The sequence below is a fragment of the Enterobacter sp. BNK-13 genome, assembly GCF_048685015.1.
GTDB classification, from domain to species: Bacteria; Pseudomonadota; Gammaproteobacteria; order Enterobacterales; family Enterobacteriaceae; genus Enterobacter; species Enterobacter quasiroggenkampii.
This window is the reverse complement of record NZ_JBLQTP010000001.1, coordinates 3,582,607-3,639,484: the sequence shown is the minus strand read 5'-3', so window position 1 is coordinate 3,639,484 and position 56,878 is coordinate 3,582,607. Positions and strand designations below refer to the sequence as shown.

Annotated in this window: 52 protein-coding genes and 1 tRNA gene (2 of these 53 running past the window's edge); 28 read left to right on the top strand and 25 right to left on the bottom strand. The window is 56.9% G+C overall.

The window, feature by feature from the left end; genetic code table 11:
* Positions 1-1,522, bottom strand: the 5' portion of a protein-coding gene (locus ACMGGQ_RS17470) for a TonB-dependent siderophore receptor (protein ID WP_420290339.1). It extends 620 nt beyond the left edge of the window; only the first 1,522 of its 2,142 coding nucleotides appear in the window; the start codon lies at positions 1,520-1,522; its stop codon lies beyond the left edge, outside the window.
* Positions 1,523-1,904: 382 nt separating this feature from the next.
* Between ACMGGQ_RS17470 and ACMGGQ_RS17465 the strand changes: the two genes are divergently transcribed.
* Genes ACMGGQ_RS17465 through ACMGGQ_RS17445 form a run of 5 tightly spaced genes read left to right on the top strand, consistent with a single transcriptional unit; the run spans position 1,905 to position 6,578 of the window.
* The gene (locus tag ACMGGQ_RS17465) at positions 1,905-2,717 is read left to right on the top strand and encodes an ATP-binding cassette domain-containing protein (protein WP_063622597.1); all 813 of its coding nucleotides are present in this window, start codon (positions 1,905-1,907) and stop codon (positions 2,715-2,717) included.
* Positions 2,714-3,697, top strand: a complete 984-nt coding sequence (locus tag ACMGGQ_RS17460; RefSeq protein ID WP_420290338.1) for a FecCD family ABC transporter permease — start codon at positions 2,714-2,716, stop codon at positions 3,695-3,697. The genes ACMGGQ_RS17465 and ACMGGQ_RS17460 overlap by 4 nt, the downstream gene beginning before the upstream one ends.
* Complete coding sequence (locus ACMGGQ_RS17455) at positions 3,694-4,734, top strand: FecCD family ABC transporter permease (protein ID WP_420290337.1); 1,041 nt, start codon at positions 3,694-3,696, stop codon at positions 4,732-4,734. The genes ACMGGQ_RS17460 and ACMGGQ_RS17455 overlap by 4 nt, the downstream gene beginning before the upstream one ends.
* A 9-nt stretch (positions 4,735-4,743) precedes the next feature.
* Complete coding sequence (locus ACMGGQ_RS17450) at positions 4,744-5,694, top strand: iron-siderophore ABC transporter substrate-binding protein (RefSeq protein WP_420290336.1); 951 nt, start codon at positions 4,744-4,746, stop codon at positions 5,692-5,694.
* Positions 5,691-6,578: a MurR/RpiR family transcriptional regulator gene (locus tag ACMGGQ_RS17445; RefSeq protein ID WP_032664435.1), complete on the top strand. Its 888-nt coding sequence runs from the start codon at positions 5,691-5,693 to the stop codon at positions 6,576-6,578. The genes ACMGGQ_RS17450 and ACMGGQ_RS17445 overlap by 4 nt, the downstream gene beginning before the upstream one ends.
* A gap of 96 nt (positions 6,579-6,674) precedes the next feature.
* On the opposite strand, the gene ACMGGQ_RS17440 is transcribed toward ACMGGQ_RS17445, so the two are convergent.
* The 4 genes from ACMGGQ_RS17440 to qseB all read right to left on the bottom strand — a co-directional run bounded on the left by ACMGGQ_RS17440 (position 6,675) and on the right by qseB (position 9,713).
* Positions 6,675-6,989 carry a putative quinol monooxygenase gene (locus ACMGGQ_RS17440; RefSeq protein ID WP_008502984.1) on the bottom strand — a complete coding sequence of 105 codons (315 nt, stop codon included), beginning with the start codon at positions 6,987-6,989 and terminating at the stop codon, positions 6,675-6,677.
* Positions 6,990-7,020: 31 nt separating this feature from the next.
* A complete protein-coding gene (locus ACMGGQ_RS17435) occupies positions 7,021-7,602 on the bottom strand; it encodes an NAD(P)H-dependent oxidoreductase (protein ID WP_024906501.1) in 582 nt (193 codons plus the stop codon).
* A 105-nt stretch (positions 7,603-7,707) separates the two neighbouring features.
* A complete protein-coding gene (qseC, locus tag ACMGGQ_RS17430) occupies positions 7,708-9,057 on the bottom strand; it encodes a quorum sensing histidine kinase QseC (RefSeq protein WP_420290335.1) in 1,350 nt (449 codons plus the stop codon).
* The gene (qseB, locus tag ACMGGQ_RS17425; RefSeq protein ID WP_023326078.1) at positions 9,054-9,713 is read right to left on the bottom strand and encodes a quorum sensing response regulator transcription factor QseB; all 660 of its coding nucleotides are present in this window, start codon (positions 9,711-9,713) and stop codon (positions 9,054-9,056) included. The genes qseC and qseB overlap by 4 nt, the downstream gene beginning before the upstream one ends.
* 138 nt (positions 9,714-9,851) lie before the next feature.
* On the opposite strand from qseB, the gene ACMGGQ_RS17420 reads away from it, so the two are divergent.
* The 5 genes from ACMGGQ_RS17420 to ACMGGQ_RS17400 all read left to right on the top strand — a co-directional run bounded on the left by ACMGGQ_RS17420 (position 9,852) and on the right by ACMGGQ_RS17400 (position 17,319).
* A complete protein-coding gene (locus ACMGGQ_RS17420) occupies positions 9,852-10,247 on the top strand; it encodes a YgiW/YdeI family stress tolerance OB fold protein (RefSeq protein ID WP_420290334.1) in 396 nt (131 codons plus the stop codon).
* Between the two features lie 118 nt (positions 10,248-10,365).
* Entirely contained in the window at positions 10,366-12,624 is a 2,259-nt protein-coding gene (gene parC / locus ACMGGQ_RS17415) for a DNA topoisomerase IV subunit A (protein ID WP_045909972.1), read from the top strand.
* A 163-nt stretch (positions 12,625-12,787) separates the two neighbouring features.
* A complete protein-coding gene (gene plsC / locus ACMGGQ_RS17410; protein ID WP_024906505.1) occupies positions 12,788-13,525 on the top strand; it encodes a 1-acylglycerol-3-phosphate O-acyltransferase in 738 nt (245 codons plus the stop codon).
* A 58-nt stretch (positions 13,526-13,583) separates the two neighbouring features.
* On the top strand, positions 13,584-14,996 hold the full coding sequence (gene ftsP, locus ACMGGQ_RS17405; RefSeq protein WP_045909971.1) for a cell division protein FtsP: 1,413 nt from the start codon (positions 13,584-13,586) through the stop codon (positions 14,994-14,996).
* Between the two features lie 151 nt (positions 14,997-15,147).
* A complete protein-coding gene (locus ACMGGQ_RS17400; RefSeq protein ID WP_262789982.1) occupies positions 15,148-17,319 on the top strand; it encodes a YgiQ family radical SAM protein in 2,172 nt (723 codons plus the stop codon).
* 84 nt (positions 17,320-17,403) lie between these two features.
* Here ACMGGQ_RS17400 and dkgA read toward each other — a convergent pair whose 3' ends face one another.
* Both dkgA and yqhD read right to left on the bottom strand, forming a co-directional pair.
* Positions 17,404-18,231 carry a 2,5-didehydrogluconate reductase DkgA gene (gene dkgA, locus ACMGGQ_RS17395; protein ID WP_045909968.1) on the bottom strand — a complete coding sequence of 276 codons (828 nt, stop codon included), beginning with the start codon at positions 18,229-18,231 and terminating at the stop codon, positions 17,404-17,406.
* Between the two features lie 105 nt (positions 18,232-18,336).
* On the bottom strand, positions 18,337-19,500 hold the full coding sequence (gene yqhD / locus ACMGGQ_RS17390) for an alcohol dehydrogenase (RefSeq protein ID WP_024906510.1): 1,164 nt from the start codon (positions 19,498-19,500) through the stop codon (positions 18,337-18,339).
* Positions 19,501-19,694: 194 nt separating this feature from the next.
* Between yqhD and ACMGGQ_RS17385 the strand changes: the two genes are divergently transcribed.
* Complete coding sequence (locus ACMGGQ_RS17385; RefSeq protein WP_045909966.1) at positions 19,695-20,594, top strand: AraC family transcriptional regulator; 900 nt, start codon at positions 19,695-19,697, stop codon at positions 20,592-20,594.
* A 48-nt stretch (positions 20,595-20,642) separates the two neighbouring features.
* On the opposite strand, the gene yghB is transcribed toward ACMGGQ_RS17385, so the two are convergent.
* A complete protein-coding gene (gene yghB / locus ACMGGQ_RS17380) occupies positions 20,643-21,302 on the bottom strand; it encodes a DedA family general envelope maintenance protein YghB (protein ID WP_024906512.1) in 660 nt (219 codons plus the stop codon).
* A gap of 143 nt (positions 21,303-21,445) precedes the next feature.
* Complete coding sequence (gene metC, locus ACMGGQ_RS17375) at positions 21,446-22,633, bottom strand: cystathionine beta-lyase (protein WP_045909965.1); 1,188 nt, start codon at positions 22,631-22,633, stop codon at positions 21,446-21,448.
* Between the two features lie 251 nt (positions 22,634-22,884).
* Between metC and exbB the strand changes: the two genes are divergently transcribed.
* From exbB to ACMGGQ_RS17360, 3 genes are all read left to right on the top strand, one after another.
* Positions 22,885-23,616, top strand: a complete 732-nt coding sequence (gene exbB / locus ACMGGQ_RS17370; protein WP_021242115.1) for a tol-pal system-associated acyl-CoA thioesterase — start codon at positions 22,885-22,887, stop codon at positions 23,614-23,616.
* A gap of 4 nt (positions 23,617-23,620) precedes the next feature.
* Positions 23,621-24,046, top strand: a complete 426-nt coding sequence (gene exbD, locus ACMGGQ_RS17365; RefSeq protein WP_045909964.1) for a TonB system transport protein ExbD — start codon at positions 23,621-23,623, stop codon at positions 24,044-24,046.
* Positions 24,047-24,319: 273 nt separating this feature from the next.
* Positions 24,320-25,771 (top strand): methyl-accepting chemotaxis protein, encoded by a 1,452-nt coding sequence (locus ACMGGQ_RS17360; protein ID WP_420290333.1) that lies wholly within the window; start codon positions 24,320-24,322, stop codon positions 25,769-25,771.
* On the opposite strand, the gene ACMGGQ_RS17355 is transcribed toward ACMGGQ_RS17360, so the two are convergent.
* Both ACMGGQ_RS17355 and ACMGGQ_RS17350 read right to left on the bottom strand, forming a co-directional pair.
* On the bottom strand, positions 25,768-26,214 hold the full coding sequence (locus ACMGGQ_RS17355) for a cytoplasmic protein (protein WP_111967471.1): 447 nt from the start codon (positions 26,212-26,214) through the stop codon (positions 25,768-25,770). The genes ACMGGQ_RS17360 and ACMGGQ_RS17355 overlap by 4 nt on opposite strands.
* A 1-nt stretch (position 26,215) precedes the next feature.
* A complete protein-coding gene (locus tag ACMGGQ_RS17350) occupies positions 26,216-26,620 on the bottom strand; it encodes a hypothetical protein (RefSeq protein ID WP_008499807.1) in 405 nt (134 codons plus the stop codon).
* A gap of 103 nt (positions 26,621-26,723) precedes the next feature.
* Between ACMGGQ_RS17350 and ACMGGQ_RS17345 the strand changes: the two genes are divergently transcribed.
* Together ACMGGQ_RS17345 and ACMGGQ_RS17340 are read left to right on the top strand one after the other, a co-directional pair.
* Positions 26,724-27,227, top strand: coding sequence for an ESA_00282 family adhesion-associated protein (locus ACMGGQ_RS17345; RefSeq protein WP_045909961.1), 504 nt, complete (start codon positions 26,724-26,726; stop codon positions 27,225-27,227).
* 82 nt (positions 27,228-27,309) lie between these two features.
* On the top strand, positions 27,310-27,798 hold the full coding sequence (locus ACMGGQ_RS17340) for a TIGR00645 family protein (protein WP_008499805.1): 489 nt from the start codon (positions 27,310-27,312) through the stop codon (positions 27,796-27,798).
* A 64-nt stretch (positions 27,799-27,862) separates the two neighbouring features.
* Here ACMGGQ_RS17340 and ACMGGQ_RS17335 read toward each other — a convergent pair whose 3' ends face one another.
* Both ACMGGQ_RS17335 and ACMGGQ_RS17330 read right to left on the bottom strand, forming a co-directional pair.
* Positions 27,863-28,903 (bottom strand): aldo/keto reductase, encoded by a 1,041-nt coding sequence (locus tag ACMGGQ_RS17335; RefSeq protein WP_045909960.1) that lies wholly within the window; start codon positions 28,901-28,903, stop codon positions 27,863-27,865.
* Between the two features lie 181 nt (positions 28,904-29,084).
* On the bottom strand, positions 29,085-31,631 hold the full coding sequence (locus ACMGGQ_RS17330; RefSeq protein ID WP_420290332.1) for an autotransporter domain-containing protein: 2,547 nt from the start codon (positions 31,629-31,631) through the stop codon (positions 29,085-29,087).
* Between the two features lie 550 nt (positions 31,632-32,181).
* On the opposite strand from ACMGGQ_RS17330, the gene ACMGGQ_RS17325 reads away from it, so the two are divergent.
* The 3 genes from ACMGGQ_RS17325 to ACMGGQ_RS17315 all read left to right on the top strand — a co-directional run bounded on the left by ACMGGQ_RS17325 (position 32,182) and on the right by ACMGGQ_RS17315 (position 34,584).
* Positions 32,182-33,729, top strand: coding sequence for a methyl-accepting chemotaxis protein (locus tag ACMGGQ_RS17325; protein WP_069719969.1), 1,548 nt, complete (start codon positions 32,182-32,184; stop codon positions 33,727-33,729).
* A gap of 125 nt (positions 33,730-33,854) precedes the next feature.
* Entirely contained in the window at positions 33,855-34,109 is a 255-nt protein-coding gene (locus ACMGGQ_RS17320; protein ID WP_262802579.1) for a hypothetical protein, read from the top strand.
* A gap of 202 nt (positions 34,110-34,311) precedes the next feature.
* Positions 34,312-34,584 carry a hypothetical protein gene (locus tag ACMGGQ_RS17315; RefSeq protein WP_420290331.1) on the top strand — a complete coding sequence of 91 codons (273 nt, stop codon included), beginning with the start codon at positions 34,312-34,314 and terminating at the stop codon, positions 34,582-34,584.
* Positions 34,585-34,627: 43 nt separating this feature from the next.
* Here ACMGGQ_RS17315 and ACMGGQ_RS17310 read toward each other — a convergent pair whose 3' ends face one another.
* The 4 genes from ACMGGQ_RS17310 to yghU form a co-directional block, all read right to left on the bottom strand.
* Positions 34,628-34,954 carry a DNA-binding protein gene (locus ACMGGQ_RS17310; protein ID WP_420290330.1) on the bottom strand — a complete coding sequence of 109 codons (327 nt, stop codon included), beginning with the start codon at positions 34,952-34,954 and terminating at the stop codon, positions 34,628-34,630.
* 12 nt (positions 34,955-34,966) lie between these two features.
* Entirely contained in the window at positions 34,967-35,299 is a 333-nt protein-coding gene (locus tag ACMGGQ_RS17305) for a type II toxin-antitoxin system RelE/ParE family toxin (RefSeq protein WP_008499798.1), read from the bottom strand.
* 192 nt (positions 35,300-35,491) lie between these two features.
* Positions 35,492-35,824, bottom strand: coding sequence for a glycine zipper domain-containing protein (locus ACMGGQ_RS17300; RefSeq protein WP_045909953.1), 333 nt, complete (start codon positions 35,822-35,824; stop codon positions 35,492-35,494).
* Positions 35,825-35,982: 158 nt separating this feature from the next.
* Complete coding sequence (gene yghU, locus ACMGGQ_RS17295; RefSeq protein WP_008499796.1) at positions 35,983-36,849, bottom strand: glutathione-dependent disulfide-bond oxidoreductase; 867 nt, start codon at positions 36,847-36,849, stop codon at positions 35,983-35,985.
* Positions 36,850-37,094: 245 nt separating this feature from the next.
* Between yghU and ACMGGQ_RS17290 the strand changes: the two genes are divergently transcribed.
* The 6 genes from ACMGGQ_RS17290 (at position 37,095) to gss (ending at position 44,523) form a co-directional block, all read left to right on the top strand.
* The gene (locus ACMGGQ_RS17290; RefSeq protein ID WP_420290329.1) at positions 37,095-38,684 is read left to right on the top strand and encodes an ABC transporter substrate-binding protein; all 1,590 of its coding nucleotides are present in this window, start codon (positions 37,095-37,097) and stop codon (positions 38,682-38,684) included.
* Positions 38,685-38,729: 45 nt separating this feature from the next.
* The gene (locus tag ACMGGQ_RS17285) at positions 38,730-39,683 is read left to right on the top strand and encodes an ABC transporter permease (protein WP_420290328.1); all 954 of its coding nucleotides are present in this window, start codon (positions 38,730-38,732) and stop codon (positions 39,681-39,683) included.
* A 5-nt stretch (positions 39,684-39,688) separates the two neighbouring features.
* Positions 39,689-40,534, top strand: coding sequence for an ABC transporter permease (locus ACMGGQ_RS17280; RefSeq protein WP_021242100.1), 846 nt, complete (start codon positions 39,689-39,691; stop codon positions 40,532-40,534).
* Entirely contained in the window at positions 40,527-41,504 is a 978-nt protein-coding gene (locus tag ACMGGQ_RS17275) for an ABC transporter ATP-binding protein (RefSeq protein ID WP_420290327.1), read from the top strand. Before ACMGGQ_RS17280 ends, ACMGGQ_RS17275 begins: the two co-directional genes overlap by 8 nt.
* Positions 41,501-42,478 carry an ABC transporter ATP-binding protein gene (locus ACMGGQ_RS17270; protein ID WP_111967475.1) on the top strand — a complete coding sequence of 326 codons (978 nt, stop codon included), beginning with the start codon at positions 41,501-41,503 and terminating at the stop codon, positions 42,476-42,478. Before ACMGGQ_RS17275 ends, ACMGGQ_RS17270 begins: the two co-directional genes overlap by 4 nt.
* Positions 42,479-42,660: 182 nt before the next feature.
* Positions 42,661-44,523 (top strand): bifunctional glutathionylspermidine amidase/synthase, encoded by a 1,863-nt coding sequence (gene gss / locus ACMGGQ_RS17265; RefSeq protein WP_223539560.1) that lies wholly within the window; start codon positions 42,661-42,663, stop codon positions 44,521-44,523.
* Positions 44,524-44,575: 52 nt separating this feature from the next.
* Here the strand turns inward: gss and pgaD are convergent, their stop codons facing one another.
* Genes pgaD through pgaA form a run of 4 tightly spaced genes read right to left on the bottom strand, consistent with a single transcriptional unit; the run spans position 44,576 to position 50,724 of the window.
* Positions 44,576-45,007, bottom strand: coding sequence for a poly-beta-1,6-N-acetyl-D-glucosamine biosynthesis protein PgaD (gene pgaD / locus ACMGGQ_RS17260; protein WP_420290326.1), 432 nt, complete (start codon positions 45,005-45,007; stop codon positions 44,576-44,578).
* The gene (gene pgaC / locus ACMGGQ_RS17255) at positions 45,007-46,335 is read right to left on the bottom strand and encodes a poly-beta-1,6-N-acetyl-D-glucosamine synthase (protein ID WP_420290325.1); all 1,329 of its coding nucleotides are present in this window, start codon (positions 46,333-46,335) and stop codon (positions 45,007-45,009) included. The genes pgaD and pgaC overlap by 1 nt, the downstream gene beginning before the upstream one ends.
* Positions 46,328-48,277, bottom strand: a complete 1,950-nt coding sequence (pgaB, locus tag ACMGGQ_RS17250; RefSeq protein ID WP_420290324.1) for a poly-beta-1,6-N-acetyl-D-glucosamine N-deacetylase PgaB — start codon at positions 48,275-48,277, stop codon at positions 46,328-46,330. Before pgaB ends, pgaC begins: the two co-directional genes overlap by 8 nt.
* Before the next feature lie 8 nt (positions 48,278-48,285).
* Complete coding sequence (gene pgaA / locus ACMGGQ_RS17245; protein ID WP_420290323.1) at positions 48,286-50,724, bottom strand: poly-beta-1,6 N-acetyl-D-glucosamine export porin PgaA; 2,439 nt, start codon at positions 50,722-50,724, stop codon at positions 48,286-48,288.
* Between the two features lie 672 nt (positions 50,725-51,396).
* Between pgaA and ACMGGQ_RS17240 the strand changes: the two genes are divergently transcribed.
* Complete coding sequence (locus ACMGGQ_RS17240) at positions 51,397-51,924, top strand: LuxR C-terminal-related transcriptional regulator (protein WP_045909946.1); 528 nt, start codon at positions 51,397-51,399, stop codon at positions 51,922-51,924.
* Positions 51,925-52,185: 261 nt separating this feature from the next.
* Entirely contained in the window at positions 52,186-52,608 is a 423-nt protein-coding gene (locus tag ACMGGQ_RS17235; protein WP_235830444.1) for a hypothetical protein, read from the top strand.
* Between the two features lie 140 nt (positions 52,609-52,748).
* Here ACMGGQ_RS17235 and ACMGGQ_RS17230 read toward each other — a convergent pair.
* Together ACMGGQ_RS17230 and ACMGGQ_RS17225 are read right to left on the bottom strand one after the other, a co-directional pair.
* A tRNA-Phe gene (locus tag ACMGGQ_RS17230) sits at positions 52,749-52,824 on the bottom strand.
* A 95-nt stretch (positions 52,825-52,919) separates the two neighbouring features.
* Positions 52,920-53,633: a DUF554 domain-containing protein gene (locus ACMGGQ_RS17225; protein ID WP_048224854.1), complete on the bottom strand. Its 714-nt coding sequence runs from the start codon at positions 53,631-53,633 to the stop codon at positions 52,920-52,922.
* Between the two features lie 181 nt (positions 53,634-53,814).
* On the opposite strand from ACMGGQ_RS17225, the gene ACMGGQ_RS17220 reads away from it, so the two are divergent.
* Positions 53,815-55,950 carry an ornithine decarboxylase gene (locus ACMGGQ_RS17220; RefSeq protein ID WP_234084506.1) on the top strand — a complete coding sequence of 712 codons (2,136 nt, stop codon included), beginning with the start codon at positions 53,815-53,817 and terminating at the stop codon, positions 55,948-55,950.
* Between the two features lie 88 nt (positions 55,951-56,038).
* Here the strand turns inward: ACMGGQ_RS17220 and ACMGGQ_RS17215 are convergent, their stop codons facing one another.
* Positions 56,039-56,731, bottom strand: a complete 693-nt coding sequence (locus ACMGGQ_RS17215) for a response regulator (protein ID WP_045909944.1) — start codon at positions 56,729-56,731, stop codon at positions 56,039-56,041.
* Positions 56,721-56,878 carry the 3' end of an ATP-binding protein gene (locus ACMGGQ_RS17210; protein WP_420290322.1) on the bottom strand. It continues 1,468 nt past the right edge of the window, so only the last 158 of its 1,626 coding nucleotides appear in the window; its start codon lies off the right edge, out of view; its stop codon occupies positions 56,721-56,723. The genes ACMGGQ_RS17215 and ACMGGQ_RS17210 overlap by 11 nt, the downstream gene beginning before the upstream one ends.

Here is a 56,878-nt window from a genome sequence, read left to right as displayed (position 1 = left end):
TGTAGCTCGCAATGGACGACTGCGGCATAAACGTCTGCGAGTAGTTGGCAAACAGTGAGACGGATGGCGTGAGCTTATAGACCAGCCCCAGCTTTGGCGTCCACTGTTCGTCGCGGCTGTCGGTGTTGACGTTGAACGGACGGCCTTTGCCCGCGTACTGGGTGTAATACTGATAGCGCATCCCGGCGACGGCGATCCACTTATCGGTCAGGTACAGGGCATCCTGCGCGTACGCAGAGTAGCTTTCCTGCTTGAGCGTCTGGTCGCTGTCGGACGCCGACACGGTGGTGCATTTGCCGAGATGGCCATACGTCGGGTGATAGATATTGAAATCCTTGACGTTTTTACAGCGCATCATGTCCGTGCGCAACAGATCGTAATTCTCATACGACACGCCGGTCAGGATCTCATTGTAAAAGCCCGCAATATCCACATTCCCCTGCAGATCCGCGCGGGTGCTGTGCATGCGCTGGGTCGAGCCCTGAGTCGCATCCACGCGGCGGGTCAGGTTGCCGGTTTTTGCATCGTAGGCCATCACGCGGGCCTGGTTATCGCTGTATTTGTCCTGGCTGTAGCTGTAGTCGAACTTCGCGGTCCACTGGCTGTTAAGACGGTATTCCGCGTTGAGCTGAGCGAGGTCGGACTGCCCGTCGGTGATGTTAAACGGTTCGTCAAAGCGGGTTTTGCGATCGACATCAACGGCCTTTTTGGTGTTGAGATCGAAGATCGTACCGCGATCGAACGGCGTCTTATAATCGCGATGTGAATAGAGCACGGTCACGGTGGCATCGTCGCCGAACCAGGTGAGCGACGGGGCGATAAAGGTGCTGCGTTCGTTGCCAAAATTACGCCAGTAATCTTCGTCCTGATACTCACCCGTGAGGCGATACGCCAGGCGCGTGCCGTCGATCGGGCCGGTCACATCGACCTGTCCGGTGCCGCCGCCAAAGCTGGAAGAGGTGGCGGAAAGGGAACCGCCGAAGGTCTTCTCCGGGCGTTTGGTGACGACGTTAATCAGGCCGCCCGGATCGAGAATGCCGTAAAGCGTGGAGGCCGGGCCTTTCAGCACCTCCACGCGCTCGGTGGCGGCGTTAAAGCTGCGCGGCAGGACGGTGCGCAGGCCGTTGGTCATGATTGACCCGTCGCGGTTCGCGCCAAACCCGCGGCGCACAAAGGCATCCTGCGTACCGCCCAGGGTATTGGTCTGCACTACGTTGCTGACGTTATAGAGCGCCTCATCCAGCGTGGTGGCGTGCTGATCCTGCAGCACGTTATCGCTGACGGTATTGACCACCTGCGGGATATCCAGCATCGGCATGTTGGTCAGCGTTGCGGTAGAGGTGTTCAGCGGCTGGTAGCCGTTGGTGGCTTCCGCCGGAGTATTTGGAGCGGCGGTGACGGTAAGCGTTTCGCCGTCTTTAGCCGCGGTGGTGTCTGCTGCCTGCGCCAGCGGCGCCATAAACAGCAGTGAAAAGAGCGCGCGCCCTTTTATCCCTGAGAGTGAAGGTGTGAACGTAGCCATTACATCTGTTATCCCGAAATATCCCGCGAATGCGTTCGCGGCAAACTGTGTGAGTCATTGCCCTTTACGGTCTGCCCGTTAGCCGGAAGTGGCATCGGACATGTAATTGAGAATCATTCAATCATGCGGGAATGTAGTAGTAAATGGAAAAAAGAAAAAATCGACTACAGCAGTTAACCGCGTACGTAAGCGCAGCGGGTTGATGTTTAACTCATTGAAATAAATGTTTTTAAAAGCCTTGATGGACTCATTTTTTCTCTGGTTTACCCCTGGTTTTTTCAGGGTGTTTCTTCGCTTGACTACTACATGGCGCGGCGTCAAACTCTCAAAAGAGAATGAGTTTTATTTTTATTTGTTGGTTTTTCATTACGTTGGCGTTCACGTGGCTCACAACACACACAAACCGGGTCTGGTTCTGGAGAACCTCTCTGCGGGCTATCAGAAAAAAATCATCGTTGATGATATCTCCCTTGCGATCCCTCAGCAGAAAATGACGGTGCTGGTCGGGGCGAACGGCTGTGGAAAATCCACGCTGTTGAGCACTATCGCGCGGCTGCTGCAGCCGCTTGGGGGAACCGCGCTGCTGGACGGTAAAGCCATTCATGAGCAGCCTACCAAAGCGGTCGCCCGTCAGCTTGGCATTCTCCCGCAGTCGCCGCTGCTGCCGGAAGGGTTAACCGTTTTTGAACTGGTCTCGCGCGGGCGTTTTCCCTGGCAAAACGTTATGCGTCAGTGGAGCGACGAGGACGAGCGGGCGGTGGAAGAGGCCCTGCGGCTGACCGGCACGGCAGAGTTTGCCCATATGCCGGTGGAAAGCTTATCCGGCGGCCAGCGTCAGCGCTGCTGGATCGCCATGGCGCTGGCGCAGCAAACGCCGTATATCCTGCTTGACGAGCCGACGACGTACCTCGATCTTCGCTATCAGGTGGAGATCCTCGAGCTTCTGCATACGCTGACGCGTGAGCACGGGCGTACCGTCGTGGTGGTGCTGCACGATCTCAACTTTGCCGTGAACTACGGTGATTCACTGGTCTTTTTACGCCAGGGGAAAGTCGAGGGGGTGTTACATGAAGGCGACGCCTGCACGCCGGAGCTGATCAAAGCGGTGTTTGATGTGGACGTGCATATGTCCATCAACCCCTTGACCGGCAAACCGTTCTTTATGCCGTTTCGCCAGAGCCTTGAACACCCATGATGCGCGCTTCTCTCGCCTTCCTGATTTTTACATTGCTGCTGGCGCTGGGCGCGATTGTGCATCTCGGTATCGGGGCGCGGTTTATCCCTCCTCGGACGGTAGTCGAGGCATTCTTTCACTTCGATCCGCGCAATTTCGACCATAACATCATCATCAGACTACGACTGCTGCGCCTCTGCACCGCAATGGTGACAGGCGCCGCGCTCGGCGTGGCGGGCGTGCTGCTGCAGTCCGTGATCCGCAACCCGCTCGGCGAGCCGCATATTCTGGGGCTCAACGCCGGGGCAGCGCTGGCGGTGGTGATCGCCAGCGCGTTTGGGCTTTCGCTGCCGTTTGGTCGCCCGCTGATTGCCGCCGTCGGTGCCGCCGCGCTGTTTCTGCTGGTGCTGATGTTCTCCTCGACCGGTCGTACCGGGCTCACGCCGATGAAGGTCACCCTGTGCGGCGTGGCGATGTCGGCGTTTGCCTCGTCGATTACCGCCGCGGTGTTAATCCTGGATGAACAGACGCTGCTCTCTCTGCGCACCTGGCTGGCAGGTGATATCGCCGGAGTCAACGCGCAGATGCTCCAGAGTGCCCTGTGGGCTGCAGCAGCCGGTTTTATTCTTGCTATCGGGCTGTCGCCCTCGCTCAACATGCTGGCGCTGGGCGACAGAATGGCGCAGGGGCTTGGCGTGTCGCTGCTGAAAACCCGCCTCCTTGCCCTGCTGGCCATCGCGCTGCTCTGCGGCGCGGCCGTCTCCCTCGCCGGACCGATTGGCTTTATCGGCCTTGTGGTGCCGCAGCTCATCCGCCGTCTGGTGTCGGTCGATTTGCGCGTGATGGTGCCGCTGTCGGCCCTGTGCGGCGCGCTGGTGTTGCTGCTGGCGGATATCGCTGCCCGCACGCTGCTTACCCCCTGGGAGCTGGCAACCGGCATCATGACGGCCCTGGTCGGCGCGCCCGTGTTCATCTTTATGGCGTCGAGGATGTTCAAATGAACCGGGCCGGACTCCGCGCGATCCGCGTTGGCCACCTGTCGGCGCTGATTCGCCCGAAAGCGCTGGCGTACCTGTCGCTTTTCGTGCTGGCGGCGCTAAGCCTGCTGGGCTTTGGCCTGACGCACGGTTCTCTGCCCATTCCAACCTCCGCCATCGGGCGCGCGCTGTTTTCGCCTGAAAGTCTGACGAAGGAGACGCGCTACGTCGTGATGGATATCCGCCTGCCGCGCCTGCTGATGGCGGTGCTGTGCGGCGCGATGCTCGGCATGGCGGGGGCGGCGATGCAGTCCATCACCCGCAACGGTCTGGCTGACCCGGGGCTTATCGGCGTGAAGGAGGGCTGTAGCGCGGCGGTACTGCTGCTGATTTTTCAGTTCCCGGCGCTGAGCCTGGCCTGGCGTCCGCTGGTCGGCATGGCCGGTGGGCTGCTCACCGCGCTGCTGGTGATCGTCCTGGCGCGCGATATCTCGCGCCCGCGGTTCATCCTGATCGGCATCGGCGTGTCGTGGGCGTTTGCCGCAGCGATGGGCGTCTTTATGACCACCGCTGACGTGCGTGACGTGCAGACGGCGATGCTGTGGCTGGCGGGAAGCCTGCATGCGGCAAACTGGACGCTGGTGGGCCTGGCCGCACTCTGGGCCGCCCCCGCGTTTGCGCTGCTGCTGTTTACCGCCCGGGCCGCGGACGTGGCGTTGCTCGGCAATCAGGCCGCTACGGGCCTTGGCGTGCGCACAACCCGGCTGGCGCTGCTGCGGGTTCTCGCTCCGGTGGTGCTGACGGCGGCCTGCGTCTCCTGCGTGGGCAGCATTGGCTTCGTGGGGCTGATTGCCCCGCACATGGCGCGCCTGCTGCTGCGCGGTGGGCAAACCGCGCTCCTGACGGGAAGCGCCGTGCTGGGGGCGCTGCTGGTGCTGCTGGCGGATAACGTCGGACGTCTGGCATTCCTCCCGCTGCAGCTGCCGGCGGGAATTGTGATTTCATTGATTGGCGGACCGTTTTTCCTGCTGCTGCTCTGGCAGCGTCGGGACAGATTTTAGGGGACTATGATGCGCGTACTGTTTTCGATGCTGTTGCTGGTGGGGTTCGCGGTGAGCGCGGCGGAGCCGACGCAGGTATTTACCGACGATTTGGGACGCAAGGTGGTTGTGCCGGTTCATCCGAAGCGGATTGTTTCCTTACACGACCTGGATATCACCATTCCGCTGATTGAGCTTGGCGTGCCGCCGGTGGCGAGCCATGGCCGCACGCGGCCGGACGGCAGCCACTTTCTGCGCTCCAGCGGCATGTTAACCGGCGTCGACTTCGATAATTCCGATATCAAATTTATCGGCACGGCCGATATCGACATCGAAGCCATCGCCGCCGCAAAACCTGACCTGATCGTTACCGAGCCGACCCGCAACACCCCGGTGGAACAGCTGGCGAAAATTGCCCCGACGGTGAGCATCGATCATCTCGACGGCGGCGCGCCGGAAATCTACCGCAAGCTGGCGCAGCTCACGGGCACGCAGGCAAGGCTAAACATTCTGGAACGCCGCTATCAGGAACAAATCAAGGCGCTGAAGGCGACCATCGACACGCGCAAAATCACCGTGTCGGTGATTCAGGCTAATCAGGGGAAAATCAACGCTATGCACAGTTACCACTCGCTGGGCCGCGTGCTGCGTGACGCCGGTTTCACCTTCCCGCCACTGATTGAGGCCATCCCGGAAGGGGGGCGGAGCGACGTCAGCGCCGAGCGCCTGCCGGAGCTGGATGCCGATTTCGTCTTCGCGACCTGGCGCGGGGATACGGGCGGTAAACCGCAGGACGAGCTGGCGGCAATGGAGGCGGTCATGCCGGGCTGGTGTCAGTTCCTGACTGCCTGCCGAACCGGGCGCTACGTGCTGATCTCGCGTGAAGAGGCGATCTCGAATTCGTTCGCGTCATTAGGGCTGATGGCCGCGCAGGTGCAGTCGCAGATTGCCGGGCGTCCGCTGCCGGAGGCGTCACGGTGATCCGCAAAGAGAAAGGGCGCGTGGATGTCTATGGCGACCGCTTTCGCGCGCGGGCGCATCAACTGACGCCGCGTCTGCTGCAGGTCGCACGCTATATCCATGACAACCGCGAGGCGGTGATGGAGCAGACCGCCATGGAGATTGCTGCCGTATTGAAAACCTCGGATGCCACGGTGGTCCGCGCCATACAGGCGCTGGGTTTCGCCGGGCTGCGCGATCTCAAGCAGACGCTGGAGCAGTGGTTTGGACCGGTGGTCACCTCCAGCGAAAAGATGTCCACCACGGTGAACACGCTCGCCAGCGACGTCAACGCGAGCATTGATTTCGTGCTGGAGGGACATCAGCACACCTGCGAGGTGTTATCCGAGCCCCACAACCGCTACGCGATGGCGCAGGCGGTCTCACTGCTGGCACAGGCAAGGCAGGTCGCCATATTTGGCATTGGCGCCTCCGGCATTCTGGCGGAGTACACCGCCAGGCTGTTCAGCCGTATGGGGTTACCCGCTACGCCGCTCAACCGTACCGGGATCGGGCTTGCCGAACAGCTGATTGCGCTTCAGCGCGGCGACGTGCTGGTGATGATGGCGCAGAAATCCGCGCACCGGGAGGGGCAAACCACCCTGCGTGAAGCAAAACGTCTGGGCATTCCCACCATCCTGCTGACCAACGCCCTTGATTCGCGTTTCAGTAAGGAGGCCAGCGTGGTGATCCACGTTCCGCGCGGCGGCGAAAAGGGTAAAATCCCGCTCCACGGCACGGTGCTGCTCTGTCTGGAGATGATCATTTTGTCCGTCGCCTCCACCGAGCCGCAGCGCACCATCAAGTCAATGAAGCGCATCAATGAGCTCCATCGCGGGTTAAAACCGGGGAAGAAAAGCAGCTAAAAACAACAAAGCCCGGTGGCGCTAGCGCTTACCGGGCCTACGGTTCAGGTTTTGTAGGCCGGGTAAACGCAGTGCCACCCGGCAAATTCCACGAACTTAAACCCCTTGCTCCAGGATGCGGATGTGGGTTTCCAGCACGTCACCCTTCACCGCGTCGCTCCACGCTTTCATGTGCGCGGTCTGCAGATGCGCTTCAAGATGCGCGACGGTTTCCCACTGCTCAACCATGATGATTGAGTCTGGCGCGGTTGCCTGGAAGCTGGCGTCAGTGGCGGCATCCACCATCGGCGCGTAGCCGTGGCAGCCTTCTTCTTTCAGTACGGTCGGGATAATTTTCGCGAACTGATCCAGCACCGCCTGGCGGTGATGTTGACCTGGACGAGTACGGATTTCTGCGATAACGGTAAGCATGTTTACTACTCCTTTAATTCCAGGCTACCAGTTAAGCAAAAATTTTCGCGAGATGCTTGCGATATTCTGCGATATAGCTCGGGACATCAGGCATTTTAATCACGTCGTTGACGATAAAGGTCGGCAGCGGATCCATGCCCAGGAACTGATTCGCCTTGTGGAACGGCAGGTACGCGCCGTCCACGCCCACGCCTTCGAAGAACTGATCTTTCTCGGTGAAGGCTTCCAGCGGGGCGTTCCAGGTCAGTGACAGCATATATTTTTTGCCCTGAATCAGGCCGCCTGAACCGTATTTTTTGGACGCGTCAGAGCGGGTGCGGCCATCGCTGGCATACAGAGAGCCATGACCTTCGGTGAACACGTCGTCCATGTATTTTTTCACGGTCCACGGCGCGCCCATCCACCAGCCTGGCATCTGCCAGATCACCACGTCAGCCCACAGGAAGTTCTGCACTTCGGCCTTCACGTCGTAGTTACTGTCTGCACGCACGACCTTAACATCATGCCCGGCGTCGCGCAGGAAACCATCCGCGACCTCGGTCAGGGTGTCATTCAGCTGGCCTTTAGAGTGCGCAAATTCTTTTGCACCGTTAATAATCAGAATGTTGCTCATTTTTTGTCCTCGACGATGAGAGTATGCCGGGTATTCTACGCGCGAGGACGGAGCGGAAAAATGAGCAAAATGTGCAAAGTCTTTTGCTGGAGATGCAATAATCCGTTACCAGCTGACCTTCACCTCAAAGCCGCCTTCCGCCGCATTGCTCAGCGAGACGCGCATTCCGTGCAGCGCGGCAATGCGCCTGACGATAGAGAGTCCCAGCCCGCTGCCCGTGGCGTTCTGGCCCGGTGGACGATAAAAACGCTCGCCGATGCGCGCCAGCACCTCGGGGTCAACGCCGGGACCGTTGTCGCGCACGCTAAAGCTACTCGCGTCCAGCGTAACGTCCACCACGCTGCCGCGCGGACTGTAGCGGATGGCATTGTCCAGCAGGTTGCGCACCAGCAGGCTGAGCAGCAGGGGCTGTCCCTGACGCTTGACCTGCGGGGCATGGTTGTTGAGGCGAATATCAATCCCTGCCTGCTGCGCCGGATGCCAGATATCCAGCACCGCCGACTGCAGTAAATCGGCAAGCGTTATCGATTCGACATCGTCCAGGTTGTCCAGCGAGTCCAGACGCGACAGCGTGAGGAGTTGGTCCACCAGCCGGGAAGCGCGGTCGATTCCCGCATGCAGCTGCGCCAGCGCTCTTTCCCGCGCCTGTGGATCGTCCTGCGAGAGCTGCGCCACGTCAGTTTGCACCTTCAGGGCCGCCAGCGGGCTGCGCAGCTCGTGGGCCGCGTCGGACGTAAAGCGGCGCTCGCGCGTCATCATCTCCTGGGTACGCGCGAAGAGGTGATTCAGCGAGTCGAGCAGGGGGCGCACTTCCGTGGGGACGCCCTGAAGCACAAGCGCCTCGGTCGCATCCGGCGAGCGGGAGCGCAGGGTCTGCGCCAGCTTTTTCAGCGGCCTCAGCTCCCGGCTCAGGAGGAGAATTAGCAAGAGCAGCATCACGGGCAGCGCCACCAGCCAGGGCGTGAGCTGCGAGCTGACCACGTCCAGCGCCATATCCTGGCGGTACTCCCACTCCTGACCGACCACCACGCGGTACTTCCCGTCGGGTGAGGTCAGCCACAGGAAACGCCATTCGTCGTTGTCGTCCTGGAGCTGCCCGTTAGCAAACCCGTCGCGGCGATAGTGATACGGAATATCGCGCCCGTTCTCGCCGTCGTTCAGCAGCATTTTGCCGTCGACGGCGTAAATGGCGAAAGCCAGCGCGTCGTCATCGAGACGACCATGCTTCACTTTCTTTGGGATCTCGCGCATCCGTTCGGGGGCGCGGATCTCGTCAAGATCCATCGTCAGCAGCCGTTTGGCAAACAGCATCTGCTGCGTGTCGAAGAGCTTATCCAGCTTGTGGGTGGTCTGCTGCCAGGCCACCAGGCTGGCGGCAAACCATGCCGTCAGGGAGAGCGCTAAAAAGAGGAGCGTCAGGCGCAGCTTCAGGCTCAGGCGTTGCGTCAGCTTCATGCGTCACCCAGGGTATAGCCGATGCCGTGCACGGTGCGGATAAATTCGCTGCCAAGCTTGCGGCGCAGGTGATGAACGTGGACTTCTACCGCGTTGCTGGAGACGTCGTCATCCCAGGTATACAGTTTTTCCTCAATCGTCTTGCGAGGGAGCACGCGGCCTGCATTGCGCATCAGCAGTTCCAGCAGGGCGAACTCTTTCGGCTTCAGCGTCAGCGGTTCACCGTCCAGCGTGGCGACGAGTCGGGTCGGATCGAGCGTAACCTTGCCGTGGCGTAGTTCGCTATGCGTCTGGCCGTGGCTGCGGCGGACCAGCGCCTCAAGGCGGGCACCCACTTCAATCAGCGCGAACGGCTTGCAGAGATAATCATCCGCGCCAAGACGCAGTCCTTCCACGCGCTGGTTAAGTGCATCCCGCGCGGTCAGGATCAATACCGGCTCGCTGCGCCCGCTTTCGCGCCACGCGCGCAGGATGTCCAGACCGTCGATTTCCGGCAGCGTCAGATCCAGCACCACGGCATCGTAGGGCGCAGACGCGAGCGCGGCCTGACCGGTTTTACCGTCGGTAAACCAGTCCACGCTAAAGCCCATTTTGCTTAAACCTGCCCTGATACCGTCGCCGATTAACGTGTCGTCTTCTACCAGTAAAATGCGCATATTCCCTCCTTGATGCCGTCAGTAAACCCTCTGTAAGCGCCTGCTGTACAGCAATAATAAATAAATTTTTCCCTTAAGAAGTTGTTAAGGATTACCCTGTTTAATGGACTGCGAAACCAGATTAAAGGGAGAGTTAATATGAAAAAATTCGCTGCTATTGCCGCCATCATGATGATGACCACTGCCCCCGTTTTTGCCGCGCAGGGCGGATTTAACGGCCCGTCTGCCGCACAGACCCAAACGCAGGCAGGCGGTTTTGTCGATAACGACGCCAACCTCACCACCGCGGTGAAGGTCAAAGAGATGAAGGACGACAGCTGGGTGAAGCTGCGCGGGAACATCACCCAGCGCCTGTCCGATGACCGCTACACCTTCCGTGATGAGACCGGCACGGTGAACGTGGAAATTGACCACAAGCGCTGGAACGGCGTGACCGTCAGCCCTCAGGATAAAGTGGAAATCCAGGGCAAGGTCGATAAAGAGTGGAACGATTTTGAAATCGACGTGAAGCAGGTCATTAAGCTGAACAAATAACCCGGAAAGGGCCGCATAAGCGGCCCTTTTTCTTTGTGACTCAACTCGTCAGATAGGGTAGTATCTGCGGCAATATTGCCTGAAACCCTTCGGTTTCTGAGTTGAGGAATCACACGTAATGAGCGATATGGCAGAGCGCCTCGCGCTACATGAATTCACGGAAAACGCCTACCTGAACTACTCCATGTACGTCATCATGGACAGGGCGTTGCCGTTTATCGGGGATGGCCTGAAGCCCGTTCAGCGCCGCATCGTGTATGCGATGTCCGAGCTGGGGCTCAACGCCACCGCCAAGTTCAAGAAATCCGCCCGTACCGTCGGTGACGTACTGGGTAAATACCATCCGCACGGCGACAGCGCCTGTTATGAAGCGATGGTGCTGATGGCCCAGCCGTTCTCTTACCGCTACCCGCTGGTGGATGGTCAGGGGAACTGGGGTGCGCCGGACGATCCGAAATCCTTCGCGGCGATGCGTTATACCGAATCCCGCCTCTCTAAATATGCCGAAGTGCTGCTGGGCGAGCTGGGGCAGGGGACCGTTGACTGGGTACCGAACTTCGACGGTACGCTGCAGGAGCCGAAGATGCTGCCTGCGCGTCTGCCGAACATCCTGCTGAATGGCACCACCGGGATTGCGGTCGGTATGGCGACGGACATTCCGCCGCACAACCTGCGTGAAGTGGCGAAAGCCGCCATCACCCTGATTGAGCAGCCGAAAGCCTCGCTCGACGATCTGCTGGATATCGTGCAGGGTCCGGATTTCCCGACCGAAGCCGAAATCATCACCTCGCGCGCGGAAATCCGCAAAATCTACCAGAACGGTCGCGGCTCCGTACGCATGCGTGCGGTGTGGAATAAAGAAGACGGCGCCGTAGTCATCACCGCGCTGCCGCATCAGGTTTCCGGTGCCAAAGTGCTGGAGCAGATCGCCTCCCAGATGCGCAATAAAAAGCTGCCGATGGTCGACGACCTGCGCGACGAATCGGACCACGAGAACCCGACCCGTCTGGTGATCGTGCCGCGCTCCAACCGCGTGGACATGGAGCAGGTGATGAACCACCTGTTTGCCACCACCGATCTGGAAAAAAGCTACCGCATCAACCTGAACATGATCGGCCTCGACGGACGCCCGGCGGTGAAAAACCTGCTGGAGATCCTCACCGAATGGCTGACGTTCCGCCGCGATACGGTACGCCGTCGTCTGAACCATCGTCTGGAGAAAGTGCTTAAGCGCCTGCATATCCTTGAAGGTTTGCTGGTGGCGTTCCTCAATATCGACGAGGTGATTGAGATCATCCGTACCGAGGACGAGCCGAAGCCCGCCCTGATGTCGCGCTTTGGCATCAGCGAAACCCAGGCCGAAGCGATCCTTGAACTGAAGCTGCGCCATCTCGCCAAACTGGAAGAGATGAAGATCCGCGGCGAGCAGAACGAACTGGAAAAAGAGCGCGATCAGCTGCAGGCGATCCTCGCGTCCGAACGCAAGATGAATACCCTGCTGAAGAAAGAGCTGCAGGCCGATGCCGACGCGTTTGGCGACGACCGTCGTTCTCCGCTGCACGAGCGCGAAGAAGCGAAGGCGATGAACGAGCACGACATGCAGCCGTCCGAGCCGGTGACCATTGTCCTGTCGCAGAGCGGCTGGGTGCGCAGCGCCAAAGGCCACGATATCGACGCGCCGGGGCTCAGCTACAAAGCGGGCGACAGCTTCAAAGCGGCGGTGAAAGGCAAGAGCAACCAGCCGGTAGCGTTTATCGACTCCACCGGGCGCAGCTACGCGATTGACCCGATCACGCTGCCTTCCGCGCGTGGGCAGGGCGAGCCGCTCACAGGTAAGCTGACGCTGCCGCCGGGCGCGACGGTTGACCATATGCTGATGGAAGCTGATGACCAGAAGCTGCTGCTGGCGTCTGATGCGGGCTACGGCTTTATCTGTACCTTCAACGATCTGGTTTCCCGCAACCGTGCCGGTAAGGCGCTGATTAGCCTGCCGGACAACGCTCACGTGATGGCACCGCTGGTGATCGAGAACGAAAGCGACATGCTGCTGGCTATCACCACCGCCGGACGTATGCTGATGTTCCCGGTCAGCGATCTGCCTGAGCTGTCAAAAGGCAAGGGCAACAAGATCATCAACATCCCGTCGGCGGAGGCCGCGAAAGGCGAAGATGGCCTGGCGCACCTCTTCCTGCTGCCGCCGCAGAGCACGCTGACCATTCACGTCGGCAAGCGCAAAATCAAGCTTCGTCCGGAAGAGCTGCAGAAGGTGGTGGGTGAGCGCGGTCGCCGCGGCTCGCTGATGCGCGGTCTGCAGCGTATCGATCGCGTGGAGATTGACTCTCCTGCACGCAGCGCTGCAGGTGACAGCGAAGAGTAATGTCGTGATATCCCCCTCTGTCCGGAGGGGGAATTTCAATAAAATTTCCCGTAAAATCGTTGTTAATTCGTGCGTTGCGATTAACAATACGCGCTCGTAATAAAGTCCTTACCTGGCCACAGGTGAAGTATAATTGTCAGCTGTTGGGGCTTCAGAGGTCGCTATGCTATATATTGTTCGTCTTATTCTTACCGTTATCTACTGCATTCTGGTCTGTATTTTCGGCTCTATTTATTGCCTGTTCAGCCCGCGTAATCCGAAGCATGTCGCCACCTTTGGCCATATGTTCGGGCGTCTTGCGCCGCTGTTTGGTCTGAAAGTTGAAAAACGTCTGCCGGAAGGGGCGGAGAATTTCGGTAACGCCATCTATATCGCCAACCATCAGAACAACTACGATATGGTGACGGCCTCTAATATCGTGCTTCCACCGACCGTGACGGTGGGCAAAAAAAGCCTGCTGTGGATCCCGTTTTTTGGTCAGCTGTACTGGCTTACCGGTAACCTGCTGATCGACCGTAATAACCGTGCAAAAGCGCACAGCACCATTGCGGAAGTGGTGAATCATTTTAAAAAGCGCAAAATTTCAATCTGGATGTTCCCGGAAGGGACGCGTAGCCGCGGCCGCGGCCTGCTGCCGTTTAAAACCGGTGCGTTTCATGCCGCAATTGCGGCAGGTGTTCCAATTATTCCTGTGTGCGTTTCCAATACTTCGAATAAGATTAATCTTAACCGCCTGAATAACGGGCTGGTGATTGTCGAAATGCTGCCACCCGTCGATACCAGCAAATACGGTAAAGATCAGGTGCGCGAGCTGGCCGCGCACTGCCGTGATCTGATGGCTGAGCATATTGCGCTGCTCGACAAAGAAGTCGCAGAGAGAGAAGCCGCCGGTAAGATTTAATCCGGCGTTGAAGGGAAAACGAATTCCCGCGTTGTTAGTCGTTTCAGATGGAGCTTATATGTCACTCAGTCGGCGTCAGTTTATTCAGGCTTCGGGGATCGCCCTTTGTGCGGGTGCGATGCCGCTGACAGCCAGCGCCGCCGGGCAGCAACAGCCGCTGCCTATTCCGCCACTCATTGAATCCCGTCGCGGTCAGCCGCTTTTCCTGACGCTGCAGCGCAGCCACTGGTCCTTTACCCAGGGGACGCGTGCGCCGGTCTGGGGCATTAACGGACGTTATCTTGGGCCGACCATACGCGTGTGGAATGGCGATGACGTTAAGCTCATCTACAGTAACCGTACCCCTGAAAATGTCGCCATGACCATCAGCGGCCTGCAGGTGCCTGGCCCGCTGATTGGCGGCGCGGCGCGCATGATGTCACCCAGTGCCGACTGGGCGCCCGTTCTGCCGATTCGCCAGAGTGCGGCAACCCTGTGGTATCACGCCAACACGCCTAACCGCACGGCGCAGCAGGTCTATAACGGCCTGGCCGGCATGTGGCTGGTGGAAGATGAAGTCAGCAAATCCCTGCCGATCCCGAACCACTACGGCGTGGATGACTTCCCGATTATCATCCAGGACAAACGTCTGGATAATTTCGGCACGCCGGAATACAGCGAGCCGGGCAGCGGTGGCTTCGTCGGCGATACGCTGCTGGTTAACGGCGCGCAGAGCCCGTATGTCGAAGTGTCCCGTGGCTGGGTGCGCCTGCGCCTGCTCAACGCGTCTAACTCGCGCCGCTATCAGCTGCAGATGAGCGATGGCCGTCCGCTGCACGTGATCTCCGGCGATCAGGGCTTTTTACCGGCGCCGGTGTCCGTCAAACAGTTGGCGCTCGCGCCGGGTGAGCGTCGCGAAATTCTCATTGATATGACCAACGGGGATGAAGTGTCTGTCACCTGCGGTGAAGCGGCCAGCATTGTCGACCGTATTCGCGGGTTCTTTGAACCGTCGAGCATTCTGGTCTCGACCCTGGTGCTGACCCTGCGCCCAACCGGCCTGCTGCCGCTGGTGACCGATAGCCTGCCCATGCGTCTGCTGCCGCAGGAGATCATGAGCGGCTCGCCGGTGCGCAGCCGCGATATCAGCCTGGGCGACGACCCGGGCATCAACGGCGCGCTGTGGGACGTCAACCGCATTGACATCACCGCGCAGCAGGGCACCTGGGAGCGCTGGACGGTGCGTTCAGATATGCCGCAGTCGTTCCATATTGAAGGAGTGTCGTTCCTGATCCGCAACGTCAACGGCGCGATGCCGTTCCCGGAAGATCGAGGCTGGAAAGATACCGTCTGGGTGGACGGCCAGGTGGAACTGTTGGTCTATTACGGCCAGCCTTCGTGGCCGCACTTCCCGTTCCTGTTCCACAGCCAGACGCTGGAGATGATGGACAGGGGTTCGGTGGGACAAATGCTGGTCAACCCGGCGCCGTAAAACGAGTCGGGTGGCGGCTTCGCCTTACCCGACCTACAGCCCCTCAGGCCCGGTAAGCGTAGCGCCACCGGGCAATAAATACCCCTTCATTTCCCACAATGATCCAGCGTATAATCCCCGCCCTTTTGTCTATTTTTTCTTCGGAAGCATTATGAGCGCAATTTCCCTGATCCAGCCGGATCGTGACCTCTTCTCCTGGCCCCAGTACTGGGCGGCCTGCTTTGGACCGGCGCCGTTCCTGCCGATGTCCCGGGAAGAGATGGACCAACTGGGCTGGGACAGCTGCGACATCATTCTGGTCACGGGCGATGCCTATGTTGACCACCCGAGCTTCGGCATGGCCATCTGTGGCCGTATGCTTGAAGCGCAGGGCTTCCGCGTGGGGATCATCTCCCAGCCTGACTGGAACAGCAAAGACGACTTTATGCGTCTGGGTAAACCCAACCTGTTCTTCGGCGTGACCGCAGGTAACATGGACTCGATGATCAACCGCTATACCGCCGACCGTAAGCTGCGCCATGACGACGCCTACACGCCGGATAACGTGGCGGGCAAACGTCCGGATCGCGCGACCCTGGTCTATACCCAGCGCTGCAAAGAAGCCTGGAAAGACGTCCCGGTGATCCTGGGCGGCATCGAAGCGAGCCTGCGTCGTACCGCGCACTACGATTACTGGTCTGATACCGTGCGCCGCTCGGTGCTGGTAGATTCCAAAGCCGACATGCTGATTTACGGAAACGGCGAGCGTCCTCTGGTGGAAGTGGCGCACCGTCTGTCGCAGGGCGAGCCGGTGAGCAGCATCCGCGACGTGCGCAATACCGCGATCATGGTAAAAGAGGCGCTGCCGGGCTGGCGCGGCGTGGATTCCCGCATCATCGATATGCCGGGCAAAATAGACCCGATCCCACATCCGTATGGCGACGATCTGCCGTGTGCGGATAACAAACCGGTAGAACCAAAGAAAGCGGAAGCGAAGGCTATCGTCGTGCAGCCGCCGCGCCCGAAGCCGTGGGAAAAGACCTACGTGCTGCTGCCGTCCTATGAGAAGGTGAAAGCCGACAAGGTGCTCTACGCCCATGCGTCCCGTATTCTGCACCATGAAACCAACCCGGGCTGCGCCCGCGCGCTGATGCAGAAGCACGGCGAGCGCTTTATCTGGATCAACCCGCCGGCCATCCCGCTCTCCACCGAAGAGATGGACAGCGTCTTTGCGCTGCCGTACAAGCGCGTGCCGCACCCGGCGTACGGCAACGCCCGTATCCCGGCGTATGAGATGATCCGCTTCTCGATCAACATCATGCGCGGCTGCTTCGGCGGGTGCTCCTTCTGCTCCATTACCGAGCACGAGGGGCGTATCATTCAGAGCCGTTCGGAAGAGTCGATCATCAACGAGATCGAAGCCATTCGCGACACCGTACCGGGCTTTACCGGCGTGATTTCCGATCTTGGCGGTCCAACCGCGAACATGTATATGCTGCGCTGCAAGTCGCCGCGCGCGGAGCAAACCTGCCGCCGTCTCTCCTGCGTCTATCCGAGCATTTGCGAGCACATGGATACCAACCACGAGCCAACGATTAACCTCTACCGACGCGCGCGCGATCTGAAGGGCATCAAGAAGATCCTCATCGCGTCCGGGGTACGTTATGACATTGCCGTGGAAGATCCGCGCTACATCAAAGAGCTGGCGACGCACCACGTCGGCGGCTATCTGAAGATTGCGCCGGAGCATACCGAAGAAGGCCCGCTGTCGAAGATGATGAAGCCGGGCATGGGCAGCTACGACCGCTTTAAAGAGCTGTTCGACACCTACTCGAAGCAGGCAGGCAAAGAGCAGTATCTGATCCCGTACTTCATCTCCGCGCACCCGGGCACGCGTGATGAGGACATGGTTAACCTGGCGCTGTGGCTGAAGCAGCGCCGCTTCCGCCTGGATCAGGTGCAGAACTTCTATCCGTCACCGCTCGCTAACTCGACGACCATGTATTACACCGGCAAGAACCCGCTGAGTAAGATTGGCTACAAAAGTGAAGAGGTGGTGGTGCCGAAAGGGGATAAACAGCGTCGTCTGCACAAGGCGCTGCTGCGTTACCACGATCCGAAAAACTGGCCGCTGATCCGCCAGGCGCTGGAAGAGATGGGTAAAAAACACCTGATCGGCTCGCGCCGCGACTGTCTGGTACCGGCCCCGACGCTGGAGGAGATGCGCGAAGCGCGTCGCCAGAACCGCAATACGCGCCCGGCGCTGACCAAGCACACGCCGATTGTGCATCAGCGTTCGAACGGTAATTCGAGTGTGAAGAAGCCTGTGAAGCGCAAAGCGTAAATAAAAAACCCCGGCAAGCCGGGGTTTTTTATGTCGACACGTAGGCCGGGTAAGGCGAGGCCGCCACCCGGCTTTTTTACGCGATTACCCGCCAAACTGATCCGGGTCCGGTCCTAAACGCTTGCCCTTATCCAGCTTCGCAATCTCGCCCAGCTCATCTTTGTCCAGCCGGAAATCCCAGACGTCGAAGTTCTCGGCGATGCGCGATGGCGTGACCGATTTCGGGATCACCACCAGGCCGTTGTCCAGATGCCAGCGAATGACGATTTGCGCCGGGCTTTTGCCGTATTTATCCGCCAGTTCGCGGATAATTTTTTGATCGAACACGCCCTGGCCACCCTGCGCCAGCGGACTCCAGGACTCGGTCTGGATTTTATGCGTGGCGTTCCAGGCATGAAGCTGCCGCTGCTGCAGCAGCGGGTGCAGCTCGATCTGGTTAATGACGGGCGCGACGCCCGTCTCGTCAATCAGCCGCTGCAGGTGATGAACCTGGAAGTTACAGACGCCGATACTTTTCACCAGCCCCTCTTTCTGCAGTTCAATCATCCCTTTCCAGGCATCAACGTAATGGTCGATGGCCGGAACCGGCCAGTGCATCAGATACAGGTCGACGAAATCGAGCTGGAGTTTCTCCAGGCTCTCCTGCAGGGCTTCGCGGGGACGCTTTTGATCGTCATTCCACAGTTTCGTGGTGATGAACAACTCATCGCGAGGGACACCGGCGCTGGCCAGTGCGGTACCTACGCCGTCCTCGTTTTTGTACGCGGCGGCGGTGTCAATCGACCGGTAGCCGACCTCCAGGGCTTTATGAATGGCGGAGACGACCTCGTCGTTACCGGCTTTCCATACACCTAGCCCCAACTGGGGCATCACGTTGCCGTCCTGCAGCTTGATTACGGTTTGGTTTGCCATTTTTCCTCCTTCAGGTGCGCATCGCCGGAGGGAGACTCCGGCGATGGGGTGTGCATTAAGTCTGGACGAAATGTCAAAAAACGAAAGTCGGGGGGACAAAAACGCTTAGCGTGCCGCCTCGTAAATACGACGGCTGACGTCCAGCGTGATGTCGCCGTGCTCGCCCAGATGGGTCATGCCGTGCTCTTCAAGTTTCGCCAGCAGGGCAGGGATGGAGCTGCCGTCCAGGCCGTAGCCAGACAGACGCGTTGGCACGCCCAGACCTTCAAAGAAGCTGCGGGTTGCTTCGATGGCAGCATCAATGCGCGCGTCGTCAGAACCCTCGGTAATGTTCCACACGCGCTCGGCGTACTGCAGCAGCTTGGCGCGTTTGGTGTCGCGTTTTTCGTTCCACAGTGCAGGCAGCACAACGGCCAGCGTTTGCGCATGATCCAGACCGTGCATCGCCGTCAGCTCGTGGCCCAGCATGTGGGTCGCCCAGTCCTGCGGCACGCCAGCGCCGATCAGGCCATTCAGCGCCTGTGTAGCCGCCCACATCACGTTGGCGCGAACGTCGTAGTTTTCCGGCTCTTTCAGCGCTTTCGGACCCTCTTCGACGAGCGTCAGCAGAATGCCTTCCGCGAAGCGATCCTGAATTTTGGCATTCACCGGATACGTGACGTACTGCTCAACGGTATGTACAAAGGCATCGACCACGCCGTTCGCCACCTGACGCGCTGGCAGGGTGTAGGTGTAAACCGGATCCAGAATGGCGAACACTGGCTGAACGTGTTCGTTCATGAAGGCCTGCTTGTCACCGGTGGTTTTACGGGAGATCACCGCGCCCTTATTGGATTCAGAACCCGTCGCTGGCAGGGTCAGCACGGATCCCATCGGGATGGCGCTTTTGATGTCGCTGCCGCGGGTTTCCAGGATGTGCCACGGATCGATGCCGTCAGCGTAGTGAGCCGCAGCGGCGATGAATTTGGTACCGTCCAGCACGGAGCCGCCGCCGACTGCCAGCAGGAAGGTGATGTTTTCTTCACGGGCGATTTTTACCGCATTCATCAGCGTTTCGTAGGACGGGTTTGGCTCAATGCCGCCGAACTCACGCACGTCCAGACCGTCCAGCGCGCTGTAAACCTGATCCAGCACGCCGGTTTTTTTCACGCTGCCGCCACCGTAGGTGATCAGCACGCGGGCGTCAGCAGGGATCTGTGCGCGCAGGTCAGCGATAGCGTCTTTACCAAACAGAATGCGGGTTGGGGTGTGGAGATTAAAGTTGTTCATTGCTCGTTCCCTTTAGTGGGTGAAAAACCGTGGTGCGCAGAGGGCGACCTGATGCTGCTCATTGTGGCGATCCGGGGCTACGCCCTCAATGCACATTCCTGCCGATGTCTTGCCCATTTCTACAGAGCGCTGGAGAAAGCGCGGAAAACAACGCACACTGTCAACGTCGAAAACCGCACCCGGAGTAACGCAAGATGAACCGTGAGGCTATCTGCCAGCAGCTCACTGTGCAGATTAAGAGATTGATAGATAATGAAAATCGTGCCAGCGAGCTGCTGCCGGACATTCGCCTGCTCTATGGCACGCAGCCGGGGACGCGCACGCCGGTCATGTACCAGCCGGGCATCGTTTTTCTCTTCTCAGGCCATAAAATTGGCTATATCAACGAGCGCGTGTTCCGCTACGACACCAATGAATATCTGCTTCTGACGGTACCTTTACCCTTTGAATGTGAAACCTTCGCGACAGAGGCGGTTCCGCTGGCGGGTATTCGTGTCAATGTCGACATCCTTCAACTGCAGGAGCTGCTGATGGAGATTGGCGAAGATGAACTCTTCCAGCCTTCGATGGCCTCAAGCGGGATTAACTCGGCGACGCTGTCGGAAGAGATCCTCTGCGCCATTGAGCGTCTGCTGGATGTGATGGAGAGGCCGCTGGACGCGCGCATTCTGGGCAAGCAGATCGTCCGCGAGATTCTCTACCACGTGCTGCTGGGCCCGGGCGGTGGCGCGTTACTCGCCCTGGTGAGCCGACAGACCCACTTCAGCCTGATAAGCCGCGTGCTCAAGCGTATCGAAAGCCAGTACACTGAGAACCTCAGCGTCGACCAGCTGGCGGCGGAAGCGAACATGAGCGTCTCGGCGTTTCACCATAACTTTAAATCGGTAACCAGCACCTCGCCGCTGCAGTACCTCAAAACCTACCGGCTGCATAAGGCGCGGATGCTGATGATCCACGACGGCATGAAGGCCAGCGCGGCGGCGATGCGGGTGGGCTATGAAAGTGCCTCGCAGTTCAGTCGGGAGTTTAAGCGCTATTTCGGCGTCACGCCGGGAGAGGATGCGTCACGTATAAGAACGATGCAGGGAGTCTGACGAAAAACGTAGGCCGGGTAAGCGATAGCGCCACCCGGCTTTATTGAATTATGCGCTGCAGTACTTCTTCTTAATCACCACCGCGATGGTTCCCACCAGACCCGCCACCAGCAGGAACATCGGCAGCACCATCAGGAAGGTCATTACCTGATCTTCGTGGTGTTTCACGAAGGGGATCATATTCAGCGCGTAGCCGAGCGTTGTGACCACGCCAACCCACAGCAGGGCGCTCAGCCAGTTGAAGAACTGGAAGCGGCGGTTCGACAGACCGGAAATGCCCGCCATCGTCGGCAGAAGGGTGCGAACGAACGCGAGGAAACGTCCGGCCAGCAGCGCCAGCAGGCCGTGCCGGTCAAACATGCAGGTCGCGCGCTGATGATATTTATGCGGCAGCTGCGCCAGCCAGCTTTTGACGACGCGCGTGTTCCCCAGCCAGCGGCCCTGCAGATAGCTCAGCCAGCAGCCCAGGCTGGCAGCGGAGGTCAGGATAACCATCGTTGGTGTGAAGTCCATGACGCCTTTACCGATTAACGCCCCGGCAAGTAAAAGCAGGCTGTCACCGGGTAAAAACGAGGCTGGCAGTAATCCATTTTCCAGAAACAGAGTTGCGAACATCACGAAATAGACGATACCGACGACGTGAGGATCCGCCAGCGCGGCAAAATCGTGGTGCCAGAGCGCCGCGATAATATCTTGAATAACAGCCATGGACTTTCCTGTGGAACAGCAGATATAGCGCTATTGTACTCCCTTATTCGCCCGTCGGGTTTGATCCCGGGCGCAACTCATGCAGACTTTTCCGCTTGCGGTGTCCACAAAAGCGTCCAGGGAGTACATTTTCAGCCAGCACTCTACACGATACGCTCGAACCCTGCTGCTAAATCCGCAATCAGATCGTCAACATTTTCTAAACCGATATGCAGTCGAATCAGGGTACCGCTGAAGTCCACGTCGCCACCGGGGCGCAGGGCCGCAATCTGTTCCGGCTGGTTAGCCAGGATCAGGGATTCAAAACCGCCCCACGAGTAGGCCATGCTGAAGAGGGTAAAATTATCCAGATAGCTTGCCAGCTCGTCATTATTCAGCCGTTTTTTCAGCACGAACGAGAACAACCCGCTGCTGCCTGTAAAGTCACGCTGCCAGAATTCATGGCCTTTACTGCCGGGTAGCGCGGGATGATTCACGCGCTCAACCTGCGGATGCTGCGCCAGCCATTCGGCCACCGTCAGGCTGCTTTCATGGTGCTGACGCAGGCGAACGCCCAGCGTGCGAAGTCCGCGGCTGGTCATGTAGGCCGTGTCGGCATCCACCATCTGGCCCATCAGGTAGGCATTTTCACGCAGCTGATCCCAGCAGCGCGCGTTGGAGACCGCCGTGCCAATCATCCCGTCAGAGTGGCCAATCAGGTACTTCGTCGCCGCCTGAATCGAAATATCAATATCGAAGTCCAGCGCTTTGAACAGCACGCCTGCCGCCCAGGTGTTGTCGATCATAACGATCGCCTCTGGCGCTTTACTGCGCACGGCCTTCACGATAGCCGGCACGTCGTGGACTTCCATGGTAAGTGACCCCGGCGATTCTAGGAACACAATGCGCGTGTTTGGCTGAATAAGTTCGGCAATACCTTCACCAATCAGCGGGTCGAACCAGCCGGTCGTCACGCCGAGCTTGCTGAGGATTTTGGTACAGAAGTCCTGGCTGGGTTCATAGGCGGTGTTGGTCATCAGGATATGATCGCCCTGTTCTACAAACGCCAGAATGGTATTGGCGACCGCCGCCGCCCCGCACGGGAACAGCGCGCAGCCTGCGCCGCCTTCCAGCTCGCACATCGCTTCCTGCAGAGAAAAATGGGTTAGCGTGCCGCGACGGCCATAAAACAGCCCGCCTTTTGCGCGGTTGCGCGTGGCGATTTTTTTCTCCTCAACGGTGTCAAATACCAGCGAGGAGGCGCGTTGAATCACGCTGTTAACCGATCCCTGGGTATATTTTTTGCTGCGTCCTGCCTGTACCAGCGTGGTATCAAGATGCTTCGTTGTCATATTCGCTAACCCTGTTTTTATACGTCTGGACGTCCAGACTACCACGATTGGAAAAAACTGCACCCGCAGGCTTATCGAATAAGCAGAAAATATTAGCAAAAAACCGCATAAGAAATTTTTACTGCGTAAGCGCAAGGAAAGTGAACGAAAATTGCGGCACTATGCAAATACTAATGAGAACTACTATCAATTCGACGACGTTTTGATATTATTACGTTCAGATTTTGTGATTTGCGTCCTGGAGATACAGAGTGGGTAATAATTTGATGCAGGCGGATCTCTCCGTTTGGGGCATGTATCAGCATGCTGACATCGTGGTTAAGATTGTGATGATCGGCCTGATTCTGGCGTCCGTTGTCACCTGGGCTATCTTCTTCAGCAAGAGCGCCGAGTTGCTTTCGCAGAAGCGTCGCCTCAAGCGGGAACAGCAACAGCTGGCAGAAGCCCGCTCTCTGGATCAGGCTTCAGATATGACCTCATCCTTCCACGCGAAAAGCCTGACTACCCTGCTGGTGAATGAAGCACAGAACGAGCTGGAACTCTCCGCGGGCAGTGAAGATAACGAAGGCATCAAAGAACGTACCGGTTTCCGTCTGGAGCGTCGCGTGGCGGCCGTTGGCCGACACATGGGGCGCGGCAATGGTTATCTGGCGACGATCGGCGCGATCTCACCGTTTATCGGTCTGTTCGGTACGGTCTGGGGCATCATGAACAGCTTTATCGGTATCGCGCAGACTCAAACCACCAACCTGGCGGTTGTGGCCCCGGGTATCGCAGAAGCGCTGCTGGCGACGGCGATTGGTCTGGTCGCGGCGATTCCGGCGGTGGTTATCTATAACATCTTCGCGCGTATGATTGGCAGCTACAAAGCGACGCTCGGTGACGTTGCCGCGCAGGTACTGCTGCTGCAGAGTCGCGATCTCGACCTGAATGCCAGCGCCGTTAAGCCGGTGCACGCGGCGTCCAAACTGCGCGTGGGTTGATATTATGGCGATGCGTCTAAACGAAAATCTGGACGATAACGGCGAAATGCATGAGATCAACGTGACGCCGTTTATCGACGTCATGCTGGTTCTGCTGATTATCTTCATGGTGGCCGCGCCGCTGGCCACGGTCGACGTGAAGGTGAATCTGCCGGCCTCGTCGAGCCAGCCGCAGCCGCGTCCGGAAAAGCCTGTCTATCTGTCCGTGAAGGCCGATAAATCCATGTTCCTTGGCAATGACCCGGTAACGGCCGACTCTGTCATCCCGGCGCTGGATCAGCTTACCGGCGGTAAGAAAGACACTACGGTCTTCTTCCGTGCGGATAAAACCGTAGATTATGAAACCATGATGAAGGTAATGGACACGCTGCATCAGGCGGGTTACCTGAAGATTGGGCTGGTCGGCGAAGAGAAAGCGGCCAAAAAATAGAACGAAAGCTGGCGAAAGCCAGCTTTTTTGTTTTCTGCCACGCAACATCGTTATTATTTTCTGCTGTATATCCCCATTCTTCATATTTCTTTATCAATAAAGCCAACGTTAATAATGTATTGATAGTTAAGTAAATATCAGTATTCGGCTGCGCCATTAAAATATATCTTTTGCTGAAATGGCGTCGTGGAATATCCCCACTACGCTTAAAAAAGATAATAAAAACAGTCCTTCTTCGAAGGATCTTTTCACCTGCACAGCAAGAGACTCCCTATGGCTACGATGACATGGCTGTATCCGCACGCGCCTCAAAACGATCTGTTTTCGCTTTCTGCCATTCGACGACGCGCCGACAGGCTAATACTGGTGCTCATCTGGTCGCTGTGGGCCATCTCGCTGGGCGTGGGCTATATCAACGAAAACATCATGCAGGGGGCGATTGTCGGCACTTCACTGGCCTGTTTATCGACGCTGCTGACGATGGTGTTCCCCGGCGCGCTGTTACTCCGCCTGAGCTCTGCGTTTGTGCTAATGGCATTTTCCGCGCTGCTGATTCATCTGGGCGAAGGTGAAACCGAATACCATTTCTCGGTTTTCGTCCTGCTTTCCGCGCTCCTTGCCTGGCGAGACTGGCGCCCGCTGGTGATGGGGGCGGCGGTCATCGCATTACATCACCTGGTGTTCAACTATCTGCAGGAAAACGACCTGTACGGCGTCGTGGTGTTCATGCACACCGGCTTTCATATGGTGGTTTTCCACGGGCTGTTTGTGGTGGTCCAGACCGCGATCCTGGTTCTGTTGGCGATTCGTATGGAGCAGGACGCCCGCTCGGCGAGCGAGGTGGCAAGGCTGGCGGGGGTGATCAACCGCGAACCGGGGTACCTCACGCTGGCCGTCGATGCGTCACCCGCAGAGTCTCCCTTTGCCCGCACGTTCAGCCTGACGCTGGGCACCATGCGCGCCACGCTTGAGCAGGTCAGCGCCAATATTGGGCAACTGCTGGAGGCATCCCGCGCGTTAGGACAACGCAACAGCGCGCTGTCGGAACGTACCGATCACCAGGCAAGTTCGCTGGCGACGGCAGCCAGTGCGATGGAACAACTGAGGGCTGTCGCCACCCTGACCAGTGAAAAAGCCCGCCAGGTTCGGGAGGTGGCATTCAGTACCAGTAACGTGGCGGAGCAGGGAGGCCATAACGTACGGCAGGCGATTGCGGCGATGGAGCACATTCGCGAGGAGTCGCAGCGCATTTACGCCATTCTGGAGCTGATCGACGGGATTGCGTTCCAGACCAATATCCTGTCGCTCAACGCCTCGGTCGAGGCTGCCAGAGCGGGGGAACATGGCAAAGGCTTCGCGGTAGTTGCCTCGGAAGTGCGCGTGCTGGCCCAGCGCAGCGAGGGGGCTGCAAAAGACATTCGCCAGCTGCTGACCGCATCGCAGGCAACCACGCTACAGGGCGTCGAGCAGGTTGAGCAGGCCGGTATGACAATGAAGTCGATCATTGAGAGCATTGAAGGGCTCCGCTCGCTTCTGGAGGAGCTGTCGCAGATGAGCGAGCAGCAGCGGGCGAGCATTGCGCAGATGAACGACAGTATTGCCAGCATCGATGCCAGCGTGCAGGAGAACGTGCGTCACGTAGCGCAAACGCTGCAGGTGGCTGAAGCGCAGCGGCAGCAGACGGGGCAGTTAAAAGAGGCGATTGCCGTATTCAGATTTAATTAGCGTTGCGGTTCGGAAGGGGCGCTGGCGCCAGACGCCAGCGCGTCCTCATCAAGCGCAACGCAGGTGACGTTTGAGGTACGGTACTCACCGTCTGACAGTTTGCGCGTCAGGCGCAGAGTGGCGATTTCTCTGGCAAGCAGATACTGGTAATTGGCCTCGAGGCGACCCAGAAGCTTCTCTTTCAGCTCTGGCCGCTGTTGCATGATGGCGTTCATCACGGCACCGTAAATTTCTTCTTTGACCTGTAGCGGATAAATTTCACGGCGATTCTGCCATTTCAGCCGCACCAGCGTTGCCGGGATCGATACCAGGTCCTGGGTAATACGCGTCATCTCGTCATTTTTTGTGTTTCGCAGCGCATCGAGATTTTGCTTTAAGATAAATTCATCACTTTTCTTATCATCTAAAGTCAAATAAACGTCGTTGTTTTTAACTTCCTTCACGTTAATCCTCCCCCAGGCTATAAAAAATTGGGTTGTTTTTTTCGCGCGTAATTAAGTTAAGCCAAATTTCATTGCCCGCTTCGTTAATTTCTTTGGTTTTTTCGGCCAATATTTGACTTAGTTTCTGGGCATCTATTTCTCCTTCGGCCTGCAGATCGTTCAGCAGGTGGACGAAGGCTTCAATTTTTATGGCGCGAAATAAGCGGTCTTTAATATGGCGATCGTGCTCTTCCAGCAACATATTACGGGATTTGCCGGTGCGGGAAACACCAATTAATATATCAGGCTCGAAATCAGAGAGCTTTCTTTTCCCCTGAGTGAAACTGACCTCTTTTTCTGCTTCCGTCGGTTGCTGTTCCACAGGCGTAATGTGGTACTTAGCCGGGACGAGATAGTCGGGCAGCATTTTTAATTTCCTTTAATTTCAACAGGGTGGGGTTGGTAAAGGCGTGAGATTCGTTGACAATATCATGAGGCAAATTTAAAATCAAAAAAAATGGAGCCTACCCATGAACAGCATCTTTTTTACGGTCATCACATTACTATTACTGACCGCTGGTGTGCTTTTATTGATGCAGGAGTTCAATAAAACGAAAGTGTCGAAAGACGCCAGTGAACCGCCGCAACCGGAACTCATGACAAAAGAGGAAGGAGAAGACCATTTCTCTGTATTGATGAACTCCGTTACGCCTGTCTGGTACTGGCGGGTGAACCATGAATATATCGACTTTTTACACGCGACAATTAAACGCATGAAAATGTCGGAAATTAATGACACGCCAGGACTTTTTGAGGCACAGCGTCGCTGCAGCGACCTGAATTCAGCCGTGTATAAATATTATGACAATATCAAAAAACGCTGCCTTAACGGCGAGAAGGTCTCTTATTCCGATCTGGACGTATTAAATTTGCGTCAGTGTTTTCGTGAGTTCAGCCTGGAAGCCTACCCGGAGCTGGTGGTGCTGGTCTGGCCGGAGTATGCCCGTCCGGAAGTTAACCCCGACAACGTCTGAGTCACCAGACTGGTGAGTTATTGCAAACAGTCAGCGCCATTGGGATATACTGGGCGCTGGTTTCTTTTGCAAACAGGACTTTATGGAACGCTTTTTTGAAAACGCCATGTACGCCTCTCGCTGGATACTGGCCCCCGTCTATTTTGGCCTTTCGCTGGCGCTTATCGCGCTGACGATTAAGTTCTTTCAGGAAATCCTGCACGTTCTGCCGAACATTTTTTCTATTGCCGAGGCGGATTTGATTCTGGTTCTGCTGTCGCTGGTGGATATGACCCTGGTGGGCGGACTGCTGGTGATGGTGATGTTTTCCGGCTACGAGAATTTTGTCTCCCAGCTGGATATCGACGAGCGTAAAGAGAAGCTCAGCTGGTTGGGCAAAATGGATGCCTCGTCGCTGAAGAATAAAGTGGCCGCGTCGATTGTGGCGATCTCTTCTATCCACCTGTTACGCGTGTTTATGGACGCGAAGAACGTGCCGGATAACAAACTGATGTGGTATGTCATTATCCATCTGACGTTTGTGCTGTCTGCGTTTGTGATGGGGTATCTGGATAAGATCAGTAAGAAGTAAAGTACACCTTACCCATCACTCTAACCCTCTCCCCAAAGGGGAGAGGGAACTGCTCTTTGCGGCCTTATTTATCCGACGACGCCTGCCACAGATTCAACTCTCCATCCGCGACATGCTGGTCAATCCGCTTGAGTTCGTCCTCGGTAAAGTGCAGGTTATCCAGCGCCCGAACGTTCTCCTCAATCTGTTCCGGGCGGCTTGCGCCAATCAGCACTGACGTCACGCGCGCGTCTTTCAGCAACCAGCTCAACGCCATCTGCGCCATGGTCTGACCCCGCGCCTGCGCCATCTCACTCAGCAAACGCAGGCTGTTCAGGTTGGCTTCGGTCAGCATTTTTTCGTTCAGACCGCGGACTTTCTTGCCTTCACGCTGCATGCGAGAATCTTCAGGAATACCGTTCAGGTATTTTCCGGTCAGCAGCCCCTGCGCCAGCGGGGTAAAGGCGATACACCCGGTCCCGTTTGCTGCCAGCGCATCCAGCAAACCGGTCTTATCGACCCAGCGATTGAGCAGGTTATAGGACGGCTGGTGGATCAGCAGGGGGATCTTCCACTCGCGCAGCAGTTCGGCCATTTTTTGCGTGCGCCCGGTTGAGTAGGAGGAAATGCCCACATACAGCGCTTTCCCACTCTGCACAGCCTGTGCCAGCGCAGAGGCTGTCTCTTCCATCGGCGTGTTTTCATCCACGCGGTGGGAATAGAAAATATCCACGTATTCGACGCCCAGGCGCTTCAGGCTCTGATCGAGGCTGGCGAGCAGATATTTGCGTGACCCGCCCGAACCATATGGCCCCGGCCACATGTCGTAACCGGCCTTGGTGGAGATAACCAGCTCGTCGCGGTACGCGGCAAAGTCCTCCCGCAGCAGGCGGCCGAAATTCTCTTCCGCGCTACCCGCCGGAGGTCCGTAGTTATTGGCGAGATCGAAATGGGTGATGCCGAGGTCGAAGGCTTTGCGCAGCAGCGTCCGCTGGGCTTCAAGAGGCTGGACGTGGCCGAAGCTGTGCCACAGTCCCAGCGACAGCGCGGGCAGGCGCAGGCCGCTCTTGCCACAGTGGCGGTACTGCATGTTCTCGTAGCGGTCAGGGGCAGGGTACCAGGACATGATGTCTCCTTTTCTTATCGATAATTTTTTGAAACGTCGTTTTCATTCTGTCCTTATCAAAACACAAATCCCGGGGAGAAGCGATGGCAGAACTCCCTGCCAGCAATTTTCCCCGGGATGCGTCAGACATTGAGCCCCGCACTGCCCGGTACACGCAGGTCACCGGGCAATCAGACGACTATCAGAAGCTATAGCTCATCCCCGCCTGTACGCTGGCATCGTTATCCACATCGCCAGTACCGACATAGACGCCGGTGGTCAGGGTGAAGTTATGGGCGATGGTGGCGTTGATGCCTGCCCCAAAGATGCCCATGGTGTTGTTGTGACCGGCGGTATTGTGATAATCCGCCGCCTGAATGTCGGTGTTATCGCTGAACTCTTTCTGGAAGCGCGCGTCGATCCACGGCATCACCTTCACGTTTTTGTTCAAATCGCGAAGGGTGGTGGTGAGCCTCACGCCCGCGCCGCCGTTCCAGGAAGAGACCTGGCTGTCGGCAAAGGTGACTTCGCTGTCAGAGAAGCCGTTCGCTTTGGTTTGATCCCAGCCAAGAGTGGCGTAGGGTTGCAGCAGCGTTTCGCCTGGCAGCAACACGTTCACCCCGGTGCGGGCCTGCGCCAGATACAGACTGCCATCGGTAGAGCCGTGCAGCGCTTCCGTCATGCCGCTGGTATCGCCCGTCACGTTGTTGGCAGACAACGAGTAACGCATATCGCCGTAGCTGAAGCTGCCGTCAGCAAACAGACCCCAGGTTCGGCCGTTCAGCGCCTGCTGCCAGCCGCCATACAGGCTGTAGTAGTTACCGTAAACGCTGTCTTTGAAGCTATCCGCACCGTTGCTGGTGTCCTGCACGCGGCTGCGCGTCCATGCCAGCGCGATACCGCCGGTGACGCTGTCGCCGTTGTCCAGATGCGCCGTCCAGTCTACGCCGCCCTGCGCACCCTGAGTGATGCTTTTATAGTCGACGTCGTTGCTGAAATTACCGTTCTGATAAAGGAAATCGCCCCAGACCTGCGCACCGTCCTGCTGTTCTCCCAGCAGGTTTGCCAGATGCACCTGGTTCATGTGGTTGCTGATGTCATCCGCTACCTGATGCCCGGCCTGTTCCGCTGCATCCAGACCGGCTACCAGCCCCTGAACGTCGCTCGCAAGGTTGCCCTTCTGGCTGTTAAATTCAATATTCCAGCTCTGGCTATTATCTGCAGTCAGCTGAGCCTGAGGCACGCTGTCGGCTGCAACAATATTCAGACTGTTGTTGTAGTTATACGCGCCGCTACGGTTCTCCACGGTCTGGTCGCCGTTGGTAAACGTGGCTGCTGCATAATTCTGCGGCGCACTGCTGCCCGACGTGGTGAAGGTCCCCAGGACTATCCCCTGCTGATTTTGCGCTGACGGCGTAATGCTGTTCACCACCACGGCGTTATTTGCGCCGGTAATATTACCGAAATTCACGTAGCTGTCGGTGCTCATGGTAACCAGCGCATTGCTGCCGGTGGTGTTGGCAATCAGGGTTGAACCGTTTTGCAAACTCCAGTTGGTTGCATCGTTAATTTTATCAATGGCAATGCTGTTATCGCTGGTGGTATTTACCGTTTCAAACTGGCTTATTTGTCCGGAAATGGAGCTACCCGCATCCATTGACAGAGTATCGCTGCCGTCACCACCGTTAACATTGCCATTGACATGTGAATCATTGGTCAGCACGACCGTATCATCACCTGCACCCGTTGTAATATCACCGTTGACGGTTGTGTTGTTCTGCAGCGTAATTGTGCTATTGCCCGTATTCTGGCTGGTATTTATCTCGCCATTCACGGTGCTGTTATCCACCAGAACGGAATTTGCGGAGTTGCCATCGACGGTCACATTGCCATTTACCACGCTGTTATTGGTCAGTGAAATCAGCGTGGTGCCGTTTTCGTTAAAGGCCCCAATGTCGCCGGTGACCGTGCTGTTATTCAGCGCCAGCGAATCAGTCTTCGTTCCGTACATCGCGATGGCGACATCGCCAAAAGCATCCAGGTTGATGTCGCTGAAGGGCTTGTATTCGCTCAGTTTTACCGCCAGCGTGTCGATGTTCTGCGCGATTTCGCTCTGCGAGGCATCCACGGAAGCGTTAGTCAGCGTAATATTGGTATCAGATTTATCGCTACCCGCGTAAATACCGCCTTTATCCATCGTGCTGTTGCTGATGGCAATATTTTGTGCACCGGCTCCAGCACTGAGAATACTGCCGTGCAGCATGCTGCCGTCCTCAACGTTGACGGTGTGGTAACCTTTATCCATGGGGTCGAGGTAAATGGCGGAACCCATCATATAGGCTTTCTTGCCCTCGTAGCTTCCGGCGTCATTTTCGCCATTCAGCGTGGCGTCATCGATGGTTACCGTCGTATTGGTGGTCGCACCGGTATTGCCCACTTCGATCATATCGACGGTGGCGCCGTTATTCACCGTAATATTAGCCGTCCCCCCGTTGCTGCCCTGAATATAATGGCCGGACATGTCGGTACCAGAAACGGTTAATGATTGGGTATCCCCTGATTCACGGCTTCCATCCATAAAGATATTATTTGCGTTGGCGTCGGCCATAATGGCATTAGTCACGCCGGGATCTTCATAGAAACTATTATCTTTATATTTCGATAAGCCGCAGGTCTGCGACGTCACGCCAGGCTGGCAGGGCGTAGCGGGAGTGACGGCAGCCTGGGCACCAAATGACGTTAAAGCCACTAAGACACATTGCGAAAGCAACGTACGATTCATTAATTTGCGCATTTTAAGTTCTCTGGATGAGTCGAAAATTGTCCGGCTCTTTTTAATTGAATTTATTTAAAATAAGAACTTTCTTAGCGGCTAAGGATGTAATGAAATCTGAAGATATATATCGAGCAATAATTGACGTTTAAATAATTAAATCTAATTAATAAATTTGAATTAATTCATGTGCTAAATATTTTTGAATGATTTGCATACAAATTAAAGGGTTTCTTGACCGGTCGTGCGGTTCTTTGACCTTCTTATTTACCGGGATATTAACCCTTTCGGATCATGAGGTTAATTAACTGTTTGCCTGTTTTACATTTTGACGGCTGCTGAAATATGAAAACACGTATTGTGCAGTTAGATTTACCCCGCAGCGATTATCCTTCTCCGGCGAACGGCAGGGTAGTGAAGATTTTTATAAAATTACGCGCGAAATAGTATAACTTCGCCAGTTTCTGCCGATAACGAGGGTAAGACTCGCCTCTGGGCGAATTCACCCTCACGGCAAGGAAGACTTATGAATATGCTCCGTAATTTCACGATCCGTTTCGTCATGCTGACGATTCTCGGGATCTTTTGTGTAATGTGGGCGGGTGTTGGCTTGTACAGCACCTGGTCCCTGTCTCGCGTTTCAGATGGCAATGAGGTGGACCGCCAGCTGGTCAAGCAGATGACGGTGCTCAGTCAGGGCAACGATCAGTATTTCCGCTTTGTGACCCGCCTGAGCCGCGCAATGGAAGTCAAAGCCGCAGGCGGCACGCCGGATCTGGCCTCTGCCCAGCAGGCGCTGGATAACATGGGCAAGAAGCTGGCCGAAATGAAAGCCATTTCTCCAGGCCCAATGGATGAGCAGGTCTCTTCACGGGTGATCGGTGCCTGGCAGGCGCTGCTCGAACAGGGCGTGACGCCGCAAATGCAGCAGGCGAAACTGGGCGCGCTGGACGGCTATCGTCAGCAGGCCAACAACGTCACCCCACCGCTGAGCCGCGCGTTCGGTGCGGCGGCTGAAGAGTTCAACAATGCTGCCGCGAAGTCGCTCGACAGTACCCGCGTGGTGGTGGACGGCCTGACCAGCATGACCCGCACGGTGATTATCATCGCCACGATCGTCGGCCTGCTGATCCTGCTCTTCACCGACCGTTACCTGGTGGCGATGCTGGTTAAACCGCTGGATCGCATTCGCCAGCAGTTCCGCCAGATTGCCCAGGGCGATCTCAGCCAGCCCATCGAGCCGTTCGGCCGCAACTGCGTGGGCCAGCTGGTGCCGCTGCTGAGCGCCATGCAGGACAGCCTGCGCGAAGCGGTCAGCACGATCCGCTCCGGCAGTGAGAATATCTGGCGCGGCGCGACGGAGATTTCCAGCGGTAACAACGATCTCTCCTCCCGTACCGAAGAGCAGGCGGCGGCGCTGGAAGAGACGGCTGCCAGCATGGAACAGCTGACCGCCACGGTGAAGCTGAACGCGGAGAGTGCGCGCCAGGCAAGCCAGCTGGCCGATGTGGCCTCAACCACCGCCAGCCGCGGCGGCTCGCTGGTGGAAGAGGTGGTGACCACCATGAGCGGTATTTCGGAAAGCTCGAAGAAAATTGCTGAAATCACCAACGTCATTAACAGCATTGCCTTCCAGACCAATATTCTGGCACTCAACGCGGCGGTTGAAGCCGCACGCGCGGGTGAACAGGGCCGAGGCTTTGCCGTCGTCGCAGGCGAAGTTCGCAACCTGGCAAGCCGCAGCGCCAACGCGGCAAAAGAGATTGAAGGGCTGATTACCGACTCCGTGTCCCGCGTCGAGCAGGGGGCGAAGCTGGTGGGCGATACCGGCACCACCATGGATGCGATTTTGCGGGACGTGACGGAAGTGACGACCATTATGAAGCAAATTGCCTCGGCCTCTGAGGAGCAGAGTAAGGGCATTTCGCAGGTCGGAATTGCCATTACCCAGATGGACGGTGTTACCCAGCAAAACGCCTCGCTGGTGGAGGAGGTTTCCGCGGCGGCGGCGGCGCTTGAGCGTCAGACCGAAGATCTTCAGCGCTCGGTGCAGAAGTTCCGCCTGACGGCATAACGCAACGTGATAAGGCCGCCTTGTGCGGCCTTATATTATTAACGCCTTCCTCATTCAGCGGCGCTGAAACTGCTATTCTTTTGCTAACCCCTGACGTTCTGGGCTCTCTTCTACGAGGTGTTGCTATGAACAGATCGTTATCTTTTATCCCTGTCCTTTCTCTCATTTTTCTGACGCTTTTCTCGGTTTCCGCCAGTGCGACCCAGCAGGCGCAGGAACGGCGCGTAGCGCGTGATGTCAGACAGGATACCCGCGACGCGTCACGGCAGGTGAAGCAGACCTGCGTGGCGAACAATAACCAGAGTAATCACGACTGCCGCCAGGACAAGCGTCAGATGAAACAGGCCGGACGGCAAAAAGCGCGGGATATTAAGTATTAACATAACAGGTGAGGCGGCATGCAAGCGTATTTCTTGCCGCCTTTTTAAAAAACGTAAGTCAATATTTTTTAAATATTAAATTATTTGCTTGTAACAATGTATTTGGCATTTTCTGCACATTCCAGAACATGAAAATTAATATTGTCTTAAGATTCAGTCGACATAATGAATTATCTTCTTGATACCGGAAATAATTCAATTTATGAAAAACCGTATTATTTTATTTACTGCCCTGGCAGGTTTTGCCGTGGTCAATACAGCGATGGCCCAGAGCGTCACGGTCGATGTTCCTACCGGGTATAAGGTCGTGATTGTTCCGCAGTCAGCCACGGTTCCTGAGGCGGTAAGCGTTGCGCCCGCACCGGCACAAACAACGTATGCCGCCCCTGCACTGGTCTATCATCCGCGTGCACGCCATGTGGCGAGCGTGGCGGAAGGGATGGTGATTGAGCATCAGTATGACGATCACCATTGATGCATTGCCCGGGTCGCACATCCGGCCTATTTTGGAGTGGCTCTCAAGCTGTTGTGTTTACTCCTGCTGTTGCAATTCGGGATATTGGGTATCCCGTTGCAGATGCCACTTCGGCGATACGCTTAAATGAGGGATTACCGTTTGGTGATAGTGATTTGTAGAGTGATTCGCGAGAAATGCCTGCGCGTTTTGCAATGACAGTCATCCCGCCGGAGGCTTCTATAACATGCCGTAAAGCCAGCATGAATGCCTCATAGCCTCCGGGCTCGTCAATTTCAATGAAAGCCTGATGAAGATATACGGGCGCGAAATCCGGAGAATCTTTCAGGAGTTGTACCATTGCGTCATCATGGAGTACTGATTTAGCCATTGCGATTTCCTTTTATATCCTGCGCTTGTAGTCGTTGAGGTACTCAACGGCTCTTTCAATATCTGCACTTTGCTTTTTTTTCGTTCCAGTCAGTAGCACCAGACTCACTGCGCCATCTGCCGGATCGGAGACTTCGCTGAAATAGACACGGTAACCCGGCCCCTGGTTAATTCTGAGCTCTGAAACGCTCTCTCTGCATGGTTTACAATCACCATAGTTACCCGTTGACATTCTGGCGACACGCGTGGCAATCATGGCTTTTGCTATGGGATCTTTCACACTTCTTAGATATGCATCGAAAGGGTCATACCCGTCAGCTGTGATGTAGTGTTTAACCTTAGCCATTATTGTAGCCTGTAGTTTACGATAAGCAAATACATTGTAATCTTCAGGCTACGACTGGCAATTGTTAACATCGCTGCGACAGAGGGGAAATGCTATTTCGGAAAGCGACTCGCAAAAATGCGAGACTGGGTGCGGGGTTATTACTGAACAGCCATGAGGCCGGGCACGCGCTGCGACGCCCGGCGAAAACTATTAGTGCGTCGCTTCACCAATCAGCGCGCCCGTGCCTGCGCCAACGGCTGCACCTTTCAGCACGCTCTTGCCGGTAACCGCCGCGGCACCTGCGCCCACGGCAGCCCCTACGGCGCCGCCTTTACGCGCGGCTTTACCTTTGTCGCCGTTTTTGAACATAGCCCCCGTGCCTGCGCCAACAACGGCACCGCCAACGGTTGATTTCAGATCTTTGCCCGTGGCCGCGCCAATGGCAGCGCCTGCTACCGCGCCAGCGGCGGTTTTATCGATGGCCATTCCCGAGGTGGAAAAAATGAGGGCGCTGATAACCAGCGTTGTTTTAATAACTTTCATAACAGATCCTTTGTGACTGCTGTCGGTTGATACGTTGCTTCTCACTCTGAGGTGAGAAAAACGCACAGATAGTGCCAGCAATACCGGCTCAACCTTTAGGCCAATCATGCCCTGAGCAAGGATCTCTGTTGCCGGGCGGCGGACCGCCCGGCCAGTCGTCACGCCTGACGCTTATCTTCCGTATTCGTCTCGAAGTCGCTCGCCGCGTGGCGTTCGTGGAGCTGCTCGTTCAGCTCGCCGCTGGTGCGGTTAACGATGCGTCCGCGCTTAACGGCATGGCGATTCGCCACGTCTTTCGCCCAGCGCTGCACGTTGGTGTACTTCTCTGCATCCAGGAACTCGGCGGCGTTGTACACGCTGCCCAGCGCCACGCAGCCGAACCATGGCCAGATGGCGATATCCGCGATGGTGTACTCCTCACCCGCCACGTAGCGACCACGCGCCAGCTGTTTATCCAGCACGTCGAACAGGCGTTTGGCTTCCATGGTGAAGCGGTCAATCGCGTACTCGATTTTCACCGGGGCATAGTTGTAGAAGTGGCCAAAACCGCCGCCGAGGAACGGCGCCGCGCCCTGCAGCCAGAACAGCCAGTTCAGCGTCTCGGTGCGTCCCGCCGGATCTTTCGGCAGGAAGTGGCCGAATTTCTCTGCCAGGTAGAGCAGGATATTGCCGGATTCAAATACGCGCGTTGGTGGGTTCGTGGAGTGGTCACGCAGCGCCGGGATTTTCGAGTTCGGGTTCACCTCAACGAAGCCGCTGGAGAACTGATCGCCCTCGCCGATGCGGATCAACCACGCGTCGTACTCCGCGCCCGTCACGCCCAGCGCCAGCAGCTCTTCAAGCATGATCGTCACTTTCTGGCCGTTCGGTGTGCCCAGCGAGTAGAGCTGCAGCGGGTGAGAACCGACAGGAAGATCTTTCTCATGGGTCGCGCCGGAAATGGGGCGGTTGATGTTGGCGAACGCGCCGCCGTTGTTCTTTTTCCATTCCCACACTTTGGGGGGCTGATAGGTGTTGTCTGACATGTTGGCCTGCCTTTTTTGTGATGTGTTGAGGCAGTGTAGCAGGAGATTTGTGAACCGTTTAACGTTGTGAGCGCAAGCAATTAACCGCTATTCCTTCTGCTGCTTATATATATCAAATCCGGCATAAGCTTAATCGAAAATCGCATTTTCATAACTAATGCGTTAATGGATAAAGCTGCATATGATGCTTCAACATAAATAAAAGATGCAGTCATAAACACTTTATAAGGCAAGGAGTTAGTGAGATGCGCAAGCTTCTGTTATCGGCAGTGGTCGTTTCGATCGCGTTAGGCCTGGCGGGCTGTGATGATGCGAAAAATAAAGAGACCAATACGCCCCCTGCGGCAAAAAGCGACGCGCCAAAAGCGGGCGGTTCGCTGATTATCGGGATTACCTCCGGCGATCCGTTAGCCGTGAATCCGCTCTATGCCAGCGACCGTACCACGTTAACCATCATGCAGGCGCTCTATGCCCCGCTCTATAGCTTCAACAACGGTAAGATCGAGTGGGGCCTGGCGGAAAGCCTGACGCCCTCCGCCGACAACCTGAGCTACACCCTGACGTTAAAACCCAACCTGAAATGGCAGGACGGACAGCCGCTGACGGCGGACGACGTGGTCTTTACGTTCAATAAGCTGCTGGATGCCAAACAGCACAGCTTCTTCCGCAGCATGTTCACCTACGGCGGCAAGCCGGTACAGGTAAGCAAGGTTGACGACCGCACCGTTAAGTTCACCTTACCGCAGGTCAGCGCGGCCTTTACCGGCACACTGGTACAGATCTACCCGATCCCGCAGCACGTGTTCGCCAGCGAAGGCGACCTGGAAAAGAGCAGCAAAAACGATGCACCGGTCGGCTCCGGGCCGTTCAAATTTAAAGAGTACCGCGCCGGACAATATTACGCCCTGACCCGTTTTGACGATTACTGGAACGGCAAAGCGAAGCTTGATTCGGTCACCTACCGTTTCGCCAAGGACAGCAACGCCGCCAACCTGGCGCTGCAAAACGGTGAAATCAACCTCAAGATGGTTGATCCGCAGGATGTGAACCGTCTGAAAAACACCGGTAAGTTTGACTTCGTGGTCTATCCGGAAGGCCGCCTGGCCTATATGACGTTCAACCAGAACGTGCCGGTGATGAAGAGCAAAGAGCTGCGTCAGGCCATTGCTTACGCCATCAACAAAGACGAGCTGACCCAGACCGCTTTTACCTCGCTGGACTACGCCAAACCGGCGACCTCGTTCCTGACGCCCGATACGCTTTACAAGACGGATGACGTTGAACAGTACACATTCGATCTGCAAAAGGCCAAAGAGCAGCTTAAAGCATCCGGCGCGCCGGACAACCTCAAGCTGCGCCTGGCGTATGTGAACACCAACAAAACCCAGGAGAGCATGGCGCTCTATATTCAGCAGGCGCTAAAGGGCATTGGGGTGAGCGTGGAGCTGATGCCGCTGGATTCCAACGCCATGTCCCAGCGCAGCCTCGATATGAACAACACCGCGTGGGAGCTGAACCTGGGCGGCTACATCATGGGTTCCGAGCCGGACGGCTACAAATCGCTGTTCATGAGCAACGAAGCCTATAACTACGCGCACTACAAAAATCCGCAGTTTGATGCCCTGTGGGATAAAGGCGCCGTGGAAACTGACGCCGCGAAACGGGCTGATATCTACAAGCAAATTCAGCAGACCGTGGCGAACGACATGACGTACTACCCGATCGCCTATACCAATGCGACCGTCGCAGTGGACAAGCGTTTTGGCGGTACCGAGGAAGCGGAGCCGAAACCGGTCTATCTGTTCCAGGATCTGTCAAAAATCTATCAGAAATAAGCGATTGCCCCGACCGTCGGGTCGGGGCCTTGGTAAGGGCATGTCGTGAACACACTTCTCACGCGTCGGCTGCTGCAGCTGCTGCCGATGCTGTTCTTTATTTCACTGGTGGCGTTTTTGCTGGTCAAACTCGCGCCTGGCGATCCGGTGGCGGCGTACATTACGCCGCGTATGGCTCCGGAAGATATCGAACGTATCCGCCAGAGCCTGGGGCTGGATAAGCCCCTGGTTACGCAGTACGTCCTGTGGCTGAAAAACGTCCTACAGGGCGATCTCGGCTATTCGCTTATCTACCACCGCCCCGTGCTGGAGATGATCGGCGAACGCATTCCGGCCACGCTGGGGCTGATGGGCGCGTCGCTGCTGCTGGCGATCGTGCTGGCCATCCCGCTCGGCCTGCTGGCGGGGGCATTTAAGCACCGCTGGCTGGATCACGTGCTTAATCTGTTTGCCTATATCGGCATCTCGGTGCCGATTTTCTGGTTCGGCATCTTGCTCATTACGGTCTTTGCCGTGCAGCTTAACTGGTTCCCCAGCATGGGGATGCGCACCATCGGCATGGAAGATAATGCGCTGGACGTGCTGCGTCACGGCGTGCTGCCGTGTATTGCCCTCACGTTCTACAACCTCTCCAGCTATGTGCGCTACATCCGCTCCAACACCATCTCGCAGCTCTCGGCCGACTACGTGCAGACCCAGCTGGCTTACGGCGCCACGCGTTCCAGCATTCTGTTCCGCCACGTGCTGAAAAACGTGCTGCTGCCGGTGATCACCCTGTTCGGCCTGTCGTTTGGTGAGCTGATTGTGGGGGCCTATGTGACGGAAAGCGTCTTCTCGTGGCCGGGGATGGGGCTGCTTGGGCTCCAGTCGATCGCCTCGCTGGACTATCCGCTGATCATGGCGATCATCATGCTCTCGTCGATGATGCTGATCGTCGGTAACCTGATCGCCGATCTGCTTTATCGCTTCGCCGATCCCCGCATTCGTACGCTGAGGTAACCCGGATGAGCAGACGCTGGCAGCAGGTTCGTCACCAGCTGCGCCGCAATCGTCCGGCGCAGTTCTCCCTGTTTGTGCTTTTTATTTTCGTTGTCGCCGCGCTCTGTGCGGGCTTAAGCCCGTACGATCCGGATCGGATGGCGCTCGGCGCACGCACGCTACCGCCGGATGCCGCACACTGGTTCGGCACCGACGAGTATGGACGCGACTACTTCACCCGCGCGCTGTATGGCGGCCAGATCTCCCTGATGGTCGGTTTTCTCGCCATGCTCTTTTCCACGCTTATCGGCACGGTGGTGGGAACGGTGAGCGGCTATTTTGGCGGCTGGCTGGATAACCTGATGATGCGCGCCGTGGATATCCTGATGGCCATTCCGGCCTTCTTCCTGCTGCTGGTGGTGAATGCGTACCTCAAGCCGGGCGTGGATAACATCATTCTGATCATCAGCCTGCTGACGTGGATGAACATGTCGCGGCTGGTGCGCGCAGAAACCTTATCGGTGAAAGAGCGCGAGTATGTGCTTTATGCCCGCGCGTCGGGGGAAAACCCGCTGCGCATTATCGTGCGCCACATTATTCCCGGCGTGCTGCCGACCATTATCGTGGCGGCCACGCTCAATATCGCCTCGGCCATTCTGATGGAGTCGACGCTCAGCTTCCTTGGGCTCGGCGTGCAGGCACCGGCGGCGTCGTGGGGAAGCATGCTCAACAACGCTCAGTCGTATATTGGCGAAGCGTCGTGGCTGGCGATGTTCCCCGGCATTCTGATCCTGCTGACGGTGTTCAGCTTTAACGTGCTGGGCGATGTGTTCCGTACCGCCTTTGAGCCAGGAGCGAATCGCGATGAGTAACTTATTAGCGCTTGAGAACCTGCAAACCACCTTCCGCACCCGCGAGGGCGAGGTTCACGCGGTGCGCGGCGTGAGCTTTCAGGTGCAGCCGGGCGAACTTGTCGGCATTGTTGGCGAGTCGGGCTGCGGGAAAAGCGTCACCTGTAAGTCGATCATTCAGCTTCTGGGGAACAACGGACGAATAACCGGCGGCAGCATTCGCTTCCAGAATGACGATCTGGCGCAGAAAACCCCTGCGCAGATGCGCGCCATTCGCGGCAACGAGATCGCGATGATTTTCCAGGATCCGATGACCGCCCTGAACCCGGTGCTGACCATCGGCAAACAGATGGCGGAGATCCTGATGCGCAATAAAGGGCTCACCAAAAAAGCGGCCAAAGCGGCGGCGATCGCCATGCTGGAACAGGTGGGGATTGCTGAGGCCGGGCGCCGATACGATCAGTATCCCCACGAGTTCAGCGGCGGGATGCGCCAGCGGGTGATGATCGCCATTGCGCTCTCCTGCAACCCTAAGCTGCTTATTGCCGATGAGCCGACCACCGCGCTGGACGTCACCATTCAGGCGCAGATCCTGCGTCTGCTGAAAAGCCTGCAACAGCAGACCCAAACCGCGATTCTGCTGATCACCCACGATCTCGGCGTGGTGGCGCAGGTCTGCAGCCGCGTGGTGGTGATGTACGGCGGGCTGGTAATGGAAGAGGGGAGCGTGGAAGACATTTTTTATCGCCCTGCGCATCCTTACACCCAGGGGCTGCTGGCCTCGCTGCCGCGTCCGTATGAGGTTAATCAACGTTTATCGCCCATTGAAGGCGCACCGCCTGGCCTGCTTAACCCGCCGCCGGGCTGTCCCTTCGCCGAACGCTGCCCGAAACGCATGCCCCAGTGTGAACGGCAGCCCGCTTTTTACGCCATGGGAGAGGGCCATCGCGCCGCCTGCTGGCTATGGGCCGATAAGGAGATGCAGGCATGAGTGAACAACAGGTGCCATTAGTGAGCGTGCGCGATCTGCGCAAACACTATCCGCTTAACGGCGGTTTGCTGCGTAAAGGCACGGCCGTGAAGGCGGTTGATGGCGTGAGCTTTGATATCCAGCCCGGCGAGACGTTTGGCCTGGTGGGGGAGTCAGGCTGCGGGAAATCCACTCTCGGGCGCGCCATCCTGCGCCTCTTCGATATCACCGCGGGCGAAATCCACTTTGCCGGACAGGCGATTGCCCACGCCCGCGAAAAAGAGCTCAAGCCGCTGCGTAAGCGGATGCAGGCGATTTTTCAGGACCCTTACTCCTCGCTTAACCCCGGCATGACGGTACGACAGCTGGTGGCCGAGCCGATGCAGATCCACGGCTACAGCCGTGAAGAACAGCGCGAACGGACGGAAACGCTGCTCTACAAAGTCGGGCTGAAGCAGGAGCACCTTGAGCGGTTCCCGCATGAGTTCAGCGGCGGGCAGCGCCAGCGCATCAGTATTGCCCGCGCGTTGTCCGTGCGTCCTGAATTTGTGCTGTGCGATGAGCCGCTCTCGGCGCTGGACGTCTCGGTGCAGGCGCAGGTGGTGAATATTCTGCAGGATCTGCAGCAGGAGCTGGGGCTGACCTATCTGTTCATCGCCCACGATCTCTCGATGGTGCGTCATATCTCCAGCCGCATTGGGGTGATGTATCTCGGTAAGCTGGTGGAGGTGGCCCCGGCGAATGAGCTGTATCAGCGTCCGGCGCACCCTTATACCCGCGCGCTGCTGGCGGCGGTTCCCCAGCCCGACCCGCGCATTCGCAACCTCGAAGACGCAACCCTGCGCGGCGAAATGCCCGGCCCTACGTCCGCGCTGCCGGGCTGTAAGTTCTGCAGCCGCTGCCCGCATAGCATGCCGGTTTGCCAGACACAGGAGCCAGCGATGCAGGAGATCGCGCCAGGACATTTTGCGGCATGCTGGTTGTTTAAGATGTGAGCCTTAAACGTGTCGGGTGGCGCTTCGCTTACCCGACCTACAGGGTTTATGTTTTGTCGGCCGGGTAAGGCGAATTATTTACCACGCAGGTGTATGATAAACGTTCCTCTGTCAGGTTAATTACAACGTGCAGACGACGACAACCTATAAAAATTGCCGCCTGCCTGTTTTAGGTTGGATACATGCGTAAAGGAACGTTAAGCAGTGATGCGCCATTCGGGACATTGTTAGGCTATGCGCCCGGTGGCGTGGCGATTTACTCTTCAAATTACGGCAGTCTGGACCCGCGCAACTACCCGCAAGACGCGGATTTTCGCAGCTACATCGGCAACGAATACATGGGCCACAAGTGGCAGTGCGTTGAGTTTGCTCGCCGTTTCCTGTTTCTCAACTATGGCTTCGTGTTTACCGACGTCGGCATGGCGTGGGAAATTTTCTCTCTGCGCTTTTTGCGTCAGGTGGTGAACGATAACATTCTGCCCCTTCAGGCTTTTGCCAACGGCTCAAAACGTGCGCCGTGCGCCGGGGCGCTGCTGATCTGGCAAAAGGGCGGCGAGTTTCATGAGACCGGCCACGTGGCGGTGATCACCCAGCTTCTGGACGATAAGGTGCGAATTGCGGAGCAGAACGTCATTCACTCTCCGCTGCCGCTCGGGCAGCAGTGGACGCGCGAGCTGCGCCTGAGCGTGGAAAACGGGTGTTATACAATCCATGACACCTTCAACGACACGGAAATTCTCGGCTGGATGATCCAGACCGACGATACGGAACACAGCATTCCCCAGCCGGAAATCGACGGCGAACTGCTGAAAATCAGCGGCGCGCGGCTGAAAAACAAACGTCAGTTCGACGGCAAGTGGCTCAACGAAAATGACGCGCTGCAGCAGGCGTATATTCGCGCCAACGGTCACGTGATCAACAAAGATCCCTGCCAGTACTTCACCATTACCGAAAGCGCCGAGCAGGAGCTGATCAAGGCCACCAATGAACTGCACCTGATGTACCTGCACGCCACGGACAAGGTGCTGAAAGACGACAGCCTGCTGGCGCTTTTCGACATCCCGAAAATCCTCTGGCCGCGCCTGCGCCTCTCCTGGCAGTGGCGTCGTCACCATATGATCACCGGTCGTATGGATTTCTGTATGGATGAGCGCGGCATCAAGGTCTACGAGTACAACGCCGACTCCGCCTCCTGCCATACCGAGGGCGGGCTGATTCTCGAAGAGTGGGTGAAAAACGGCTATCGCGGCAACGGGCATAACCCGGCAGAAGGCCTGCTGGAAGAGCTGACCGGCGCCTGGAAGCACAGCCACGCCCGGCCATTCGTGCACATCATGCAGGACAACGATGTTGAAGAGGACTATCACGCGCTCTTTATCCAGCGTTCGCTGATGCAGGCCGGGTTCGAGACTAAAATCCTCCACGGGCTGGGGGCGCTCAGCTGGGATGCCGCCGGACAGCTGATTGACGACGAAGGTCGCCACGTCAACTGCGTGTGGAAAACCTGGGCGTGGGAGACGGCGATTGAGCAGATCCGTGAGGTCAGCGAAACCGAATATGCCGCCGTGCCGATCCGCACTGGACATCCTGAAGGCGAAGTGCGCCTGATTGACGTCCTGCTGCGCCCGGAGGTGCTGGTCTTTGAACCGCTGTGGACCGTCATTCCCGGCAACAAAGCGATTCTTCCGGTGCTGTGGCAGCTGTTCCCGAATCATCGTTACCTGCTCGACACCGATTTTGAGGTCAACGATCTGCTGAAGCAGACCGGATACGCCGTCAAGCCGATTGCCGGACGCTGCGGCAGTAATATCGACCTGATTAGCGCCCAGGACGAACTGCTGGATAAATCCAGCGGCAAGTTTGTCGACCGTAAAAACATCTACCAGCAGCTGTGGTGCCTGCCAAACGTCGACGGTAAGTACATTCAGGTCTGTACTTTTACCGTGGGCGGGAACTACGGTGGGACCTGCCTGCGCGGAGATGACTCGCTGGTGGTGAAGAAAGAGAGCGATATTGAGCCGCTGATCGTGGTTAAAGATAAGTAGCTCTTACCCGCAATAAAAAAGCCCCCGCAGGGCATCCTGCGGGGGCTTTTTGTTACTGTTCTTCCTCTTCCTGCCCGTTGATCTTCAGATCGATGATGCGGCCAATCTGGTCATGATAGACCGTCAGCAGGTTGTACTGGCTCATCTCGGAGATGATCTGCGGTGAAACATTAAAGCTGCGGGCCAGCTCCTCCTGGTGAAAATAGCCCGGCTGACGCCGCCTCACGTGGGCCCGACGGCGATTGTACTGATACCACAAAATCAGCAGCCAGCCGTTGAGCGCGGCAAACAGCAGGTAGAGCAACACCGTATTAAAAGACGCAATAATGACGCCCCAGCGGTGGTCGCTCTCCTCGGTGAGCTGCATCCAGAGCCGGGCATACAGGAAAAAAATAAAGCCTCCCCACGCCACCAGCGTTAACGCGGCATCGAAAAGACGTGGCAACAGCCGATGTTCGGTCAGAATTAAGGTATTTTCGTTCATTAAATGCGTCCTTTTCCCCGGTCCGGACTGATCCAGCGCGCGCGGGCGCGCTGGCGTTTAAGCATGACTTTTGGAAATGCGACAAGGGTGGTGAACAGGCCGATCATCCAGTACACCATCGGGAACCAGATCACCCAGAAAAGCGAGCTGGCCACTTTCCGTTCATAGCGCCGTTCGATGTACAAACTGACGAGGAACTGCAGGAGGCACATCACGCCCAGCAGTAGCCCGGTAAACTCCGGTGGAAAGAGGCTCTCCACGGTCAGCCTGGCAGGAACAGGAGCGATATGGCTGAGAATAAATAACAGCACCGTCATCGCGTAGGCGAAGGCCCACAGTGTTGACAGGGCATACTCAAGAAACAGGGGCCACATGCGGTGATGCTCCCAGCGCACAATCCTGCGAAGGTTGACCAGAAACACCTCCGCGCCGCCCTGGGCCCAGCGCAGACGCTGTTTCCACAGGCCCTTGAGCGTCTCCGGCATCAGGATCCAGCACAGCGCCCGCGGCTCGAAAAAAATATCCCAGTGGCGCAACTGCAGCTTCCAGCTGATGTCGATGTCTTCGGTGATCATGTCCGGGCTCCAGTACCCGACGTCCGCCAGCGCCTGCCGGCGAAAGGCGGCGATGACGCCCGAGACGGTAAAGACCCGACCATAGATCCGCTGCGTCCGCTTGATGAGCCCGATAATCGATGAGAACTCGCCCACCTGAATGCGGCCGATCAGCGTGGAGCGCGTGCGAATACGCGGATTCCCGGTGACCGCCCCGACGTGGGGATACTGAATCAGCGGCGCCACCAGATACGCTGCCGTATCGCGGTCGAGCAGAGCGTCGCCGTCAATGCAGACCAGCAGATCGCCCCGGGCCGCCGCTGCCCCGGCTTTGAGCGCCAGCGCTTTTCCCTGGTTTTCCGCGAGGTTAATCACCCGCAGGCGTGGCTGCTCCTGCGCCAGCGCCTGCAGCACCTGCGCGGTGTTGTCAGACGAGCCGTCGTTGATGGCGATAACCTCGATATTTTCATACCGCTGATCCAGCGCGGCGCTAATCGTCTCCCGGGCATTTTGTTCCTCGTTGAAGCAGGGGATCAGAATGGAGATGAGCGGCTCACCGGCGAGCGTCGGGGCGGGCGTCTCTTTATCCCACGACCAGTGGCGTTCAAGCTGAAACCAGAAATAGAGCCCGCCGGTTATCCAGAGCACGGACATGAACAGCGGCCAGAAGAACACAAAATCCAGAATCAGCTCGCCGGTAAAGAGGGCGGCCACGCCTAACGGCAACCCGAATACCAGACATAAAATGGAAAAGGCGATAATGCGATCAGTCATTGTCAGGGTACCAGTACGAAGAAAATACAGGCCTGATGCGTGAGATATCAGGTTGGTTGTTGATGAAATCATCGGGGTAGTAACCGTAGTTTTTGACGCCGTTCAGCTGGAGCACGCGCATCCACTGTGCCAGCTGGCTGTCGGAAACGGCGCGCTGCGGTTTCCGATCCCAGTCCCTGGCCTGCAGTTCAAAAATGGTTTTATCGAGCGCGCCGGGACGCGTGGCGACCGCTTTCACCAGACGCGCCAGCCAGGCATCACTTTCGTCTGCCGGGACGGACTCCATCAGCGGCATGGCCATCGGCACCGTCCAGTCATACTCCGCCAGAAAATCGTCAAGATTCTGCGCGAACCACGCTTCGCTTTCGGGCTGCAGAATGGGTAAGGCGAACATATTGCGGGCGGTTTTTATCTGCGGGCCGCGGATTTGCTTCACCGCCAGGCTCAGGGCGTGGGTAAACCCAATCAGCAGCTGGCTTTTCTGACGCGTGGTGTTCTGAGCGGCGTCCTGCCCGCCATCGTCCACGTCGGTCAGCACCGCATCGTCATGGAACAAGATCCCATTGAAGCTGGCGTAGCGGGCCAGATCTTCATAGATGTCCGTCACCTGCTGGCGCACCTGCGGGTTCCTCGGAGAAAGCCGGATATAGGGCTCGGTGGCATCGCTTAACCGGCCGGTCTGACGATCCCGACGCTGCACGCGCGGCAGGGCAGGATCGAGATCGAACGAGAGCACCGGCATCCACGCGAAGACTTTCACGCCCGCGCGGGTTTGCAGCTGCCAGGAGACAAAATTAAAAAGATCGGCCCGGACCGGCAGCTGGCGGTTGGGAAAATAGAGCGCCTTGATCCTGCCGTCGCCCTGCGGGTCGGCAAACGCCTGCAGGAAAACATGGCTGATTTTCATGTCGTAGACCCGCTGGATCAGCCTGTTGATATTTTGGGTCTGCTGGGCCGGATCGGGATCGTAAACGTAGTCGAGATCGACGTGCATGACGCGCACGGGTTCGCGCTCCTGAACCTGGCTGACCGTACTGGCAAACGCCTTGAGCGAGGGATTGCCGGCGATCAGCAGACGGGGGATATTGCCCAGCTCCTGAACGTTCCCCAGCCCGTCCTCAAGGGTAAAGGCCAGCTGGTAACCCTGCTGTCTGGCGATGGCGAGCGACGTGCCGTTGGCTGCGCCATAGGGCCAGACCCAGGCGCGCGGCGCCTTGCCCGTTACCTGCGTGATTTTGTCTGTCACTTTGCGAACGTCATCGCCGATCCGCTGGTTGAACTGCCGATCGGTTTCATAGCGGCCCGTCGCTTTATCATAAAAGCGGTTGGCGATGGCCGGTTCGCGGCTGCCCTGCGGGTTAGCCGGGATGCCGTAATGCGAGGCCCAGGTGTGCGATCCGATCTCAATCAGCGGAGACCGGCTGAGCTCGCGCACCATGTCCCACGTCGCGAAGCGATCGCGGGGCGTCATCAGGCCGCCGAAGTTAACTTTTTGATTTTCCGGCGTATCCACCCAGCTGCCCACCGGCGCCCACAGCGCAGGGACGTTCCACGCCTGAAGCAGTGGCCAGACGCGGGTGTAAAAGCTGCTGTAGCCATCGTCAAAGCTGAGCAGAACGGCTTTGGGCGGCAGCGTTTTTTTTCCGTCATGGGCATCGAGAATGTTTTGCACGCTGATGACGTGATACCCGTTGTGCAGCAGCCAGCTTATCTGCTCGTTTAGCGCGCTGGTGCGCACGGAGAGGTAGCGCTGATCGGCGGCATCGTCTTCGACGTCGTGGTAGGCCAGCACCAGAAACTGGTTCTGCGGCCAGGGTTTGCTCGCCTCCAGCTGCGGCCGATCTTTGGGCGCAATAAACGAAAATGCCTGCGCGCAGACGCTCGCGCTGAGGCAGAGCCAGCCGAGGAGTATCAGGCTCGCGGAAAAACGTGTGTTCATCATCATCATCCTTAAAAGCGTAAAGTCGCATCAAACGTGACGGAGAGGTTGCTCTCGCGTTTGCCGTCGTAAGGGCGCTTGTCCCAGTTCAGCATCACGCCGGTATCCATGACGTTGTTCCACTGAACGCGTTGTCCGTAACCCAGCAGAGCGATGGCGCCAGCGGACTGATTTTTCTGCCAGTAGCGGCCGCCTCCCGCCACGAACTGCTGGCTCCAGAGGGTGTCGTAATGGCGGACCATCTCATGGTCAACGGCCAGGGCGGCCGTCACGGAGAGATCCCGCGCCGGGTTGTAGTAGAGGGTGTCCCGCAGGCTGTTTTTGCTGGCAGCGATCCCCGGTTCGAGATCCAGCGTCAGGGACGGGGTCTGCCAGAGACGCTCCTTGCCTGTGAGGGTGTATTCCTGTCGGCGGTTATGGTCCGAAAAGCGGCTGAGGGCGGCGTTGAACTGATATTCACGACGCTCGTTTTGATACCAGCGCACGCCACCTTCTCCCCGGTTGGCGCTGATCCCGTTGCGTAACGCCCTCAGGGGCGTGGTGCGCGACAGGCGCTCAAGGCTGCCGCTGACCTGCCAGTTATCGGTGACAAAGTACGTTGTTGAGAGGCGAGCGCCCGGCTTGTTCGCCCCGTGATAGCGGTTGCTGGAGAGCTCGGCTTCGAGCTGGAGATCGCGTGGCCGCCATTCGATGCCGCCCAACAGGTGACGGCTGGAGCCTTTGCCTTCATCGAAATTACCCTCTACATAGCGGGTGCCGGCAAACAGCCGCCAGTTATCCGCTACGGGCGGGCCATAGAGCGTGGCGTCCCAGTTGAGGTCGTGCGTCCCGCTGACGGGGTTATCGGAGTGCAAACCCTTGCTCGCGTTGAGGCGCAGCTCGGACATATGGTGGACGATGCGGAGCCTGTCCAGACGCCTGGCGCTGCGATCGCGCGGCGCGCGGGCAACGACGTCGTCGGCCAGTAAATCCATCTGCCGCCACTCCTGCAGATCCATGGCGACGTAAGCCTGCTGCTGCTCAAGCTCCAGATTCGAGGGCTCCAGCGCCTCCGCCATTTTCAGCGTTTGCTCCGCCGCGCGCGGCAGACCCCGCGCCTGAAGCAGCGTGGCGTAGTCAATCTGCAATCCCTGATTGCCCGGCGCGGTTGTTGCCAGACGTCGCGCCAGCTTTTCGGCTTCTGGCAGGGCATTCGTCGCCAGCAAATAGTTAAAACGGAGCGACTGGCCGGTAAGCCATCGATCGTTCGGCTGAGGAGTAGGGGAGCCGAAATCGTAACGGGTCCAGGGAACGTTACGGGTCTGGCGCTCTGCATACCGGCGGGCGGACGGATACTCTCCCGTATCCAGCCAGGCGTAGAAAAGCGCGTGCTCTTCGTCCTGCGGGTCAGATGCGTATTGCGGATAGCGTTGCAGAAGCGCGAAGGCGGCGGCAGCGTTTTTCTCCTGCAGATATGCGGAGATCACCCAGCCGATTGCCCAGCCCGGTACCGGATGACGGGCTGCCGTCAGATCCTGATATTCGCTGATGACCCGCGGGTAATCGGCATGAGCGTAGAGCGCGCCGAGCCGGTCGATACGCGCAAGGACGATGTCTTCCGCCGCCTGTGGCTCGCCTTGCCAGCGAGACAGCAGCGCGTCGTAACGATTCAGTGCAGATTGCGCAAGCTGCAGGCGCTCTTTTTCTGTTCTGCCTGGCACATCTGCAAGACGAACGCTTTCGGCCGCGGCATTCAGCTCAAGACGACGACGTTCCGCGGGGGACAGCGCCACCTTTTGTGAAAGCAGGAGCGCGGGGGTATTGACCCGGTTATCCGTTAGCGCGTCGATCAGCTCGCGAAGAAGCGCGTGATTTTCTGGCGCGATATCCAGCGCGCGCGTGTCGGCTAAAAGCCGATCCCAGCTTTTTCCCTGGCGTAGCCAGACATACGCCAGCGTCTGAAGATGTGCCTGCGAGGGATCCTCCGCCACCAGCTGTCGGGCTTCCTGCAGGGCAATCGTATCTTTACGGGCATCGGCCAGGGTTTTGATATAGCCGATATGATAATCGTCGTTATCCGGCGCAAGGCTGCGCGCTTCTTTCCAGAGCGCCAGAGCGGGCTGCCACGCTTTTTGATTTCGCCTGGCCTGTGCGACAGCCGCAACGCCGCGGGCGGGCAGCGGCATATAAATGCTGTAGCGCTGCCAGACCTGAATAACCTCGTCATCATGGCCTGCCCAGGCTGCCACCTGTAACCAGTCCGCAACGTGTTCAGGCGTCAGGGCATGCTGCTGCTGATAACGCTGAAGATAATCGAGGAACGACGTGTAATTACCGTTACGCGCCTGTTGAATCTGTTGCTCATAAACGGATTCCGTAGCCTGAACCAGAACAGGAAAGAGTAATAACAGAAACAATAATGTTGGGGTGCGATAAAAGAATAATGTACTGAAGCTAAGTGATCTTTCCATATCTATTTGCCATTTGTTTTTCATGAATCCATTGCATAACACGGCCGCCTTTAAGCTCAGCGTAAAAGGCCATAAATGAGAACATTAAATCTGAATGCAGTGATGTTACGGGGTACTTACTTAAAGGTAATTATGGATCCTCATCTCAGTAGACTGGATGGGAGGTAATGTACACCTGATATGTTGCCGGATAAATATGCTGAAAAGCGGCTGCGTAGTTTTGAGATAATTCTGTAATGAGCAGCTTTTTGTGTTTATTTTGAATTGAGTCATTAATTGTAATTAATTGAAATATAATGGTTTTATTTTTATTGTGACAGTTTTGTATATATTTTTAATGACGCTTATCTGCCTCAATTAAAGTACTTTCTGGTGCATGTTTGGGAAGTTTCATGACAAAAATTCTTAATGTTTAGAGAAGTGACTTTTCTGCGATTGTTTTTTATTTATAATTAATGTCAGCCATTGAATGATAGTCTACAGGAAGTCTTACTCATCAATGTGTGTATTGAGGGATGTCCAAAGCCAGAATACATTTATCGTTAATATAACAGCGCTATAAAACGAAGGCGGTCTTCTTTTCGCAGGATCGTTCTTGCTTTAATCTAAAAGGGATGGTTAGTGGCAACTTCAATAGTGTTAGTGACTCAGGATCGCTACCTTGTCAGGGGCATGCGGATATTTTTTCCGGATATTATCCTGCTCGATTCGATTGACAGAAACATATTTGATAACGGTGCAGATGAATATTCTGTATTGATTGATAGTCGTTGTCCGCTCCGTTTATATGATTACCTGATACGCCATCCGGCCAGAACGAGAAAAACGATCTGCTGCGTTATGCTTGATATGCGCCACCGCGAGGAGAATCTGCTCAGTATGAAGCTGTTTATGAATACGTCGCTTACGGCGCCGGATATGGCCTCGCTGTTTAACCTGGTGCTCAATATGAAGGGCCGTCGCCTGACCACGAAGTGGCTGCTGAATTTACGGCTGAGTACGCATGAAACGATTATGTTGCGGTTGCTGAGGGCAGGGATGTCAATGGAGGAGATTGCAGGCGAGCTGAATACGTCGGTGAAAAGCCTCTATCGCAAACGGACGGCGCTCTCGGAACGGCTGGGGGCGGAGAACTTCAACGAGGCGTGTTTGTTTATCTTCAAAAACAAACTGCTGGGCACTGGTGGGAACGATCCCTAAAGTTGTCAGGAATTCAAAAGCAAAAAACCGCCACGAGGGCGGGTTCGTTAATAAGGTGCGTGTTAACGCGCTTATCTCGATACCGGCGGATGTAAGGTGGCAAAAAATGAGCGGGTGGCGGTTGGATTTTGGGGGAGAGGAAACGCGTATTATAATGAAAAACGAATAGTATCTTCTGCTCTTTAACCCCGTTTATGAACTGCCTGAGGCTAAGCAAGTGTTTTATCCTGAGCGGGTGATACCAGAAGGAGACTCCTGGAAGTGATTGAAAAATTTAAAAGGACGTTAGAAATGAATAAATATCTGTCTGGTCTGTGTGTTGTTTCTTTTTTTTATTTTTCTTCAATAGGTTACGCGCACTCTGCGGGTCTAAATAAAGTTCAGGTTAGTATCAAACCCAGCAGCGGTAATCTAGGATATATCCCGGTAATTTCTGATGCAGATGAAATCGAGCCTTCTGATTTCAGGGAGTCGGATCTACAGGAGATGCAGGATAGCCTGAGGAAGATGAAGTCCAACAACCGCAAAGTCGATGAGCTAACTCAGAAGGTTTCACAGCTTGAGAGAAAGAATTCTGAGCAGGAGAGTAAGATCGAGCGATTGCAAAGAAGCCTTGATGACATGAAGCGGAGCAACGACAACCTTTCAAATCAGGTCAGCAATTTATCCGGCAAAATTAAGTGATAAAAAAGAACCACCACCTGTATTAACTTACCGGGCTATTAGCGTAAGCGTGCCTGCATGAAAGCCACGCTTATCAGCGCCCAGAAATCGGCCGTAGCCATATAGCAAAAACCCAGCCATAGGCTGGGTTTTCTAAATAGTGGTGCCCGGACTCGGAATCGAACCAAGGACACGGGGATTTTCAATCCCCTGCTCTACCGACTGAGCTATCCGGGCAACGGGGCGCATTAAACCCGATCTGCCCGGTGGCGTCAACGAAAAATGTTGTTTTCGTTACGGACTGCGCAATCTCTCACCATTTCGCCGCATCCTTAAGCGAAAAAGTGCGTCCAGAGCGCGGAGAGCGGCATGGCGAGCAGCAGTGCGGGCAGCATGTTCACCACGGCAAACATCTTGATCCCACAGATGCGCAGCCCGGTAGCCAGCAGCAGCAGGCCGCCGACGGCGGTAAAGTCTGCCATCATCGCCGGCGTAGTGAGCGGGAGAATTAACGTGGCGCAGGTAGCCAGTGCCAGCTGGATCAGCAGCATCGGGACGCAAATCGCCGCCACGGCAATGCCGAGCGTGGTGGCAAAAATGGTGGCGGTGAAGAAATCAAGAAACGCTTTTGCAATCAAAATGCTCGGGTCGCCCGTCATCCCTTCCTGCATCGAACCGAAAATCCCGGTGCCGCTGGCGCAAAACAGAATAATGATGGCGACATAGTTCTGAATAAACGTCTCGTGCGTGCCGTGTTTCGCCTTGCCCGGTCGGGCTATCAGGTTTTTGGCTTTGCTCACCGCGCTGTTAATGCCTTTTTCCAGATAGCAAAATTCGCCAATCAGCGCGCCGAGCAGGGTGGCCAACACCATCACCGGCAGGTTGGCGCATTTGACCACCAACAGAATACCGATCCCTAACGATGCCAGGCCGAATATTGAGGGCATGGAGGTGCGAATACGCTCCGGCAGCCGCTGGCTTAGCACTGCGCCGAGTGCGCCGCCCAGCAATACGGCTCCTGCGTTGATAAATGGCCCGATAACCAAAGTTAACTCCTGTTATTTAATCATTGATATTGCATTATTATGGCACGTCAGCGCTGCGCGGGCCTTAGCTTTGGGTGGTTTCGTGCATACTGATTCCTTCTTGCACCTCAAAATAAAAGGTGACATTATTGCGCGAATTTTCTCCTCCCTGTCTCACCGTTCGGTGAGGGTAATTGCGCTTATGAAAACCATGAAAATCGCCGTCAGCCGCGAGCTGCTCTCAACTGTGTCTACGCACCGCGAAAAGGTGACGCTGGACAGCACGGATTTCACCGATGTGGCAGCCGTCGTCATGACGACGACAGAGAGTCGCAGTGGCATCCTTGCATTGCTGAAACGCACGGGCTTTCATTTACCGGTGTTTATTTTCTCTCAGGAACCAACGGAGGTGCCTGACGGCGCCACCGCGGTCATCTCGGGTAAAGCTCAGGAGTTTCTGGAGCTGGAAACTGCTGCCAGCCGTTACGAAGAGAATCTGCTGCCGCCGTTTTTCGACACCCTGAGTCAGTATGTGGAGATGGGCAACAGCACTTTCGCCTGTCCAGGACACCAGCACGGCGCCTTTTTCAAAAAACACCCGGCAGGGCGGCAGTTCTATGATTTCTTCGGTGAGAACGTATTTCGCGCCGACATGTGCAATGCCGACGTGAAGCTGGGCGATCTGCTGATCCACGAAGGGTCCGCCAAGCATGCGCAAAAGTTCGCGGCGAAAGTGTTCAACGCGGATAAAACCTACTTCGTGCTGAACGGGACGTCGGCGGCCAACAAGGTGGTGACCAACGCGCTGCTCACCCGCGGCGATCTGGTGCTGTTTGACCGCAACAACCATAAATCTAACCACCACGGGGCGCTGATCCAGGCGGGTGCCACGCCGGTTTATCTTGAGGCCGCACGTAACCCGTTTGGCTTTATTGGCGGGATTGACGACCACTGCTTTGATGACGCGTATCTGCGGGATCTGATCCGCGAGACGGCGCCGGAGAAAGCCGACGAGCCGCGTCCGTTCCGCCTGGCGATCATTCAGCTAGGCACCTACGACGGGACGATCTACAACGCCCGTCAGGTGATCGACAAGATCGGCCATCTGTGCGACTACATCCTCTTTGACTCCGCCTGGGTGGGCTACGAGCAATTTATTCCGATGATGGCGGAAACATCCCCGCTGTTACTGGAGCTGAACGAGAACGATCCGGGGATTTTCGTGACCCAGTCGGTGCACAAACAACAGGCCGGATTCTCGCAAACCTCGCAGATCCATAAAAAGGATAACCACATTCGTGGTCAGGCGCGTTTCTGCCCGCACAAGCGGCTGAACAACGCCTTTATGCTGCATGCCTCCACCAGCCCGTTTTACCCGCTATTTGCGGCACTGGATGTCAACGCGAAAATACATGAAGGGGAGAGCGGACGCAGGCTGTGGGCGGAGTGCGTCGAGCTGGGCATTGAGGCGCGCAAGGCGATCATTGCCAACTGCCATATGATCAAACCGTTTATCCCACCGGTGGTGGCGGGGCGGCCATGGCAGGATCATCCGACGCACGCCATTGCCAGCGAGCTGCGCTTCTTCAGCTTCGAGCCGGGGGCCAAATGGCACGGGTTTGAGGGCTATGCGAGCGAGCAGTATTTTGTTGACCCGTGCAAGCTGCTGCTGACCACGCCGGGCATCGATGCCGAGACGGGGGAGTACACCGATTTCGGGATCCCGGCGACGATTCTGGCGCACTACCTGCGTGAAAACGGCATCGTGCCGGAGAAATGCGACCTTAACTCGATTCTGTTCCTGCTGACGCCTGCCGAAAGCAGCGAGAAGCTGGCGCAGCTGGTGGCGATGCTGGGGCAGTTTGAACAGCATATTGAAGACGATACGCCGCTGGCGGACGTGCTGCCGACGATCTTCCAGAAATACCCGGTGCGCTACCGGGATTACACCCTTCGCCAGCTGTGCCAGGAGATGCACGATCTCTACGTCAGCTTTGACGTGAAGGATTTGCAGAAGGCGATGTTCCGCAAGGAGAGCCTGCCTGAGGTGGTGATGAACCCGCAGGATGCCAATCAGGCGTATATTCGCGGAGACGTGGAGCTGGTTCGCATACGGGATGCCGAAGGGCGAATTGCGGCCGAAGGTGCGCTGCCCTATCCGCCGGGCGTACTGTGCGTGGTCCCGGGTGAAGTCTGGGGCGGGGCGGTACAGCGTTACTTCCTGGCGCTGGAGGAGGGCATCAACCTGCTGCCGGGCTTCTCGCCGGAGCTGCAGGGCGTTTACAGCGAGAAGGATGCCGACGGGATTAAGCGGCTGTATGGGTATGTGTTGAAGTAGACTCTCCCCCGAACGTAGGCCGGGTAAGCGTCAGCGTCACCCGGCGACTTGCCCGGTGGCGCAAGCTTACCGGGCCTACAATATCGCTTCAGGCTTCTGCGCGGCGGTACATCCTCCTCGGATGCCCAATCTTGCCGTACAGCATCTCCACGCTGAGAAACCCCGTCTCCACGCAGTGTTCCAGATAGCGACGGGTAGTGGTTTTACTCAATCCCGTCTCGCTCACCACCTCATCCACGGTAAAGCAGTGCGTTGCCTTGTCGTTAAACAGCGACTGCACCCGCGCCAGCGTGTTTTCCTCAATGCCCTTGCTGCCGTTGTCCTGGCGGTAGTTTTTCGCCTGAAGCTGATACAGCGAATCCACGTTCTGCTGGTCGACAATCTTCCAGACCCGCTGTTGTTCGGCAAACTGCACGAAGCGCTCCAGCGACTGGCTGAGTCGCTTCCAGGAGACGGGTTTGAGGATGTAGTCGAACGCGCCGTTGCGGATCGCCTGGCTGCAGGTGTCCATATCGCTGGCGGCAGTGATAAAAATCACCGAGCAGTTGGCGCGGGCCAGCATGGGGTTATTGATCAGCGAGATCCCTTTGCCGTCCGGCAGATAGTTATCCAGCAGCACCAGCTGCGGCTGTTTGTTTGCAAGCTCTGCCTGGGCCGCAGCCAGCGACGAGGCAATACCCACCAGCCTCAGACGCGGATGTTTGCCTATCAGCTCCGCGTGCAGTTGCGCCAGTTCGTTCTCGTCTTCAACAATCAGTACGTCGATAAGTTCATGTTGCATAGTCGGTGTCTTCCAGTTGCCGGGCGGTTCCCGTGGCCGGGATAAACAGGGAGAAAATGGCGCCGCGCGGCGTATTATCGGCAACTTCTATCGCGCCGCCAGCCTGTGTGACATAGCTTTCGATCAGATACAGACCAATCCCATGAT

Excerpts from the sequence above, each read along its gene's own strand:
- ACMGGQ_RS17460 (WP_420290338.1), top strand. The coding sequence starts at position 2,714 with ATGATGCGCGCTTCTCTCGCCTTCCTGATTTTTACATTGCTGCTGGCG.
- ACMGGQ_RS17455 (WP_420290337.1), top strand. The coding sequence starts at position 3,694 with ATGAACCGGGCCGGACTCCGCGCGATCCGCGTTGGCCACCTGTCGGCG.
- ACMGGQ_RS17450 (WP_420290336.1), top strand. The coding sequence starts at position 4,744 with ATGCGCGTACTGTTTTCGATGCTGTTGCTGGTGGGGTTCGCGGTGAGC.
- ACMGGQ_RS17440 (WP_008502984.1), bottom strand. The coding sequence starts at position 6,989 with ATGCTTACCGTTATCGCAGAAATCCGTACTCGTCCAGGTCAACATCAC.
- ACMGGQ_RS17435 (WP_024906501.1), bottom strand. The coding sequence starts at position 7,602 with ATGAGCAACATTCTGATTATTAACGGTGCAAAAGAATTTGCGCACTCT.
- qseC (WP_420290335.1), bottom strand. The coding sequence starts at position 9,057 with ATGAAGCTGACGCAACGCCTGAGCCTGAAGCTGCGCCTGACGCTCCTC.
- qseB (WP_023326078.1), bottom strand. The coding sequence starts at position 9,713 with ATGCGCATTTTACTGGTAGAAGACGACACGTTAATCGGCGACGGTATC.
- ACMGGQ_RS17420 (WP_420290334.1), top strand. The coding sequence starts at position 9,852 with ATGAAAAAATTCGCTGCTATTGCCGCCATCATGATGATGACCACTGCC.
- parC (WP_045909972.1), top strand. The coding sequence starts at position 10,366 with ATGAGCGATATGGCAGAGCGCCTCGCGCTACATGAATTCACGGAAAAC.
- plsC (WP_024906505.1), top strand. The coding sequence starts at position 12,788 with ATGCTATATATTGTTCGTCTTATTCTTACCGTTATCTACTGCATTCTG.
- ftsP (WP_045909971.1), top strand. The coding sequence starts at position 13,584 with ATGTCACTCAGTCGGCGTCAGTTTATTCAGGCTTCGGGGATCGCCCTT.
- ACMGGQ_RS17400 (WP_262789982.1), top strand. The coding sequence starts at position 15,148 with ATGAGCGCAATTTCCCTGATCCAGCCGGATCGTGACCTCTTCTCCTGG.
- dkgA (WP_045909968.1), bottom strand. The coding sequence starts at position 18,231 with ATGGCAAACCAAACCGTAATCAAGCTGCAGGACGGCAACGTGATGCCC.
- yqhD (WP_024906510.1), bottom strand. The coding sequence starts at position 19,500 with ATGAACAACTTTAATCTCCACACCCCAACCCGCATTCTGTTTGGTAAA.
- ACMGGQ_RS17385 (WP_045909966.1), top strand. The coding sequence starts at position 19,695 with ATGAACCGTGAGGCTATCTGCCAGCAGCTCACTGTGCAGATTAAGAGA.
- yghB (WP_024906512.1), bottom strand. The coding sequence starts at position 21,302 with ATGGCTGTTATTCAAGATATTATCGCGGCGCTCTGGCACCACGATTTT.
- metC (WP_045909965.1), bottom strand. The coding sequence starts at position 22,633 with ATGACAACGAAGCATCTTGATACCACGCTGGTACAGGCAGGACGCAGC.
- exbD (WP_045909964.1), top strand. The coding sequence starts at position 23,621 with ATGGCGATGCGTCTAAACGAAAATCTGGACGATAACGGCGAAATGCAT.
- ACMGGQ_RS17360 (WP_420290333.1), top strand. The coding sequence starts at position 24,320 with ATGGCTACGATGACATGGCTGTATCCGCACGCGCCTCAAAACGATCTG.
- ACMGGQ_RS17350 (WP_008499807.1), bottom strand. The coding sequence starts at position 26,620 with ATGCTGCCCGACTATCTCGTCCCGGCTAAGTACCACATTACGCCTGTG.
- ACMGGQ_RS17345 (WP_045909961.1), top strand. The coding sequence starts at position 26,724 with ATGAACAGCATCTTTTTTACGGTCATCACATTACTATTACTGACCGCT.
- ACMGGQ_RS17340 (WP_008499805.1), top strand. The coding sequence starts at position 27,310 with ATGGAACGCTTTTTTGAAAACGCCATGTACGCCTCTCGCTGGATACTG.
- ACMGGQ_RS17335 (WP_045909960.1), bottom strand. The coding sequence starts at position 28,903 with ATGTCCTGGTACCCTGCCCCTGACCGCTACGAGAACATGCAGTACCGC.
- ACMGGQ_RS17325 (WP_069719969.1), top strand. The coding sequence starts at position 32,182 with ATGAATATGCTCCGTAATTTCACGATCCGTTTCGTCATGCTGACGATT.
- ACMGGQ_RS17320 (WP_262802579.1), top strand. The coding sequence starts at position 33,855 with ATGAACAGATCGTTATCTTTTATCCCTGTCCTTTCTCTCATTTTTCTG.
- ACMGGQ_RS17315 (WP_420290331.1), top strand. The coding sequence starts at position 34,312 with ATGAAAAACCGTATTATTTTATTTACTGCCCTGGCAGGTTTTGCCGTG.
- ACMGGQ_RS17310 (WP_420290330.1), bottom strand. The coding sequence starts at position 34,954 with ATGGCTAAATCAGTACTCCATGATGACGCAATGGTACAACTCCTGAAA.
- ACMGGQ_RS17305 (WP_008499798.1), bottom strand. The coding sequence starts at position 35,299 with ATGGCTAAGGTTAAACACTACATCACAGCTGACGGGTATGACCCTTTC.
- ACMGGQ_RS17300 (WP_045909953.1), bottom strand. The coding sequence starts at position 35,824 with ATGAAAGTTATTAAAACAACGCTGGTTATCAGCGCCCTCATTTTTTCC.
- yghU (WP_008499796.1), bottom strand. The coding sequence starts at position 36,849 with ATGTCAGACAACACCTATCAGCCCCCCAAAGTGTGGGAATGGAAAAAG.
- ACMGGQ_RS17290 (WP_420290329.1), top strand. The coding sequence starts at position 37,095 with ATGCGCAAGCTTCTGTTATCGGCAGTGGTCGTTTCGATCGCGTTAGGC.
- ACMGGQ_RS17280 (WP_021242100.1), top strand. The coding sequence starts at position 39,689 with ATGAGCAGACGCTGGCAGCAGGTTCGTCACCAGCTGCGCCGCAATCGT.
- ACMGGQ_RS17275 (WP_420290327.1), top strand. The coding sequence starts at position 40,527 with ATGAGTAACTTATTAGCGCTTGAGAACCTGCAAACCACCTTCCGCACC.
- ACMGGQ_RS17270 (WP_111967475.1), top strand. The coding sequence starts at position 41,501 with ATGAGTGAACAACAGGTGCCATTAGTGAGCGTGCGCGATCTGCGCAAA.
- gss (WP_223539560.1), top strand. The coding sequence starts at position 42,661 with ATGCGTAAAGGAACGTTAAGCAGTGATGCGCCATTCGGGACATTGTTA.
- pgaD (WP_420290326.1), bottom strand. The coding sequence starts at position 45,007 with ATGAACGAAAATACCTTAATTCTGACCGAACATCGGCTGTTGCCACGT.
- pgaC (WP_420290325.1), bottom strand. The coding sequence starts at position 46,335 with ATGACTGATCGCATTATCGCCTTTTCCATTTTATGTCTGGTATTCGGG.
- pgaB (WP_420290324.1), bottom strand. The coding sequence starts at position 48,277 with ATGATGAACACACGTTTTTCCGCGAGCCTGATACTCCTCGGCTGGCTC.
- pgaA (WP_420290323.1), bottom strand. The coding sequence starts at position 50,724 with ATGGAAAGATCACTTAGCTTCAGTACATTATTCTTTTATCGCACCCCA.
- ACMGGQ_RS17240 (WP_045909946.1), top strand. The coding sequence starts at position 51,397 with ATGCGGATATTTTTTCCGGATATTATCCTGCTCGATTCGATTGACAGA.
- ACMGGQ_RS17220 (WP_234084506.1), top strand. The coding sequence starts at position 53,815 with ATGAAAACCATGAAAATCGCCGTCAGCCGCGAGCTGCTCTCAACTGTG.
- ACMGGQ_RS17215 (WP_045909944.1), bottom strand. The coding sequence starts at position 56,731 with ATGCAACATGAACTTATCGACGTACTGATTGTTGAAGACGAGAACGAA.